Raw genomic sequence first — 57671 nt, forward strand, 5'->3', positions numbered from 1 at the left:
ATTCTTCGATTTCGTTGTTGCTAACGATATAAATGAAAATTGTGAATTAACTCACGTTGTCCGTTATAATCACCAATTAGGTTTGGATGCTGAGTTTTTAAAACAGGATATTACTGAACCTGACTTTTTAGACAATTTATTAGAAAAAATAGATGGACGTAAAATTGACGTTGTTTGTGGTGGACCACCTTGTCAAAGTTTCAGCCTTGCAGGAAAGCGAAAAAAATTCGATAAAAAAGACGACCTTTTTTCTCACTATTTAGAAGTCATTAAGGTTTTACAACCTAAATACTTTGTGATGGAAAATGTAAAAGGCATTTTGACCAAAGAAGGTGGTAAAATAAAAGAATTAATTATCAAAGAAATCAACTCTATTGTTGACATAAAAGAAATTCCATTACTAAATACATTCATCAAAAAAATACGAAAAGAATCAAATTCTTTCCTTTTTGATAGTATTGTAAAAAGGGTTGAACTTGAAAAACTACTTGAAAAAGACAAGGAAATTGGAAAAGCTGATTTCATCAGCTTTGTAGAGAATAGATTTAAAAAACTGACACCAAAAATTGCAGACTACAAAACCAGTAAAACGGACGAAAACATCAATACAATTCGTCACGGTTTCAACCTTTTGACTCGAACAAAAGAATGGGATAAATTAAAACGTGACATTATCAAAGAAAAAGATTTTTGCAATATCGATAGTGATGATTTCACAAATGCTTTTACTGATTTTCTAACAGAAATAGGCTCTGAAAATGTTATTTCAAAAATTGAGAATTCTTTTAAAGCCTTAAAAGTTACAACAGGTTATAAAAAAGATTGTGAGGATATCATAACTGCATTAAAAATCTACACAACGTCCTTTGATGAATCTATTGAGATATTAAAATCTCATTGTAATAAATCGCAGAAAAAGGAATTAGAAACTATTCTTGAAAGCATAAGACTTTATAAAATAGAACAACCATTTGTTGCTAACGCTTCAAATTATGGTGTTCCTCAAAATAGAGAAAGAGTCCTTTTTATTGGTTGTCGCAAAGACCAAAAATATATTTCGGAAATCCCTGCAACGGTTTCAGAAGAAGAAAAAGTAACCATTTTTGAAGCTTTATACGATTTAGATTTTATTGGTAATAACCAAGAAGCACATCGATATGAAGAAATTGATATTTCTGCTCAATACAACGGAACTGCAAAGAAAATGGCTAAACTTCTCAAAAAAAGAAAAATTGACGGAAAGCCTATTTCTAAAGGTGGAAAATCATTTGCAGAATGGTCAAAAAAAGGTAGATTAATTGAACGATTTAAGCCTCAAACAAAACCATTTTACGTCAAGAATACTGAAGGTTTGGAGAATGGAGAAAAATATTTTGACATCCTAAATAATCATAAAACAAGTAATCAAAACGAAACCGTAATTGAAAGACTTGGAGTGATTTTAAAAAATGGTAACTATAGAAAATCACAAGCAGAACTTGAGAAATTAAATCTTTCAACAAACAAGAGAAATTACAATGTTTTAAAACCAGACGAGCAAAGCTCTACAATAATGACTATTGCAGATGATTACATTCATTACAATTCGCCAAGGTCTTTAACAGTTAGAGAAATGGCACGTTTACAGTCCTTTGACGACTCTTTTGTATTTCAAGGAAAACGCTCAACAGGTGGGAATAATAGAAAAACAGAAGTGCCACAATATACTTTAGTTGGAAATGCTGTTCCGCCTTTATTAGCTAGAGCAGTCGCAAGTGAAATTTTAAAATATATCAAGTGAGAAAGCTTACAGACGCAGAACAAGAAAAGATAAAATTACTGACTAAAAACCAAGTTTCTCTTACTTTAATTGAACCAACTGAAAACGGACTAAAGAAATCCATAATGGATGCAACAGGTTCGGTTAGAAGTTTTTTGAAAAGCGAAAACATTCACGATTACGAATTACAAAGACAAGGTACAGAAAATAAAGTAATGATTCCCACAGTTATTCATACTGGTTTTAAGACAATAAAATCACAAGCATCTTTATATCGTCCTTCAACTAAAAAAGGAGACCCTCGAATTTGGTTTTACAGCTTAACTAAAATTGCAGACCCAAACGACATTATTGCAATTACATATTTTGATAATCAATTTCAAGTTTTCAACTTGACAAAATTAGACATCAGAGAATTGATTAATTCTTCAATTCTAAATCCATTTCAAGAATTAATTAATGCAATTAACACGACTGAAAACGAAGTTGCATTTGAACTTTTGGAAATGCTAAGAAAAATAGCAAATGCTGGCCCAATTCCTTCAATGGTTGATGCTGACACCTCTGTAGGCAGAACACTTGAGACAGCACTCGGAATTGACATTAATTCGTCTAAACAACCCGATTATAAAGGAATTGAACTTAAATCATTCAGAAATAGTAGAACAAACCGTAAAAATCTATTTGCACAAGTTCCAGATTGGAAATTAAGTAAGTTTAAAAGTTCAGCAGAAATTCTCGACAATTTTGGTTATGAACGAGAAGAGGATTTTAAATTGTATTGCACAGTTTCTGCAATTACTAGAAACTCGCAAGGTTTGAATCTAAGAATTGATAGCGATATTAAACAACTGATTGAAAACTCTGACAAACCAGAAGTTGGAGATTTTGTAGTTTGGACATTGGACAAACTTCATAATCGACTAAAAACAAAACATAAAGAAACGTTTTGGGTAGAAGCCGAAAGTACTAGAATAAATGACAGAGAGCATTTTCAATATAAAATGGTAGAGCACACAAAAAAGCCAATTACTTCTCAATTTGACCTACTAATTGAACAAGGAATAATTACGCTTGACCATTTAATTAAGCGAAACTCAAAAGGAAAAGTGGTCGAAAAAGGCCCGTTGTTTAAAATCAAACCGAAAGGAATTGAGTTGTTGTTTCCGCCAAGTGAAAGTTACAATTTAATGGCATAGCGGAATTGCCAACGCTGAAAGCCATACACATTTCCAGTCGCGCCATCCAAGCTACACCAAAACTGTAAAAGAGTATGTCTTTGCCAACGCTAGCAAGTTTGCGGAGAAAAAAGCCAGCCAGGTAACAAGGTATAAAAAACATAGGGCATTTGTGCTAAACCGAAAGGTCTGTGATCATTAACAAAGTCCGCTAAATATAAAATTTGGCGTTTATAGATGAAAAGATAAAAGCAAAATATTTATATTTAGCTAAGTAATAAACCGAAACGTAAGTGCTTTTTAACAGCCCTACGATTTCTTATACTTAACGTTGGGCGTAATTAAAACCACACTCTTTAAATGACAGACTACCAAGAATTTTTACTGATATTTTTTAATGAAGCTAAGGCGAAATTTTTTCAAAAAGAAAAACGAAATATCCTTTCTGGCGTTAGTGAAAGAAATTTATGTGGTAGACTATCTATTTACTTAGAAACATTATTAGAAAAATACGAACTTGAAAATTATTATTCTGACCCTGAATATAATCGAAAACAAAATGAAAGAGTAAAGACTATTCTAGACGAAAATATGGAAGTTGTAACTATCAATTGTGATTTGATTGTACATAGTCGCGGAGAGAGAATGGACAGCGATAATCTTATCGCTATTGAAATGAAAAAATCAAATAGACCTGAAGCGGAAAAAATAAGTGACAAATTAAGATTACGTGCTTTAACAAAAGCAAGTTATGACGGAATTTGGTCTTATGATGGAAAAGCTCACCCCGAACACGTTTGCGGTTATCAATTAGGAATTTATATCGAAATAAATAACGATGATATGAATTACCTGATTGAGGGATTTATTTCAGGAGAAAAAGTATTTGATACAATTGAATTTTTCTAAAAAACTAACTTGAAAAGTTAATCTATTAACTTTGGAGAAGCTCCGAAATAGAAATTTCCAGACCATCAGCAATTTTCATTAGAGTAAGTAAGCGAGGATTTGTTCTACCCTTTTCAATCATATACAATTGAGTTCGACCAATCTCACAATCAAAAGCAAAGGATTTTTGATCAATCTCTTTTTCTTCTCTTAATCGCTTGATTTTAGCACCTAACTTTTGAAAATATTTTTCTTCTTTCGTGTTCACTATACCGAATTTCGATAAATTATTTATATATTGTGTTCGGAATAACGAACAGCCCTTTAATGAGCCGATTTAGAAAGCTAAAAATATATCAAAAACACCAACCTCGAGAATGGAAATATATTACTGTTCCTGAAATTCGACTTGAGGGAAAATGGTTGAGAGAACTCGGGTTTGAAATCGGAAAAGAAATTGAAATTAAGCAACAAAAGAATAAACTGACTATTACTCTGACTGACAAAAAGAACGAAAAATAACTACGCCCAACAAGGTATAAAAAACATAGCGCGTTTAGTGGCAACCGAAAGGTCTGTGTCTATTTGCAGAGTCGCCAAATATAAAATTTGGCGTTTACAAGAAAATTAAAAGTAAAACATTATATTTGGCTTAGTACCAACTCGAAACGAAGTGATTTTTAACTGCCCTACGTTTCTTATACTAGACGTTATCGGTAATTACGAACTAGATGGAATATATAACTCTAACATTATCAATTGTAGCCCTTACAATTTCAGGACTGACCTTCTGGTTGACAAAAATTAGAAAAGGAACTCTAAAAATGACAAGACCGTCAATTATCTGTTTTTTAGGTCAAAATGGTAAAGATGAACCTAAGGTCTTCATACGTACATTACTTTACGGAACATCCGACCAAGGGCAGTATGTTCAAAATATGTTTATACGTTTAAAAAGGTCTGAAACAATTCAAAATTTTAATGTTTGGGCATATAATGATGATGAACTTGTTAGAGGAAGCGGTCTTTTCGTAAATAAGGGAGGAGTTTCGTCATATCATCATTTCCTTTTGCCAAAAAACGAAAGTTGGGACTTTTCGGCTGGTCTTTATGAACTGGAAGTTTTTGCAGAAACAGTCAACAAGCGACCTAAAAAGATTTTTGAGCAAAAACTAACTTTGAATAATGAACAATCTCTTGACTTAAAAAAAGGGAAAGCCGTTTATTTTGATTGGGTACCAAACCAACAAGATTATCTTTCACATGTTGATTCTCATAGAACCTAAATAGTTGGACAAAATAAAAGGAGGATTGTCAATGTACAGCCCTCCCTGAAATTTTAAGACTTTGTTATCTGCTCCATCCCTTCCCACAAGATTTTTAAATTATAAAGTGCTGACTTTTCATCTTTATCAAAACACAAATCAGTGTGATACAAGGCAAAATCGTGAATCATTTTTAACGATTTGACAAATTCGCTAATTCCATGAAATTTAATGTAATCAAGAAATTCTGCTTCTGAAGAATTTAAAGATGTTGAGACTTTTGGTTCAACTGAATCGTTGACCGTTTTCAAAAGGTTGTCATTTAGACAAACATTTTGACCATTTGTGTTTCGCATAATGTAATGGATTAAATGAATAAAAAGAGGATAGGTCACTGCGAAACACATCAAAGCAACGCCTTGAACGGTCTGTGGGACTTACACCCATATGCCTATCCAAAGTTTTCTGTTTAAGCCGAATTTTGATTATTGACGTCATGATAATTATAATGTGTTTCGCACTACAAATATACGACTTAAAATGAAAAAGGAATAAAAAAAGCCGATAACAGGGTATAAAGCAAATAGGGCATTTAGTGGTTGACGAAAGTTTCGTACTTTTAAGCAATCACGCCAAAACAAAGTTTTGACGTTTAACAAAATATAAAAGTAAAAACGTTTGTTTTGGCTTAGTGCAAACTCGAAAGGTCATTTCCTTTCCCTGCCCTACTTGCCTTATACAAGTCGTTGTAGCTAATTTGACCAAAAATGATAAAAGCATTAATACGTCGACTATTTTTCATGCCTGACAAAAAAAGAAATGAAATTATAAAAGACTTGAATAGCAGTCCGAACTTCAGAACAAAAGAAGAAACTCTAAAGTACGGAACTGACTCTGACCTAAATTCTGACATTACGTTGGAAAAAGGAAAAGTTGAATCAATTTTTGTTCCTGATTTAGGAAATCAAAAAGGTTTGGTTCTGACAAAGTGGTATTTTAAATCTGGAGATATTGTCAAAAAAGGAGATATTGTTTGCGATATAGAAAATGAAAATATAACAATGGAATTCGAAAGCTTTTTCAGTGGAAAAATATTACTGACTAGTAGACTGAAAGATCAATTAATAAAAGGAACGGAAATATTTAAAATAGAAGGAATATAAAAACGTAATAGCTAATTTGAAAAAAATGTTAGATGAATTAAAAAATAGTGTTAATAATCAAATTCCTGAATCCATATTGAATGATTATATGATGTTAAAAGGATTACAGGCAAAAAAATCCACAAAATATATTGCAACAACTGAATTAGCAATGCACTCAAAAATTGTACAAAGTGACTTATCTATTACATCTATAAATTATAAAAAGGCAACCACTGAAATGGAAAAAAAGTTCTACTCAAGAATTTCATCCACGATTGTTTTTGAATACTTATCTGACGTAAATTATTTGCTCGGAAATAAATTGACAAAAGAATTAATAAAAAATAATTTTACTGAATTAGCAGAAAACGCAAAACAATTAAACAAAGAATTCAGCTTATTTAAAAAAGAAAACCTTTCAACTTTCAAGTTTATTAGAAACGAATTAGGAGCGCATAAATCAAAAAAAACAGAATTTTTAATTACAAGTCTATTTGAAGTTGACGATGAGAAAATTATGGACTTGACAGCTGATTTGATTATTATCAATAATAAGTTGTTTAAACTAATCACAAATATTTATAAAGCCATTTCAGAATTTCATAAAATAAATGGAATTATAAAAAACTAGCTACAACAAAGTGTCCTATGTAAAGCCCTTTCCCAAGTCTTAGGTTAAAAATACAATATTTTATTATTTTAATTATCTCATTCTAATGATTTTAGATTGTTGGATTGTTGGCAACGCCATTAAAGCGTTGTCAATACTTCAACAATAGCCCATTATAACTCCGCATCCTATATGTGGTATGATACAAAATCATCCACCAGCATCACTATGATTATGATTGGCAAACAAGGCAACTTGCTATAAAATGTGATAACGGTTTAAAGCTTCACCCACGTTGTTTAGTTGTCCTTTTTTGTGCCAAAAGTATTGTCGAGTTTTTAGGCTTATATTTTTTATTTTTTTCAACTTACCACTCCTATCTGATAGGGGGTTTCTGTTCTGATAATAGCATGAATACGGCTCAGTAATTTTCTGGCCACCTTTACTAAAATCCTTTTCACATCTTTTCCCTTATGAGATCGGTAATATGCTTGCATCACAGGATCAAACCGTAAAGCAACCCAAGTAGCCTCTACCAGGTAACTTCTCATAATTCTGTTTGCTCTGGGAGTAAGGCCAGAAGTAGTCAAACTATCACCACTCTGGTGAACAGATGGAATCAAACCAACATAACTAGCCAACTGCTTAAAATTCTTAAACCTTCGTAAATCGCCTAACTCACAAATGATCCCACATGCTACAATAGGACCTACTCCTGGAACACTCCTTAGTAAATAATAATCCTTCTTGTAATGTTTACGACAATAAGCGCGTAGTTTAACACTCACGTCTCGTTGTTGCTTGTCTACAAAATCAAAAGATGCTAATCGGGTCTGCAAACAATAATCCATCGTGGTATAATCAAAGGATAAATTCTTTAGCCAATTTCTAAATTTATGAGACCAATGGGGTTGATCTAACTCTTTGGGAATCTCAACTCCTAAATACAATAGTTGCATCTTGATTTGGGTTTTGATCTTACGCAGTTCTTTAACTAGATCATTACGCCTACGAAATAGACATCGTAAGTACTCCCGCTCAATATCTGGAACATGAATCCCTCGTAAACGACCATCTTTTAACTCCCTACATAATAATCGAGCATCGATCTTATCGCTCTTCTGAAATTGTGCCTTGGCTGGCCGGTGAACATCAGCCGGGTTAACCACCATAGAACACCAACCAAAAGATTCAAATAAGCGATGATGACTAAAACCACAACAACCAGATTCATAACAACAATATACCTGATATCCTGTAAAATGTTTGTCTACATATTTCTGTAATGCATAAGCATTGGGAGGAATCGTCAAATCTGAGCCATCAAAAAGGTCGGTAGCTGTATGAATTTTCCAACTTCTCTTGTGTACGTCAATACCAATAAATAACTTTGAGTCTGTAGTATCCTTTGTTTTCATAATAAATTAGTAGTTTGATTCATTATATAAACTTAGGATACTGCTTTTACATGGTTGCTATATTTTATTGCTATTCAATGCTAAACCAAAGATAAGTAATTTTAAATTAAGCAATTTCTAAACCGAATATTTGTACATTTATATACGCAACAAACCATACACCAAACGTTGGCAACAATATGAAAACCGAAAACTTTGAGATTTAAAACAGCATTTTTCATATCATACTTTTTTTGCATTTTTTCTGTATTTGGACAACGGACTTTAAAAGGAAAAACTATCGACCAATTTTTAGAAAATGCCATAGGAATCACAATATTCGACAAGGACACAATCAAAATCGGACAATCTGACCTTGATGGGTATTTCGAAATTAAATTACCCAAAGAAACGGATAAATTAATTTTTGCTGGAGTTGGCTATGAATGGGCAACGATTACAGTTCCAAAGGAATGTGAAAATCTTGAGATAATTTTGTTTTTGGCTTCAACCTACGATTTTATGTCACCTAGAAAAGTTGACAGACTTCGGAAAAAGGAATTTGAAAAATTACCCGAATTGCGCTCTCAAGCCTTCCAAAAAGGAATTTTTGAAACCGAAAAACCTTGTCTCATTCGAAAGTTTGAATCATATAAACCAAAATAACTGAATAAAAATACTGTTGCCAACATTGTATAAAAATAATGCTTAAGTTTAATCCTAAATCCAAAGGCTAGTGCTTTTTTAGTCACTCCGATTTTCCTTCGGAAAATCCTCGGACACAAAACCGCACTATTCTTATACGTAACCGTTATGTGCAAGCTGAAAATCGTGCTAAAGTTCAACTTTCTGACTAATTTTAAAATTTTAGCAAAAAATTGTCCAAAAATGATTGAGTAAAGTGTCTTTAGAATGAACTAAAACTTTTAAAAATGAAAAAATACTTATTATTACTTCACGAAGACATTGAGCAAATGCAAAAACTTTCCCCAAAAGAAATGGAGGAATTAGGAAAATCCCATATGGCTTGGGCTGAAAAATTAGGCGAATCGGGACATCTAATTTCTGGCGAGGGACTTGAAGAAAACAGCGTTCAGATTTCTGGAAAAGACAGTATCGTAAAAGACGGAACTTTCTTGGAATCCAAAGAAATGATTGGAGGTTATTATTTACTACAAGCCAAAGACCTAAAAACTGTTATTGAATTAGCAAAAAGCTGTCCTTGCCATTTATTTGGTGGAACTACCGAAATAAGACCGATTATGGAAATGGAATATGAAGAATGAAACATCTTCGGTTGTTGAATCGAGTTACAGGACTTTTTATGGTAAATTATTTTCAGCCCTTTTCAGCCAATTCGGTGCAAAGTATGTAAGCGAAATCGAAGATGCTATTCAAAATTCATTTTACAAGTCTTTAAAAAGCTGGAAACCAAATCAAGTACCTGACAACAAAGAAAACTGGCTTTTTATTGTTGCACGAAATGATGTTTTGAACCAAATAAAAAAAGGAAGTCGATTACATTCCGAAACTCATTTTAAAGCTATCGAAGAAACGGAAAATCCAAACGAGGATTTAAGACTGAAAACCATTTTGTTTTTATCAAAGTCAAAAAACCTTTCTTCCAAAGTAAAAGTGGTTTTTATTCTAAAAAACATTTTTGGTCTGCACATTAAAGAAATAAGCGAATGCACTTTATTGTCCCAAGATGCCATTTATAAAAGTATAAACAGAGCAAAAAAAGACTTTCAACAAGCCACAAAAGACGTAAGTTTCGATTTGACTTTCGAGCAAGTAACTAAAAATGAAATTGTAATTATAGAAGAAATTTTATATGCAGTTTTCAATATTGGTTTTGACTCATTCAGCGAGAAAAACAAATCAATTATCAATGAAGATTTGTGCTTAGAGGCATTGGCACTTGCGAAAATCTTATCAGATAAATTCGAGCAAATAACAACAAAAAACCTTCTTGCACTATTTTGTTTTCATTTGGCAAGAATTCCATCTAAAGTAAAGGACAACAAAATCATTTCATTCTTTGAACAAGACAAAACGAATTGGAACAATGACTTTATCAAATTAGGTTTTCATTATTTAGAAAGACCTGATAAATTGAACAAATATTATGTCGAAGCCCTGATTGCAAATAGGCATATGACTGACACAAAGAACGATATTCAGCATTGGAACGATATAATTATACTCTACCAATTATTGCTTTCACTTTCAAATTCGCCAATTATGAAATTAAACCTTTGTTATTGTTTGAGCAAAGCACAAAGAATTGAGGAGGCAAAAGAATTATTGGAGGATGTAGAAAATGAATTACCGAACGAACACATCTATCTTTCATTAGTGAAAGCCAATATTTTCACCAATAAGAAAACTTTGGAATCTGAAAAAATCATAGAAAAAGTTCTAAAAAACATTAACCAAAAAATCAGACGAGAATACATATTGGAAAATATGTCAACGGACTTCTGAACAAAAATTCAAAATTATGAGAACATTATTTATAATCTTAATATTAACATTTACATTAATACCCCATAACCCTTTTTCCAAGTTACGGTTGACAATCACTCCTGGACTAATTTCTAAACCTAAATCAATTAATGATGTTGTTCTTAAATCTACCCAAACTGGATTAATTACTACAATAGTCTCATTTCCAGTATCGCCAGAATTTAGATTTCCATTTCGTACTATCAAATTAAATCTTCCTTCTGTATCTCCTGCAAATATTACAGCTTCCAATAGGGTCGGATTAATAAACCTTACCTGACTGATTACTACAACAAGATTTCCTGCGCTTTTAAACTCAGAACTATCTATTTCTGATCCAGTATCTACAGTTACATTAGGACTAAAGTGAAATCCTTTGATCTGCACCCTCCGTATTCCCTTTACGGGCATTCTAGCACCACATACTTCAGAAACAAATGGCGCTAAGCCATTTGTACCTCCATTGGTATTCTCATTGTTTTGTGTTCCTCTTACGAAGCGTTGCGTTCTGATTGTTCTCATACTATCCTATCCAAATTGTGCCGTTTTGTAAAATTGTATTCTTAAAACAGGTGTTCCATTCTCTTGTACACCGATTACCCTAAACTTTTTAAGATTTTCAGACCCGACCAATTCGAATATATCTTGGTTTGCTAATCCAAAACCTGAATTGATACTTGGGGATGATCCATTTTCCTTAAACCTTAATACGGCTGACGAATTCGTAATGGGTAATTCCACTACAGGTATAGGTAGTGTACGCTTCCTTTTTTTTGATGTAGCAACAATTGATACTGTTTCATCTGAATCTGGATCGGTAATAATAGTAACTGCCCCTTGTTCTACCATCATAGTTGCTGATACAGCTTCTTCAGGTACTTCTAGTGAAACTATCCTGCCAAATGGAAGAGGAATATCCTGATATCCATTATTATCTTGATCTATAGGCACAAGTCCAACTTCTTTAGCATTAATCAATACTAATTCTTCAAGATAATTAAGAATTGTTGCAGTATTTTTTCTTTGTGGATATGTCTGTTTCTGTATTCTATCTCTCAACATAGTTTTGTCTTTTATACAAAAGGGTTTATTGGCGGTTTTGTACCTGAAGGATACCCCCAAGCCACATATTGCTTTTTTGAACTATCATTATCCAGATGAACAAAGGTTCTACCCACTCCAATACGTTTGAACCCAACTAATTTTGCAGCCACTACTATCTTATTTCGAATAGCCTTAGTAGGTGCTTTAATATCCGCAGCTTGGCATTTCGGTATTTTATGGGATGAATTAGAAACCCCACCTACTTTAGAATTCCAAAATGATGATCTCGCACCTGAGTTAATCATATCGAAAATGGGTAGTTTGGTGACTTTTGCTAACTTTTGAAGCATTCTAATGAATTCCTTATCCATACATCTGCCAGATCCTTGAATATCGGGGCTGTCAAATTTGGTGAGATCAACTTTAGGTTTTGATTTTAGTCTGGACAAAGTAATAGCTCCTATAATTACTATAGAAGCAGCACCTAAACCTAACCATATATGTGTTCTATCCTTTTCCACCACAATTACATTGTTTCTTCTCTTTCTCCCTTTTATTACGGTCACATTCAAATAGTAGTAGGGGTTTTATTAATTGTCTTTGCAATTCTTTTAGGAATTGGAATTTTGTAAGGCTTAATCAGAGATTAGATGTTTGTTCTTCTGTTTCCCGATATCAGGTTCGTGACTCCTAACATAGCTTATCACTCTAATAATCGTTTCATATTCACATTCTCATAATTACGTCGTACAAAATCCATTGCGGTTTTAAGAACTTCTCCCATTGATTTGCTACGACGAAATTTTAAATCCAAAGTAAAATTATAGAGGTGTTCTCTAAGTTCTTTCAAATTTTCTTCGGTAGAGATACGATCCGCACACATACATTCGACCAAATTTTCATAACGGGATCTCGATGTCAATATTCGTTTAGCCAGAATAGAACGTTCTTCTTTTTTATATTGTTCGATAGAACTTGGCTGTAATTTGTTCATCACAATATCAACCATATCAAAATTCTCTTTAAAGAACTGAGGTTGATATACTTTTAGTTTCCCTTCATAACACTGCTGATCAAAATCAATAGCTCTTATCTTGTATTCTACATGATCAAAATCATGAATCGGTATAATTACATAATTATAAGATCGCATATCTCCTAACAATCGCATTTGACAACGCTCATTAAATTTCACAAACTCTTTTGCTATCTGCGATTTGGCCTGATCACTTAAATCAGGTAAAAAGTCCTTAATAAATACATCACCAGGAATTCCTGCAATATGCTCCTCTATCAACGTATTTTTATATACCAAAAAATTAATTCTATTTGGCGAAAACATATGTTCTAACTCTAGCCCGTAAATACGCGAGGCATCTGCCTTTTTCACATAGATATACGTGTAGTTATCGTTTAAGATATTTCTTACTCTTATTCTAAAGGGCTTTGAGTTCCCAAAAGTACAATAGTCTATCGCATCAATATTAAGAAACTCAATTGCATCTTCATTACCATCAGAATGCAGAATTGTATATACTTTTTTAAGGCTGGATTCTATTTCTGGTCGCTCATGCTCTTCATAATACACTCTTACCCATAATGTATCTTCATCCTTACTATCATAAACAACTATAGAGCCCGAAAACCGAAGTAAATCATCATAAAATACCGGAATCTTAATCTTACGATTACATTCTTTCAAATATGCATCCAGTTTATCATTGATAGGATATGTAGGTTTTTTCTTCGACATTAATTTTTCTTCCATAGCAACACTTTTTGTAAAAAAGCAATTTACAAATTTCAGATGTACAAATCACTCTTTAAAAAAATTGCTGAATACCGTTTAGTAAACAATAATCTCCAATAAAAAATATATGCTTACATTCAACAAATAATCAACAAACAATCAACTTTCTTGTAACAAAATCCTATACTTGTCGTCTTGTTTTATATAACCACCAAAAACAATTACCATTGGAAAATATTCTCACCTTAAACAATCTCACCAAAAAGTTTGGCCCACTAACAGCCGTCAAAGACCTCTCTTTTACTATAAAGAAGGGAAATGTATATGGTATCCTTGGCCCAAACGGGAGTGGTAAATCCACTACTTTGGGCATCGTGCTTAATGTTGTTAATAGTACTTCTGGTGAATTTACCTGGTTTGATGGCAATACATCAACGCATGATGCGCTAAAAAAAGTCGGAGCAATTATAGAACGTCCAAACTTTTACCCATATATGACTGCAGCCCAAAATCTTAAATTGGTATGCCAAATTAAAGGAGTTGACAGTAGTAAAATTGATGACAAACTCGAAGTTGTAGGATTATTAGATCGAAAAGACAGTAAGTTTAGAACGTTCTCTCTGGGAATGAAACAGCGATTAGCTATTGCTTCTGCCTTGCTTAATGATCCTGAAATATTAATCCTTGATGAACCTACTAATGGGTTAGACCCACAAGGGATACATCAAATCCGTGAAATCATCAAAAAAATTGCCTCTCGAGGAACTACTATTCTTTTGGCATCTCACCTACTTGATGAAGTAGAAAAAGTTTGTAGCCATGTGGTGATTATAAGAAAAGGCGTAAAACTGTATTCTGGTCGTGTAGATGAAATGAATGCTAGTTATGGGTTTTTCGAACTTAAAAGTGAGCAAAAATCCGCATTAACAGAGTGGTTATCTAAGCATAATGATTTTAAAAATTTCAAAGAAGAAGATGGTAAGATAATTGCGTTTTTAGCACATGAGTTAGATCCAGAAAGTCTTAACAGGCAACTATTTAAAGAAGGAATAGTTCTCACACACCTTGTGAAACGAAAAGAAAGTCTCGAAGAACAATTCTTACAATTAACCAACAATTTAAACTAAAGCCATGTTACGACTACTTAATATAGAATTTCAAAAACTAAAATATAATAAAGCAGCAAAAGTAATTACGATAACCTACTTTATACTGATAACCTTTATCGCATTAATCGCATCTATAGAATTTAATTTTGCTGGTGTGAAATTTAGAATTGCTGATCAGGGAATCTTCAATTTTCCGTATATATGGCATTTTAACACTTATATCGCAGCATGGTCCAAATTATTTTTGGCTATTGTTATTGTTTCTATGATGGCCAATGAATATAGTCATCGGACTTTAAAACAAAACCTAATCGATGGTCTAAGCAAAAAAGAGTTTATAAGTTCCAAATTCCTAACTGTTGGTGTTTTTGCCTTGATCTCTACTCTATTTTTATTTGTAGTATCTATGATTTTGGGATTAAGCTTTTCTGACTATAATGAACTTTCTATTATATTCTCTGATCTGGAATATGTTCTGGCTTATTTCATAAAACTAATTGGCTTTTTTGCTTTTTGTATGTTCCTGGGAATTTTTGTAAAACGTTCTGCCTTTGCCCTTGGGTTTTTATTCATCTGGTGGGTTGTAGAAAATATTATATTCGCATTACTAAAGTTTAAACTATTTAGAGGAACCGAAATTGCAGATAATATCGTACAATTTTTCCCTTTAGAATCTATGGGAAACTTAATAACTGAACCTTTTACGCGTTTAAATTTTATTCAATCGGCTGCAAATCAATTAGGAGAAACTTTTCAAAGAGATTATACTGTACATTGGTATGAAATCTTAATTGTACTGGTCTGGACAGTCATTTTTATATACCTATCGTATTACTTACTTAAAAAGAGAGATTTATAATATATTTGAACTTCTCAGAGTTCAAATATGCCATACGCTTATTCTTAAATTTCATAATATATATGTCAGAGACAAAAACGGATGTCTTCCTATAACAACTCAGGATATTTCGGTTGTTGGGTTTCCAGAATATTTTACTCCAAATGGAGATGGATTTCATGAAACCTGGAATGTAGAGGGAATATCAACACAGATTATGGGTAATTCTCTAATCTATATATTTGATTCGATACGGAAAACTCATCAAACAGCTCAGAGCGGGAAGTCCAGGTTGGGACGGAATCTATAATGGTAAGCTAATGCCTTCTAGCCAATATTGGTTTCGTGTAGAATTAGAGGATGGTAGAATTCTTACCGGAAGTTTTGCTCTTATCCGTTGACTATCTTCACTATAGAATTAGTAGAGAATATTAAGTTAGCTCTCTATTTATTAGTATATTGACCGATAATACAAATACCCTAAATGAAACAAAAATTACTTTCAATTTTACTTCTCACCTCTGTATTTTTTATCGGTTATTCACAAAACGAACCTACTGATTGTGTTAATTCTATTATTGTTTGTGGAAATACTAATCTAGAATTAAACTCTAACGGTACAGGCATCAATGATTTTGCATTACCCGGAAACAATGCTCCTACCTGTTCTTTTACAGAAAGTCAGAGTTTATGGTTACGAGTTAATATTGTTCAATCAGGAACCCTAGCATTCACTATAACACCAGAATCCGCAAGCACTTCCGAAGATTACGATTTTGCTGTGTACGGACCTAATGTTACATGCTCTACTTTAGGTAGTTCGATTCGTTGCTCTTCTACCAATCCCCCGCAGCTGGAGTCTCTACCGTAACAGGGCTCAATAGCACTGAAACAGATTTAAGCGAAGGTCCTGGAAATCTCGGAAACGGTTTTGTACGAGCCATAGATGCTTTAGCAGGAGAAGAGTATTTTATTCTAATTGATAATTTTTCTCAAAATGGAGGTTTTGACCTTACATTTACCGGTACAGCAGTACTTCCTGATAATCCTGTTAATAACGCCACTAGTACAACTACAAATCTTGATCTTACAGAGTGTGATGCTATAGGGAATTTTAATGACGGAAGAACGAATTTTGATTTAGACAGTAATACAGCTACCATATTAGGGACACAGACCAATACAATAATCTCATATCATAGTACTGAAGAAGATGCTAGTATTAATAACTCACCCTTAACCAGTCCTTATCTAAGTACTCAAAATAACGAAATCATACACATACGTATAGAAAATACAATTACTGGGTGCTTTATCACTGATACTTTTAAACTAATAACTATTCCCGGGCCTCAAATAGCAACTCCTAGCCCATTCACTGTATGTGATGATGCCAATGATGGAAATGACACAAATGGATTTGTTTCTTTTTTACTTAGAGATAAAGACAATGAAATCCTTAACGGATTAGATCCTGCTAATATCATCATTACTTATCATTTATCTCAGGCTGGTGCAAATGCAGGTACCGGTATCATCAACAAAAACACTCCTTTTACTAATACTACAAATCCACAGAAAATTTTTGTTAGGGCGCAATATGTCCCTACTCAACCTTGTACAAATACTCTTAGTTTTGTAAACTTTGATTTACAAGTAGATCCTTTACCTATTGCAAATGCAATCTCATTAATACAATGTGACGAATATTTGGATACTACAGACGGCATTACACTCTTTAACCTTAATGAAGCCAATAATCAAATTACAGGAGGTGCAACAGACAGAACCGTATTATTTTTCGAAGATATTGCTTCTGCCAATGCAGGAACATCATCTATTACAAATACTAATGCCTACAAAAACACAACAATAAACCAACAATTATTTATTCGGGTTACAGATGACACCAATAGGTGTTATAGAATTACAACATTAGATTTGAGAGTAAGTGCTACATCTGCAAATAATGCAATTTTAAGATTATGTGATGATGACGGTACCGAGGATGGGTTTCGGGAATTTGATCTTACACTAGCCAATCCACAAATACTTGGTGGTATAGCTACTCCTAACTTAACAATTGTTTATTATCAAACTATAGCAGAGGCTTTAAGTGAATCTAACCCCATAACAACAATAACTAATACCAATTCATTAACTCAAGGGCAAGATATCGTATTTGCCAGAGTAGAAAATCTCAATCAATGCTTTGGCATCAATCAAGTACAATTATTTCTTGATCCATTACCAAATATTGAATCAGACACTAATTATTTCCTATGTCAAAATGAACCCAATATTGAAATCCATGCTGGTTTACCCCTAAATAGTGCTCCTATTGATTTCTCTATTCTTTGGTCAACTAACGAAACAACTGAAACAATTTTGGCTAATCAACCTGGTGATTATATCGTAGAAATTACAAACCAACTAACAGGATGTTCTAAATCAAGAACGGTAACTGTAATTACTTCAAGTGTAGCAACCATACAATCAATCGATATTAATGACGCTAGAGATAATAATACTGTCACTATTAATGCAGAAGGTTTAGGTAGTTATGAATATGCAATAGAGATACATGGAGTTTTAAGTGTATATCAGGATGATCCAACCTTTACCAATGTACCTCCTGGATTTCACAGAGTGTATGTAAGAGATAAAAATGGATGTGTCCCTATAACAACTCAGGATATTTCAGTTGTCGGGTTTCCAGGATATTTCACTCCAAATGGTGATGGCTTTCACGACACCTGGAATGTAGAAGGGATATCAACACAGATCATGAGTAATTCTCTAATCTATATATTTGATCGATACGGAAAACTCATCAAACAACTAAGAGCGGGAAGCCCCGGTTGGAACGGAACCTATAATGGACAACTAATGCCCTCTAGCGAATATTGGTTTCGTGTAGAATTAGAAGATGGTAGAATTCTTAACGGAAGTTTCGCTCTTATTCGTTAATTCTATAAGTAGATTTGGTATCTTTATTGTGAAAAAGAAAAGATACATGAAGTTCGAATTGGAATCTGAATTCAAACCCACTGGGGATCAACCGGAAGCAATACGACAATTGGTTGAAGGTATTGAATCTAACGAAAAATATCAAACGCTTTTAGGCGTAACAGGGTCAGGAAAAACTTTTACTGCTGCCAATGTAATCCAACAAGTACAGCGGCCAACTCTAATATTGGCACATAACAAAACATTGGCCGCACAGCTTTTTTCTGAGTTTAAACAATTTTTTCCTAAGAATGCCATAGAGTATTTTGTTTCTTACTATGATTACTATCAACCAGAAGCTTATATTCCTACTTCAGGAACCTATATCGAAAAAGATCTATCAATCAATGATGAAATTGAAAAACTACGTCTAAGTGCTACCTCTTCGCTCTTATCAGGAAGAAGAGATGTTTTGGTAGTTGCATCAGTATCTTGCTTGTACGGTATCGGTAACCCCGTAGAATTTAAGAAAAATGTAATTTCAATACAATCAGGACAATTTGTTTCCAGGACAGCTTTACTACATCGCTTGGTACAAAGTTTATATTCGAGAACTGAAGCTGAGTTTAAACATGGAAATTTCAGAATAAAAGGAGATACCGTTGATATTTTTCCAAGCTATGCCGATGATGCATTTAGAGTGCATTTTTTTGGCGATGAAATTGAAGAGATCGAATCTTTTGATGTACAAACCAATACCATTGTTGAGAAATATGATCAATTGAATATTTATCCCGCCAATATGTTTGTAACTTCTCCTGAAGTATTACATAATGCAATTGATCAAATTGCACTTGATTTGGGAAAACAGGTAGCATACTTTAGAGAAATCGGAAAACCACTGGAAGCCAAACGATTAGAAGAGCGCACCAACTTTGATCTGGAAATGATCAAAGAACTTGGTTATTGTTCTGGTATCGAAAACTATTCTCGCTACCTCGATGGTAGAAACCCAGGCACAAGACCATTTTGTCTACTCGATTATTTCCCTGATGACTATCTAATGATTATTGACGAAAGTCATGTAACCATACCTCAGACACACGCTATGTATGGTGGTGATCGTTCTAGAAAAGAGAATCTGGTAGAATACGGTTTCAGGCTTCCTGCAGCAATGGATAACAGGCCTTTAAAGTTTGAAGAACTCGAAGCGATTCAAAATCAGGTTATGTATATCAGTGCTACACCAGCAGATTACGAACTACAAAAAAGTGAAGGAACCTATGTAGAACAAATCATTAGACCAACAGGATTATTAGATCCTGTAATAGAAGTTCGCCCCAGTCTAAATCAAATTGATGACCTCATTGAAGAGATGCAAAAACGAATTGATTTAGATGAACGTATCCTCGTTACTACACTAACCAAAAGAATGGCAGAGGAATTAACAAAATATCTAACCAGAATTAATATACGTTGTAGATACATCCATAGTGATGTAGACACATTAGAACGGGTAGAAATCATGCAAGATTTACGGAAAGGTATTTTTGATGTATTGATAGGAGTAAATTTACTGCGAGAAGGATTAGATCTTCCTGAAGTATCATTAGTCGCCATTCTAGATGCCGATAAGGAAGGCTTTTTAAGAAACAAACGATCCTTGGTACAAACTGTTGGTAGAGCAGCAAGACATATAAACGGAAAAGCAATCATGTATGCCGATAAAATTACAGATAGCATGCAAAAAACTATTGATGACACAGAATACAGACGACAAAAACAGATAGCTTACAACACCAAACATGGTATTACACCAACTGCAATTAAAAAATCTTTGGATAATGCCTTAGCTGGCAAAAAAGTAGAACCTTATACCTTTGAAAATGCCCCTACTCTACAAGCTGCCGAAGAAGAAACAGCCTACTACACCAAAGAACAACTAGAGACACGAATCCGAAATGTTCGTAAAGAAATGGAAAAAGCCGCTAAAGAATTAGATTTTATGACTGCAGCACGATTACGAGATGAGATCAAAATGTTGCAAAATAAGATACAGGACCAAAAAGTGTAATTTTTTGCGATATAACCATAGTGTCGATCTTTAGATTATGATACTAATAAAAAACATAAGGCCATTATGAGTACTATTTCAATTGAAAAGTTTATTGAAGGTATACCAAAAGTAGAACTTCACTTACATATCGAAGGGACATTCGAACCTGAGTTAATGTTTAAAATTGCAAAAAGAAATAATAAAAAAATCAAATACTCCACAGTCGATGAATTAAAAAGTGCATATAATTTTAATAATCTTCAAGAGTTTCTTGATATCTATTATGCTGGTGCCGATGTATTGATCGAAGAACAGGATTTTTATGACCTTACCTGGGCGTATCTTACCAAAGTTCACACACAAAACCTTGTACACACAGAGATTTTTTTTGATCCTCAAACTCATACGGATAGAGGTATTTCATTTGATACCGTTATTAAAGGAATTTATCGAGCATTAGAAGATGGTAAAGAAAAACTGGGGATTACTTATAAACTGATTCTATCATTTTTAAGACATCTAGATGAGACCTCAGCATTCGAAACATTACAACAAGCATTACCATACAAAAAATGGATTAGTGGAGTTGGTTTAGATTCTTCTGAAGTAGGAAATCCACCTTCAAAATTCGAACGCGTTTTTGCCAAAGCAAAAGAAGAAGGTTTTATTACAGTAGCGCATGCAGGAGAAGAAGGACCTGCAGAATATATCTGGGAAGCTATTAATTTATTAAAAATAACCCGTATTGATCATGGTAACCGGTGTTTAGAAGATGATCGATTAGTAAAACTACTAGCAGATTTACAAATACCACTAACATTATGTCCGCTATCAAACCTTGAATTGAAAGTGATTAACGATTTAAAAAATTATCCTTTACTAGAAATGATGGATAAAGGTTTATTAATAACAATTAATTCTGACGATCCAGCGTATTTTGGGGGGTATATGAACGAAAATTATCTAGGTATTGCACAAGCACTTAATCTTTCTAAAAGACAAATTACAGAATTAGTTATAAACAGCTTCAAAGCAAGTTGGTTATCTGACAAAGAAAAAGAAGAGAAGATTATACAGGTTGAACACTATTTTCAGAATAATTAGATTTCCATACCTGTATAGAAAACAAAGATCAAATAATAAATAAAATAATACATGCCACATTTCATATTAGATTGTTCTGAACACATTATTCAATTAAAATCACCCGAAGAAATCATACAAGCCGTATACAACGCGGCTGATGCTACCGGACTTTTTGCAGTAGGTGATATTAAAGTAAGAATTAACCCTTTTAAATACTACACTGTAGGAAATACTAAAGATGATTTTATTCATGTTTTTGGTAACCTGATGGAAGGTAGAGATGATCATCAAAAAGCTAATCTTTCTAAAAAAATAGTAAGCACATTAAAAACAATGTTTCCCGATGTTCCTATTCTTTCTATTAACCTTAGAGAGTTTGAAAAGTCATCTTATTGCAATAAAACAATGGTATAATTAGCTTTAAAGTATTAGTTTCCTGCCTGTTTTTAACCTTTCTCAGCAAATTGTTTATTAAATAACATAGGGTAAAATATGCCCCTTATTTGATAAGTGCTATAAACGAAATAGTTTTGCTCTATAATCTTTAAACCCAGAATATGAAAGGAGTAATACTACAAGGGAGTTCAAAAAGCAATGGAAACACTAACAAAATAGCATTATTTATAAAAGAAAGAACTGGATTTGATATCATAGATCTGAAATCTAAAAACATAGGCCCTTATGATTATGATTTTAAGAATAGGGATGATGATTTTCTACCCACAATAAAAGAGGTCGTTGAGAACTATGATACACTTATTTTTGCTACACCAGTATATTGGTATGCAATGAGTGGAATCATGAAAACTTTTATGGATCGGATAACGGATTGTATAAAAATCGAAAAGACAACCGGAAGAAAGTTAAGAGGAAAAAAGATGGGAATGATAAGCTGTGGTTCTGGACCAGAATTAAAGGAAGGCTTTACAATGCCATTTATAGAAAGTGCAAATTATCTTGACATGCATTATTTAGGAGATATTCATACATGGATAGAAGACGAGAGTATTCCAAAGCAATTGCAGAATGATATCAATATTTTTATTTCTGAAAACATAAAAAAGAAGAATTAAACAAAAGAGGCTGTCTAAAAAGTATATTTCAGACAGCCTCTTTGCAAAAATTACACACAAATACTTGTACAGATTCATTTGGCCTTCAAAATATCCTTAATTATCTTAAGATGATATCTAGAACACACTTCTATACCGCTCACTTCCATACTAATGAGAAATAGTTTTACTTAAAACTGAAAACGATATCCAAAATCAGGAAAGAACCCTATTTGATCTACTTGATCTACCTGATTAGTTAAACGATTGTAGCGACGTGCAAAAATATTCTCATTATTAGTTACATTTTGAAGATCAACATAAAACTGATGAGAACGTTTTTTTGATTTACTATTGATTTTGTAGCCAAATTTGACATCCCATCTGAAATAACCATCATTTTGCTCACTAAAAGCCAACTCCTCTCTTAACACCTGAAAACCTGCTGATTGTGAAGCTTCCAAATTAACGGGAGTATAATACCTTCCTCCTGAAACTGTTAATTTAGTATCAAAAAACAACACATTCTTCTTTGCCTTACCAACAGTAAATTCTTTTCCGGCAAGAAGATTTAACACATACCCATTATTAAAAGGTGTATTTCGTTCTATACCATCACTTCCTTCATATTTACTTTCGAATAACGAAGTGGTTAACAATCCGTAATATCCATCGCTAAAAAACTTCTCTAAAGTCAACTCTATTCCTTGATTAAAACCTGTACCTTCATTAACCAACGACACTCTATCGTTTTCGAATCCAAAATCTGATCCTTCTGTTAAAGAAGAATAACTTGATGAAAAGGGTTCTACAGCAGCTTTACTAACATCCTGATAATATACCTCTACTTTACCTCTCCAACCTTTACTAATTCTTACATCATAACCTAGTACATAATGATTGCTTCTCACAAAATCAAGATCTAGATTGATCTGTTCCAGTGTTCCATTAACATCTTGATTTAAAAACAATAATGGTAAAGGAACTGGTTGATGATGCAATCCATACCCAAAACTAAAGCGATGATTCTGATTAACTTTATAAGAAAGTCCCACTCTGGGTTCAAATACAAATTGTTCATTTAAAGTACTATACTGCCCGTGTAGTCCTGCATTTAGAGTGAGTTTCTTTGTAAGTCTAAACTGTCCTTGAATATAAGGTTGAATAATGGTTAGATTTTCATCTATATCTGTAAACGTAAAAAGATCAGGATCACCATCACCATCAACATCTGGTTGCTTCTCCCGATCACGTTGTAGGGATTCTATTCCGAAATTCTCTACCAAAACTCCTGTTCGTAATGTAATTTTACTGTTTAACTTAGAGTTAAAAAGCGTAGAGAATGTGAGTCGTGATTCTGCATTATCGGCTTCAGTATATTTTATAATACGTTCTTGAGGGGTGTTTTTTTCAATAAAACGATCCGCCTGAAATTCATTAGTAGCAAAAGATCCTGCCACTGTTGTTCTCAAAAAAGAGGATGAGCCAATATTGATCTGATGTTTTAGACCAATCACTCCAAAACCAGAATCTGCCTTCGAATTTTCATCCTCGGCAGCAAATAGATCATCTTCATCAATATCATCTCCAAGAAATTCAATATCAGAAAAACCAATAATCCCGAATAATGAGAAGTTACCTAATTTACTTTTTCCAAAATCAACATTAAACGAAACATCGTAGTAATTTGGTGTAGCTGATGTTCCTCCGGCTCCAATTCCTAAAAGGCTTACTAACGAATACCTTCCAGCTACCAAAAATGAACCTTTATTTTTTCCTAAAGGCCCTTCTGCCATTGCTTCCACTCCCGTAAAAATACCAACCTGACCTGTATATTCATAGTCATCTACATTACCTTTTCTAAACCCAAGATCAAATACTCCTCCGATTGCATTTCCATATTCTGCAGGGAAAGCAGAAGTAATAAAATCTGAATTTTTCAACAGATTAGGGTTTAAAGCGGAAACCGGACCTCCTGTTGTTCCTAGTGTCGAATAATGGTTAGGACTTGGTATTGGCACTCCTTCTACTCGCCATAACAATCCAACAGGGGAATTACCTCGTATTACAATATCATTTCTACTATCATCGGGAGAAGAAACTCCAGCATAATTTGCCGCCAAACGACCAACATCGCTTCTTCCTCCCGAAAACCTTGTCACCTCTTCGACTCCAAACTGTCTGGCCGAAACAGATGTGAGTTTATTTATAGCCTGAGCTTTATTTGTTTCTGATGTAATAATAACTTCATCTAATCGATCAAAAGCTTCTATAAGTGCTACGTTAACCGCTGCGTCCTTACCAGAAGTTACTACAATATTAGGTATTGTAATCGACTCGAATCCGATATAACTTACTCGTATCATTTGACGACCAAGCGGTACATTTTCTAGTGTAAAATACCCATCCATATCAGTTACTACCCCAATAGCTTGTTCTACATTTAATAACTCAATTGTAGCTCCTGGCAGAGGGCTTTCTGATTGTTTGTCAATTACAAGACCTTTGATTATTCCTGTTTGTGCACTTGCCATATATCCAAGTACAATAATAAATACAAAAGTGATTTTTTTCATGATTTGATTACTATTTTGCTCAAATCTGTGACTTCTTTTGTTACTCCTAAAATTAAAAATACCCAATTGGTGTTTTTACTTGTGAAATGTCAAAAAACAAGTTTGAATAGTATCAAATGAAATAATATCCTGTGTTATCAGGTCAAACTTTGTTTAAAACAGTTCAACACCTTATTTGACGATTGAACATATCTATAAATGATTATTGCATATCTGTTATGTATCTTTACCAGTACTATTAAAGAAGAACACATCTATTATTGAATTTAATACATGATATCTAAAGCATACATAAAGAAGTTTACATTTCGTTTTATTGTTATAAACGTGGTTTATTTCCTTATTAAATTGACTATTGATCATAGCGGTGATGTTACAGAATTTGATGCGACTAGTTTATTTTACTATTTCACTGCTTTTTTTCTCTTCATGTTTACCTGGGAGACCAATGACTGGTTAATACGAAGGGAGGTTACATCTAATCAAGGTAAAAGCTTGGATTTAAATAATGGGATGAAGATCATTGCTATAAATATGGTGATTTTTATTCCCATAGCTGCTTCACTGTATTATTTGGCAATTTTTGAATTTAATCACATTTGTGAAATTAATACTGATAAACCCTGGTTACTATTTAGAATAGATTTTTTCAGAGCTACGTTATTAGGTTTTGCCGTTGTCATTTTTAATCTTTTTTATTATTCTCTAAAACAGAAGAAAGAAATGGAAAATACGATGAATAAGCTAAAAAAAGAAGTTATGACCTCTAAGTATAGGTCTCTAAAAAATCAAATTAGTCCACATTTTTTGTTCAATAGCTTAAATACTCTTACATCATTAATGTATCAAGACAGAGATTTAGCTTCTGATTTTGTATCCCGATTAGCAACATGTTACAGATATATTCTGGACAACCGCGAAGAAGACCTGGTGAGTTTAGAGAAGGAATTAAATTTTCTCGATTCCTTTATATTTATGATGAATGTGAGACACGAAGGAGCACTTAGCATTACTACTCATATTTCGGTTAACCCAAAAGAATATGTAATCCCGACATTGTCATTACAGATGCTTGTAGAAAATGCTTTAAAACATAATTATTTTTCTAAAGAAAGGCCTTTGGAAATTAGTATTTCATCTATTGAAACAAGCAGTATTAATATTCAGAATAATTTACGTGTAAGAAAACAAAAAGAAGAATCAACACAATTAGGGCTTAAAAATATTAAAAAGAGGTATTCTTTTTATACAAATCAAGAGGTATTAATAGAAACAGAGCATGAATACTTTAAAGTTACTCTCCCTCTATTAACCAAAGATATAAAAGAAGTTACCATGATAAAAGTTTCATAAAATGACTGCTGTAATTGTTGAAGACGAAAATATAGCCTCTAAACGCTTAGCAAATCTCATCGAAGAGTTAGCACCAGAAATAGAGATTACTGGTCAAATCACTTCTGTCGAGAATGGACGTGATTGGTTTGAAAATAATCCACTTCCCGATCTAATATTCTTAGACATTCAGTTAAATGATGGATATGGATTTGATATTTTAGACACTCTAGAAGATCATCCCCCTATAATATTTACTACGGCATATAATGAATATGCCATAAGAGGTTTTAAGTACAATGGGCTGGATTACCTTTTAAAGCCAATTGACAAAAAAGATTTGAAAAATGCTCTTTTCAAATACAAAAAAAACTTTACGGATTCTAGTAAATCGATAGACGATGAAAAATTCGAACGCATCAAAAACTTGTTTGGAAAAGAATACAAACGCCGTTTCATGGTAAAAGTCGGAAATCAATTTAACACTTTTGATGTTGATGATATTGCATATTTTAAATCTCATGAAGGAATTATTTTCTTGCATTCACATACTGGAAAACATTACCCTATTGAATACACTATAGATCAACTGGAAGAAATTCTAGATCCTATTCATTTTTTTAGAATTAATAGAAAATTTATGATTTCTGTTAAAGCCGTGATCGAGATCCACAGTTATTTTAATAGTCGACTATTACTGAAATTAAAACCTATTAACGATGAAAAGATCATTGTTTCCCGGGAACGGACTTCTAATTTCAAAAAATGGCTAGACCTTTAATTTCCAGATAATGAAAAAAATTATTCAAGTTGTCTTTGCCTTATTATGTACTGTAATAGGAAGCTATCCCCTTTTATATTTTACAGCCCCAAAGTTTGGATTATTATCCTCAAAAGATGGTGAATTACTAGTTAACACAGCTTGGAATATCGCCTTTTATAGCCATATCTTTTTAGGAGGCGTTGCACTACTAATAGGTTGGATTCAGTTTAATAAAAAAATAAGAATTTCTCGATCAGAATTACATAGACGTATTGGAAAAATCTATGTAGTCATGGTATTAATAAGTGGAATTTCGGGAATTTACATTGGCTTCTTTGCCACAGGAGGGATTATCGCATCTCTTGGGTTCATATGCTTAGGAATACTATGGGTATACACTACCTATAAAGCGTATTGGTATGCCAAAAATGCCCAGATACCCCAACATCAAACTATGATGTATTACAGTTATGCGGCCTGTTTTTCTGCAGTAACACTTAGAATATGGCTACCTATACTTATTATGCTTATTGGAGATTTTATCATTGCATATCAAATAGTAGCATGGCTTTGCTGGATTCCGAATCTTATTTTTGCATATTATCTTGTTGGTAAAATTAAATCCAGGTTGGTTATAAATTCTATTTAAATATCACTATAAAAAATGCTCCCGGTATAGCAGGAGCATTTTCACACTAGTAAATATTTAAAATCTTTATACTATTCTTCAGAATCGTTAGACTTTTTTTTAGGTTTTAGACGTTTAGCATCTTTAAGGCTTTTATGTATCATCCATTCTAATTGCCCGTTAACACTTCGAAATTCATCATCAGCCCATTTCTCAATCGACTTAAAAGTTTCTGGGTCTATTCTAAGAACAAATGATTTTTTCTTACTCATAAATTACGAATGTAATGTTCCAGTATTAATTACTGGCGTTGCTTCTTTATCTCCACACAAGACAACCATTAAATTACTCACCATAGATGCTTTCTTATCATCATCAAAATCTATAATATCATCTGCAGATAATTTGGTTAAAGCATCTTCTACCATACCAACAGCTCCTTCTACTATTTTTTTACGAGCTGCTACGATAGCTACCGCTTGTTGTCTTTTCAACATCGAACTTGCTATTTCTGGTGCGTATGCCAGGTATCCAATTCTGGCTTCCAGAACTTCTATTCCAGCAATGGCTAAACGTTCTGTTATTTCATTTTCTAAAGCTTCATTTACTTCATCCATACCAGATAGCAATGTTACTTCCTGTTGCCCATCAGCAAAATTATCATATGGATAAGAGCCTGCAAGTTTTCTTACTGCTGCATCTGTTTGCACTCTTACAAATTCTTCGTACTGATCAACATCAAAGGCTGCTTTATATGTATCTGCTACTTTCCACACCAAAATTACATTAATCAAAATTGGATTACCAATTTTATCATTCACTTTTACCCGTTCACTATAGAAGTTTCTGGCCCGTAAAGAAATTCTTTGCTTGGTATAAAAAGGATTCGCCCAAAAGAAACCATTATTCTTTACTGTGCCTTTATACGCTCCAAATAGCACCAATACTTTTGAGCTATTCGGGTTTACAATAAAAAAACCTTTAATGATAAACAATATTACCATTATAAGAATTATAAATAAGGAGTTCTCACTTAGAAGTAAACCAGTCACCATAACCATTACAACTAATATAAGTAGACCTAACATTAAATAACCACTACTTGCTTTTATATTTTTTTCGTATTTCATAATAATATCATTTTGATATCACAATAATACGAATATTTTTTTAATATTCTGAAAAATGCTTAAATATTAACCATTTAAAGGGGTAAAAATTCCTTAGTTGAGTTATTTCATTTTAGACTTGGGTTAAAAAAACAAAAACGCCCTTCATATCGAAGAGCGTTTTTGAAACATTAACTAACTAAATCTCAAATCAATCAAATCATGAAATCTCAATCAACCGTTTTGGTTGTACTTTTGCTTCTTCTTTTTTAGGGAGTTTTACCAATAACACTCCGTTTTCATATGAAGCTTCAATCTTGTTACCATTTACCGCTTCTGGTAAGCTAAATGAACGTTTAAATGCATTGTAGCCAAATTCTTTTCTAGTATACTTACCTTTCTCATCTTTGGTTTCTTTTTCTGTTGTAGTTTCAGAAGAAATGGTAAGCACATCATTATTCAGTTCAATACTAAAGTCTTCTTTGGCTAGTCCAGGCGCAGCTAATTCTACCACAAAATCTTCATCTGTTTCTTTCACATTAACCGCTGGAGTATTGACACCGATTTTATTAACATTAGATGTTCCCCCAAGCCAATCGGCAGTAAATAAATCATCAAAAAGAAAAGGTAATCTGTCTGTTTTTTTTAGTAAACTCATTATATATATTTTTAAGGTTATTCAAAATTTCAATTACAATGAGTATATATCAATTTGGATTCCATTTCAAATTTTAAGACATTTTGTCATTATTTCATATGCAAACAGTGACATTTTGTCAGAAATCATCTTTACTAAGATGACAAAATATCTTAAATAGCAAAAACCCGAAAGAGTATTCTTTCGGGTTTTTTTAGTTATAAGTTACAGAATCTTAATTACAGATAAGTCAGTTTTCTATTTTAGAATATCGGTTTTGTTATCTAAATGGTTTCAAAATCAACGTATAAACCAACATATAAATCAATTCAATATATTAATTATAAAAACGTGTAAAAATAGAGACTAATTCTTTTGGTGGAATTATCTTATTTGGGTAGTCATTCATTTTCTTGAGAACCGTATCAATTGCCTCTAATCTTAGCCCCATACGCATTCCTATTTCTTTTATCTTATGAATTTCTAATTGAGAAGTCTCCTGATCTATATTCATAAGCAGCACTAACCTATGAAATTGAAGAATTCTTTGTGATTCGGGCTGTAAATTCTTTTTTTCTACTCCTTCTTCTATCAAAATATCTACCTCTTCTTTTGTAATCTTAAGCTGCGATGCAATGACAAGAATAAAGTTATATTCTTGTTCTTTAAATTTTTTATCTGCTTTTGCAAACTGTATCATTTCAGAAAGCAAACTTAATTTCTCTTCTTTACTATACATAAACCAATTACTTTTTGCCGAAAATAGTGATTTTCAACTAAACTCATATAACATTCTTTATATTCAACTTCTAATTTTAATCCCATTTTCAATTCAAAAAATATACCTTTGCAGTATGGGTTTAACAAACAATGATATTTTTAAAAAGTTAAGGGTTGCACATAAATTACGTGATGACGATATTGTAAAAATCTGCGCACTGGTAGATTTCAAAGTAACCAAAAGTGAACTGGGTGCATTTTTTAGAAATGAAAATCATCCAAAATACATGGAATGTGGTGATCAAATACTACGTAACTTTCTAAACGGGTTAATTATTCATCTTAGAGGTCCGATGCCCGAAAAAAAGAAAGACTCTACAAAGGATAAGAACACAAACTAACGTTTTTTACTTCGAAATAAATGCTTAATTTGGTTGGACCAATATTTTTCATCCAACAATCACTCAACTTAAGTATCTATGCTTACCGCAGCCGAAAAACAATTGTTTAGAGAAGAGCTTTTCTGTCATTTAGACGGGATTGCTGTAGCTCCTGTTGCTTATTCTCTTTATAAAAACAATATTACCGATTATCTAATTAGCAATAAAGAAATATCAATTTCACAAATTGCTGCATCTCATAAAACCAATGAAGGATATCTAAATATCGCTCTGCGCATACTAAGCGCTCAAGGCTGGTTGGATTATGAAGCAAATAAAGATGACGTAATTATAAAAACCAATGCGCTTTCTGAATTAGCTTTTGATCATTTTTATTTATATGAAGAAGTCGTTGACCTCTTAGAATATTCCGGTAAATTTCACCCTCGAAAATTTGAACTAGAGCCTTTTCATAAACTTGAACAACTATTCAAAAAATATCAAAACCGCTTTGGCTTAGCCTCTGAAAAAGACAGTACAACTACTCAAATCCAAGATCAAGTCCTTAAACATATAGAAGGCATTTTGGTTGGACCAACTACCGTACATCTTGGTATGGGCGGAATGTTTCATAAATATTTTATGGAAGCATCCTTTAGTGCTGATGAATATCACAAATTTCCAGAAAGCTTTAACACCATCCTCACATTCCTAAGCTACCTGGGTTGGTTTAGCAAATCAAATGGCAACTATACTTTTACTAATAAAGGATTGTTTTTTGCTAAAAGAGCTTCTGCATACGGCGTAACTGTTTCATATATCCCTATGTTTCGACAAATGGATGCTTTATTATTTGGCGATCCTAATGTACTATGGAACCCTCAAGCTGATACCGAAATACACGTAGATCGAGAAATGAATGTATGGGGAAGTGGAGGCGCACATACTACATATTTTAAAAAGATTGATGAAATCATTATTAGCCTGTTTAATAAACCTCTGGATGAGCAACCCAAAGGAATTCTGGATATGGGATGTGGCAATGGTGCTTTTTTAATTCACCTTTTTGAAGTCATTGAATCCAAAACACTACGAGGTAAACACTTAGATGATTACCCATTATTCCTAGTAGGTGCAGACTATAATAAAGCTGCTCTAAAAGTCACCAGAGCTAATTTAATCCAAGCAGATATATGGGCCAAAGTTATTTGGGGAGACATTAGCGATCCTGATTTACTAGAAAAAGATTTAAAGGAAAACTACACAATAGCATTAAAAGATTTATTATCGGTAAGAACATTTCTAGATCACAATAGGATTTGGAGCAAACCAACTTCACAACTGGACATTCCCAGCCAATCTACAGGTGCATTTGCTTATCGGGGAAAACGATTACTTAATAGTGATGTCGAACGAAACTTAAAGGATCATTTTAAAAAGTGGGCTCCTCATATTGAAAAATTCGGGTTAATCGTCATAGAACTGCATACCATATCCCCAGAATTGACTGCTAAAAATCTTGGTAAAACCGCAGCTACCGCATATGACGCTACTCACGGTTTTTCTGATCAGTATATTTTAGAGATTGATTCTTTTTTAAAAGTAATCAAGGAAGTGGGCTTACAAAGTGACGACAAGTACTTTTCTAAATTTCCGAATTCTGACCTCGCAACAGTAAGTATCAATTACATTATTGGCAAATAAAAAAGCCCCGATTGATGATTTCGGGACTTTTTGCATTCACATGTTTACAATCTTATTCTTCTACAATACGTAAAGGCATTTTAAATACTCTAGGCTCAGAACCATATTGTCTTCCTATTTTTTTATAGTTTAAGCGACTCTTAATATATCCTTCTAATTTTTCACTTTCAGAATCAACAGATAGCACAACAATTTCTCCTTTACTATTTAAAGCAAATGTTACATAGGCCGTTAATTCCTTTTTAATTTTAAAAGATGGTTTCTTTAATAAAGCCTTAATTTCCTTATTAAGAGCATTTTCTGTTTTCGTCGGGTTAGTATTAGCACTTGCAACGCTACTTATCGCAAAAGCAACCACTATAAGTAATACATTCAATTTTTTCATGATCTATTCGTTTTATTGATTTATATCTATAAGACCATTGGTTACCTATATCTGTTACATCTAAAAAGATTATTTAACACAGATTAACAAACCACACAAATACAATTAACACAATTCCTCTTAAAAAAGCACCTCTCTACTTCTATGCTAATTTCTTGTATAGTGAATAATTACATCTTCATATTTTGGAAATTGCTGAACTAATTTTTTTCTTTCTCCCAACTCAAAATCATCAAAATCAAAACCTGGAGATACTGTACACCCAACCAAAGAATAGCTATTCTCATTTTTTACACTTGAAGCGAACCAACAACCCGCAGGAACTACCAATTGAGGCAGCTCTCCTTCATCTAAATTTAAACCTACAGAATAGCAGTGATATTTCCCTTCTAAATCGATTACATGTACAAACAAAGAAGACCCCTCATAATAATGCCATATCTCATCCTGATTAATTTTATGAAATGCCGAAAAATTGTCTGAAGTAAGGAGAAAGTAAATAGCAGTACAATACTTACGTTTCCCATTAAATTCTTTACTTAAAATTTGTTTAGGGATAACACCTTCACTTCTATACGTTTCTTTATAAAATCCTCCTTCAGGATGCGGATTCATATCAAGTTTCTTAACTATCTTTTCTAACCTTGCATTCATAGCATTTTATATTTTACACCATTTGAAGTTTTATAAAAAAAAGAAGCGATCATTGATAGATCGCTTCTAATATATACTAAAATCTAATTAGTTATTATGCTAATACTGCCTGTACTTTGTCAGCAGCTTCCTGAAACTGTACTGCACTTTGTACATCTAGCCCACTACTATCAATTAATTCTTTTGCAATATCAGCATTAGTACCTTGTAAACGAACTATAATTGGCACATTAATCGCGTCACCCATATTTTTATAAGCATCTACAACTCCTTGTGCTACTCGATCACAACGAACGATACCTCCAAAAATATTGATTAAAATTGCTTTTACATTTGGATCTTTAAGGATTATTCTAAATGCTGTCTCTACACGTTTTGCATCAGCAGTACCTCCTACATCAAGGAAATTTGCCGGCTCTCCTCCTGCTTGTTTAATCAAATCCATTGTAGCCATTGCAAGACCTGCACCGTTTACCATACATCCTACATTTCCATCAAGATCTACATAATTAAGACCTACTTCTTTTGCTTCAACTTCGATTGGATTTTCCTCTCTGATATCACGCATATCTACATAATTCTTATGACGATATAATGCATTATCATCCAAGGTCACTTTGGCATCTACTGCCATAATTTTATCATCACTTGTCTTAAGAACAGGGTTTATTTCAAATAAAGATGCATCTGACTTAACATAAGCTGTATATAATGCCATTACAAATTTGGTCATTTCTTTAAAAGCAGTTCCGCTTAATCCCAAATTAAAAGCAACACGTCTTGCTTGAAAAGGGAGTAATCCAACAGATGGATCGACTTCTTCTGTAAAAATTAGATGAGGAGTTTCTTCTGCTACAGTTTCGATATCCATACCTCCTTCTGTAGAATACATAATCATATTACGTCCAGAAGTACGATTTAGCAATACCGACATATAAAATTCATTCGGTTCACTATCTCCAGGATAATATACATCTTCTGCTACCAATACCTGGTGAACTTTCTTACCTTCTGCCGAAGTTTGAGGAGTAATCAAGTTCATTCCTATGATCTGTTCTGCTATCTCTTCTACTTCCTTAAGGTTTTTAGCAAGCTTCACTCCACCGCCTTTTCCTCGTCCACCAGCGTGAACTTGCGCCTTAATTACATGCCATCCTGTTCCGGTTTCTGCAGTAAGTTGTTTTGCCGCAGCTACAGCTTCATTTGCATTTTGTGCTACAATACCGCGCTGTATACGCACGCCAAAGCTATTTAATATCTCTTTACCCTGATACTCGTGTAAGTTCATACTATTATTTTTTTGCCTTTTTTAGGAGTTCCAAAAATAGGAAAAGTGAAGTTATTGTGCCAATCTTTTTATAGTAAAAAAAACTAGTCTTTTTTAATTCTATAAACAATCAAAAAATTACGTTAACAAAGGTAAAGATTGCCGCTTAACTCATTACAATTTAAAATCCTCAAAATCTAAAGGGTCAAAATTTTTAAAATGCCCATTCATTTTGATCACTTTTTTAGCATTATTCATTTCTCTCACCACAGGAATTGTTTTTTTAAGATGGCCAATCAAATACTTTAATCTTTCTACCTCATTACGAAGTTTTAACAAATGATATTCTTGATGCAGAGCCAATCCTATTTTATGTGCTACCTGATAACTAACAAAGGGGATGTCAAATACAGGTGGGTTATTTATTGTTAGTTCTACATATAAAATAGCAATATTTTTAAGCAACTCTTCTTGCAACTCTTCTTCACTACTATCATCATCCTTAAGAAACTCTACCTCTCCTCCGGCGTATAGTTTGCCAGGAAATTGCTGATAAAAGTTTTTGATTTTAAAAATCCGTGTTCCTTGACATACAACATCACTCTCTCCGCCTGGGTATTTCTGAACTATTTTTTGAAGTTTTACTTCGGTACCATATTCTAACTTTTCGTCAATATAAGTAGGTATACCAAATAAAATTCCTTCTTCTTCACATTCAGTAATCAATTGTTGGTACCTTTTTTCAAAAATATGCAAAGGCAATCGCTCTTCGGGATACACAACGGTTTGTAATGGAAAAAGAGGTAGCATGATTTTTTTATTAAATGTACTAATTAACACTGTTTATATCCCTTAAACACAAGTTAAAAATCTTAATTTTTCTTATGCATTAGATTTTTTCTTTTCAAGACACCAATATCTCTAATATTATTGATAATTTCGTAGGCTTAAATTTGTGACACAATGGAAAATGAAAATTTATTAGCAATTGCAAATGAGTATGGGAGCCCGGTTTATGTTTATGACTCCTCAAAAATCATCTCACAGTATGATCGTCTTTCTGATGCTTTTAAGAAAGTCAAACGGTTAAAACTTAATTATGCAGTCAAGGCACTGTCTAATCTTGCTATTTTAAAGTTAATGAATTCATTAGGAGCCGGACTAGATACTGTTTCTGCTCAAGAAGTAGCATTAGGACTAAAGGCTGGTGTCAAACCAAGTAATATTGTTTTTACTCCTAACGGGGTCTCTCTTGAAGAAATAGAGGAAGTTTCTGCCTTGGGTGTACAAATAAATATTGATAACCTTTCTATTCTGGAGCAATTTGGTACAAAGCACCCTAATGTCCCTGTATGTATCCGTATGAATCCGCATGTAATGGCAGGAGGAAACAGCAAAATATCGGTAGGACATATTGATAGTAAATTTGGGATATCAATTCATCAAATCCCACATATTCTTAGGATTGTAGAAAATACTGGAATGCGTATTAATGGAGTACATATGCATACAGGTAGTGACATTCTGGATATTGAAGTGTTTCTACGTGCTTGTGAAATACTTTTTGAAACTGCAATGAATTTCAAAAACCTAGATTTTATTGATTTTGGTAGCGGATTTAAAGTACCTTATAAATTAGGTGATATTGAAACTGACATTGAGGAGTTTGGCAATAAAATGACTAAACGCTTTAATACTTTTTGCAAAGAATACGGCAAAGAACTAACTCTAGGTTTTGAACCTGGTAAATTCCTGGTAAGTGAAGCTGGATATTTTTTGGCTAAAGTAAATGTAATCAAACAGACTACATCTACTGTTTTTGCCGGAATTGATAGTGGTTTTAATCACTTCATTCGACCTATGTTCTACAATTCACATCATGAAATTATTAACATTTCTAACCCGAAAGGAAAAGAACGTTTTTATTCGGTAGTTGGATATATTTGTGAAACAGATACTTTTGCAACAAACAGAAGGATTCCTGAAATTAATGAAGGAGATACTATTGCTTTCAAAAATGCAGGCGCCTACTGTTTTTCTATGTCTAGCAATTACAATTCTCGTTATCGCCCGGCAGAGGTATTGTGGCATGAAGGAAAAGCACATTTGATTCGCAAGCGTGAAACATTTGAAGATCTTACAAAGAATCAGGTAGATATAGATATCTTTTCTAAAGTTGTTGAAACAACATAATATACCACTTAAATTAAAAATAAAAAAAGCGTCAGATTTTCATCTGACGCTTTTTAGTATAGTAAACTTTTCTTTTTCTTTTGCCTCATCTACCATTCTTTTCACATCAGCAAGAAGTACTTTGGCGTGCCCGGATATCCAACAACAACAATATTTTTAATTATAATTTTTTCCATAACAATATCAACTAGTCCTCTTGGAGGCGAACCATTACCATTACTTAATGTTACCCCTCTATATTCTCTCTAATTAAAGGCAAATACAACTATTTAATATTTATTATCTTTAGTACACTATCAAAATCATTTTAATCATGGAAAAGTTACAATGGAATTCGTTTACCAAAAAAATTTACATCCATAAATCTATTGAAGAATTATATGATTTATGGGCCACCCCAAAAGGCATCACTTCTTGGTTTTTAAAACATGCTGAATACAATACTACGAATGGACAAATCAGAGAGCCATTAGAGCGCATTCAAAAAGGTGATACATATACTTGGGAATGGCATAATTGGGATGAAAAAGAAAAAGGAGAAGTACTAGAAGCTAATGGGGATAACTATATAGAAATTAGTTTTAGCAATTCAAAAGTTTCTGTAAAACTCGAAAAGAAAAATAATGTAACTATGGTGATTTTATCCCAATTTGATATCCCTGTAGACGATAAGAGCAAATTACAAATACACTATGGGTGCAGTAATGGTTGGACATTTTGGCTTGCTAATCTAAAAGCTTTTGTAGAGCACGGTATTTTACTAAATGAAACTGAAATAAGTCTACAGGAGAGTGAGCTTTCTGGGTATGAATTTGTAAATATGTGATTATAATTTTTTGATATTCCTAATCAAATACTCTAATCCGTTAAGTTTTAATTCATATACTGTTTGTAGTTGCTGTCCTAGTAATCCTTTTGGAAAGCCTTTGTTGTGATACCAAACAACATAATACTCTGGAAGATCAATAAGATACCTGTCTTTATATTTGCCAAACGGCATTTTAGTATGTGCTAATTTGATTAAAAAATCCTTTTGGAGTTGGATTTCCATGAGGTTAGTTATAAAACAATTATTCAGTAAAATCTCGGTAATACCACATTAGTGTCTCTACCTTTTTTTCCCATTTTTTCTGAGCTCCTCTATTTCTTGAATGATCTGTTTCTTCATCATATCTTTCTTGCATATTAATTCTCATTCTCTCTACCAGCTTATACATTTTATTAAGGTCTCTTCTTATATTTTTACCTGAACTATATTCTTTCAGTCTTTTTCTCATTATTCGCGCATGTAATTCTGAAATATCAAAATGTAATTGCTCATGAGAAAGAAGTTCTTCTGACATATGCCCTCTTTTAACCCAAGACAAAGATGGGTAACAAAAACTATCTACTTGATAATTTAATTCAATTTCTCCTTTATCTTTACCATAAGACCATTGATAAGTTATTCCTGTATTCACACTAGCACCATAACTACTGTTCAGATTAGGCTTACCTCTAAAATCTGACCAGTCTAATTCGCTTCTTTCTGCGTACGAGAATTTCCCTACATAACCATTATTATTGGCAAAAAATAAAATTAAAATAATAGTAAAGCACTTACTCATAATTGCAAACAATTATGCCCAAATAAAAGTTATATTTTCATCTATTTAAGAGACGCCGGGGGAACACAATATGGGGCAAATATTGTTTGCGCTCAGCAAAATAGCATTAATTTTTAGTTCTAAATATACACGTATTTTTAAAAAATACATAATTTCTAGAATCTAATTTTGATTTATTTTCCTTTGTTTTCTTTAATACTCCAATCTAATCAATTATAATGCCAAGAAATCTTCATTTCATAGAACAATAATAAAAAAAAGAGATAACCAATACAGTATCAAATATATATAAAAAATCCTTTTTTTTTACACCAAAAATATATTTTTAATTTCGTATTAAAAATATTCCCCAAATAATACTTGTACACTTTATTTTTCTCTAAAACTGATGTTTAAGAACTAGTTTTAAGATTCTAAAACTAACAAAAATTATTCAACTAGAGTTAATTTTAACTCATCATCAAACTTAATCAAATATGCTGCATTATTATGATACCCTCCCAAGAGTTTCTTAGAATAGTTAAATTTATTCTCAACATACTCTGTTGTTCCTTCATAAGAAGCCGAGTGATATAGATCATCAGCGGTTCCTAATCGCATCAAAATATCATATGCTATATCAAAACCTCGTATAGCCCAATTATTAGGATCAATACCATATTCTTTTTTATACCTTTTAATAAATGGTGCTATTTCTTTGCCTTCTTCTATTTCTTTATTCTCAAATTCTTTATCTACTGAAGGATAATGCATATGTAGTTTTGACAAATGCATATTTTTAACACTATCGTTATTAAAAGCATTATTCTTATCGGTCGTAAACAATGTTATTTCATGACTTTCTGCTTTGGCATTAAGTAAAGGAATAACATTACTTATCATTGCTACATCATTTGATTCCAGAAAAACCCAATTAGGCTTATTCTTATCTAAAACTTTATTCAATCTAATTTCATAAAGATAATTTCCTTCTTCAATTTTAGCTATTTTAGCTTTAGGAAATTTAGCGATTAATTTCTCTTTAATTTGTTCGTATTTTGTTCCCTGCTGCACTATAATCACAATATTCTTATCAATAGAATCTCTTTCTACATATGATATTATTTTATCCTGAAGCATTACATTAGTCGGACGGGTTTGAAAGAAATTATCATATAAACTCGATTCTTTTCTTGATGCGGGCGAAAAAACTGGTGTATTATACTTTTTAAGTTCTGAAGCCACTATTTCTAAATTAGCTTGATATAATGGTCCAATTACTACATCTGTTTCGTTAAAGTCATTTTCTGCCATTAGTTTTTTAATATACTCTTCATTATTACTTTTCTGAGTATCAAAAACATTAAGTTCTGTAGTAATTCCTCTTGTCCTAGCAGAATCTACAGCAATCAACACTCCGCTATAAAGATCTAATGCTATTCTAAGACTTTGTTTGCTTTTAAGGAATCCTTCTGTATCTTTTCTTGCGTCAAAATTTAAAGTATCCAAACCAAAAGGTAGCATTATGGCCACTTTTTTAGGAGAGAAATTATAAAGATTTTTACTCAGGTCTAGATATTTCTCTTTGGTCATATCTAGATCTGAAACGGCTGTTAATGTATCTTTAGGAATTGTAATAACCATACCTGCTTTAAGCCCATCTCTTAAATAAGGATTCATTTTAAACAAAGAATCAGCAGAGATACCTGTACGCTGCAATATTCTAAAAACAGTTTCTTTAGGTTTTACTTCATATAACTCAAATCCAGGTTGAATTGAATCTTTTAGTGACACAAAAATAGCTGTTGGCACAGTAATTTGCATTCCAATAGGAAAACTCTGATTCATATTAGGGTTGAGTTGTTCTAGCTCTGCTATCGTGATCCCGTGTCTTCTTGCAATATTATATTTAGTATCTTTTGGTTTTATTGTATACCTAGTTGTAGCAGATAATCTGGAATCGGTTGGATTTGTAACCGTCCCAATGGATGTAGACTCATCTTCATATACTGGTATTCTTATTTTATCTTTCTTCCTGATTTGCTCAGAATACAACCTCTTATTATTCTTTTTTATATCCTCAACCGTAACTTCATACTTCTTTGCTATACCATATAGCGTTTCTTTTCTTCTAACTTTATGGGTTATAAACCGAATGATTTTTCTCTCTTTAGGAATAATTTTTAAACTATCAAGTACTGTATCTTTTCCGTTTTCAGATATCGCATCAATAGACGTAGGGGCCTTTTTTACAATTTTACCAACATTTAGAATTTGCCCAATATTAATACCTTTATCGGCTTCTGGATTAAGTATATATATAGTTTCTATACTTATATTGTATTTTTTAGACAAACTGTATACAGTATCATCTTTTTCTACAATATGAGTATTATATTCCTGATCATCGACAATTGGAATAGCCAGGATTTCCCCTTCACTAATTCCTTTTTTTGCTGTTGGATTTATTCTATATATAGCTTCTGGAGTTGTATTATAACGTTTAGCTATTCTATACACATTTTCTCCTTTTGCAACGGTATGACTTTTATATTGTTGTGCAAAAGTTGAACCTGATACTATCAACAACAGAAATATCAATAAGAACTTTTTCATGTATTTATCCGATTTGTTTTTTAATTCCCTAACTATCTAATTTAATATATTTCTATTCCCATTCTATTGTCGCCGGTGGCTTAGAACTAATATCATATACTACTCTATTAACGCCTTTTACCCTGTTTATTATTGCATTAGAAGTTTTTTGTAAAAATTCATAAGGTAGATTTACCCAATCTGCCGTCATGCCATCTGTACTTTCTACTGCTCTTAGTGCAACACAATTTTCATAAGTACGTTCATCTCCCATTACTCCCACACTTTGCACAGGCAATAAAATAGCTCCTGCCTGCCAAACCTTGTCATAAAGACCATCTTCTTTTAATCCATTAATAAATATGGCATCTACTTCTTGCAAGATAGCAACTTTCTCTGGTGTAATATCTCCCAATATTCGAATTGCCAATCCGGGTCCTGGAAAAGGATGTCTTCCTAACAATTCTGGATCAAGCCCCATCGATGCTCCTACTCTACGAACCTCATCTTTAAATAGCATACGTAATGGTTCTACCACTTTCAATTTCATAAAATCTGGTAATCCACCAACATTATGGTGAGATTTGATGGTAGCAGAAGGGCCATTAACGGATATAGACTCTATCACATCAGGATAAATCGTTCCTTGCCCCAACCATTTCGCATCTTCTATTTTATGAGATTCATCATCAAATACTTCTATAAAAATCCTTCCTATAGTTTTCCTTTTTCCTTCAGGATCACTTTCTCCAGCCAAAGCATCCAAAAAACGTGCCGAAGCATCAACCCCTTTAACATTAAGTCCCATTCCTTCATACTGCTTTAATACCGCAGAGAACTCATTTTTACGTAATAATCCATTATTAACAAAAATGCAATGTAAGTTTTCTCCAATAGCTTTATGCAATAATACTGCAGCTACTGTAGAATCTACACCGCCACTTAACCCTAATACTACTTTATCGTTACCTACTTTCTCCTTAAGCTCTGCTACAGTAGAGTCTACAAAAGAATCAGGTGTCCAATCCGGTTGAACATCTGCTATTTTAATCAGGAAGTTTTCTAACAATTTTTTACCATCGGTAGAATGATATACTTCTGGATGAAATTGAATAGCGTAAGTTTTTTCATTTTCAATTCTATATGCTGCATTTTCTACATCTCCTGTACTTGCTAATCTAACAGCTCCTGTAGGAAGTTTTTTTATAGTATCACTATGACTCATCCATACCTGAGAACCTTTTGTAATATTTTCAAAAAACTGTTCTCCTTCTTGTACAAATGATAAATTAGCTCTCCCATACTCTCGAGTATTTGATGGAGCAACTTCTCCCCCGCTAAAATGAGCCAGATACTGAGCTCCATAACATACAGCTAAAAGTGGTTTTTTTCCTCTAATTTCTGATAGATCAGGATGAGGAGCATCTTCTCCTCTAACAGAGAATGGGGAACCCGAAAGGATTACTGCCGCAAAGTCTGATATATTCTCAGGTAAGTTATTATAAGGGTGTATTTCACAATATATATTTAACTCTCTAACTCTTCGTGCAATTAGCTGAGTATATTGCGATCCGAAATCTAAAATAAGTACGTTGTTTTGCATAGGCAAAAATAAAATTAAATTAATAACCCTGAAATCTTAATTGGGATATTTTTTACTTATTTACTTTAAGAGCATTTCCTATCATAATTCGTTTTCAATACTCTTATTTTTTAACACTTTTATAAACAAAAACTAGCACAAATGAGCATCAAGTTTATTCTCTAAATAAATTGTCAATATCCTGAATATTTCAAAAAAACAGTATAAAAAACACCTTATCAAATTCAAAAAAAACCTCTACAAGATATTATTTAAAATTTAAAGCAATCACACACACATTCCGAAACACCCATAAATACTGACACTTACCGAGTGTCTCCCTTTTGTCCACCTCGATTTCTTCTTTATCTATTGCCTTTAGAATAAGTTTGTTTTGTTAACCTATGTAGTAATCAATGTTTTGTGAAGTTCTACCTGACAATAAAAATAGTTAATCAGGCAATTCTTGCACAATCTTAAAAACAAAAAATTCAGACAAACATTCTAATCATGAAAATTTTAAAAACTTATTTACTAAAAAAAACAATCCTTTTGTTTCTTACAGGGATAATTATATCATGTAGCAATGATGACAAAGAGCCAACCGATCCTATTATCGAACCTACTACTTTTGCAGAAGTAATTTCAATAGGAGGTGAATTTGAAGACTTTCCTAAATCAAGAAAAACAGATATAATAAAAGAATCGGCTCCTGTAAATGAAGACCGTGAAGGTCAGAATGGCAATATTACAGCAACCGAACGTTTTGTTTGCACAACTAAGACCTTAAGCGTTCTAGATGGCAATGGGCAATTTCCACTTTTTAACTCCAGTGCCGATGTTATCTATCCGGGGAGTTTATTACAAGGTAAGACTTTATCCAATGTTACTCCTTCTCCTATTGTTGTAAAACGTGCTGGTGGAACAATTTCATATAATTTGAACAATGGAAATCTTCAATCTACCTTTTCTGTAGATCAGGTTAAGAAAAGTACGATCCAAGAAGGAATGAATACTATTATCTCTAATGCCGGAGAAGTAGTCCCTGCAAACTTTCAGTTAGATATCATACAGGTAGAATCTCAAAGTCAAATGGCCTTAGAAATGGGTCTTACAGTAGAAGGATATGGAGCTAGAGCAGAAGCTAATATGTCATTCAGCAGTGAAAAACAATATAATCGTACTCTGGTAAAAATGAGTCAATCCTATTACACCATGAGTTTTGATCTCCCTACCAGCCCTGCCGAAATATTTGATGGTAGTGTTACTCCTGATCAATTACGTACTTATGTACAAGAAGACAATCCCGCTACTTTTATTTCTTCTGTAACCTATGGTCGTATTTTTTACATGCTGGTAGAATCTACATCTAGCCGTCAGGAAATGGAAGCTAGCTTAAATCTTGCTTACGACGGTTTTGGAGTGAATGCTGGAGGGAATCTTAATGTAAATGCGTTTAGTGCATTAAAAAATCTAAAAATCAAAGTCATCGCTTATGGAGGTGATGCTGCTGGTACTTTTGAGCTTACCGGAGAAACATCAATTGGAGCCATAGCTAACAAACTGGCAGAAAGCACAGATATAAGAGCTGGTTTACCCCTATCCTATGTAGTTAGAAGTGCAGAACGCCCTGATCAGATTGTGGGCACCAAACTAGCTACAGAATATGATGTTGTAGAATGTAAACTAAAAGGTACGCTACCTACAGCAAACTATGCTCCTTTAGTAGATATTTTTGAAGATGGTATTGGTGCCGCTGTACATATTTCGGGAAGCAATATTGTACTTTATAATAAAGCAGGTAATAAATATGTGTACTATAATGTAAGTAACGCTAACATACTCGGCACATTCGACTTAAATGACCCTAATGGTCCTATGGGAATTACAGCATTACCAAATGTAGGAGCAGGAATTAGAGCCGCTGATGATGTTATTTATCTTTTTGATCAAACTGGAATAAAGATGCAACATTATAATTATGAATCAAAAAAATTTAGCGCTAATACACTACCCAATGGACCTATTGGCATCTATAGAAACACTATAGCATCGGTAACCGATATATTTGGTTTTATAACTCAATTCCCATTTACTGGAGATGGCTATGATGCTGCTGCAAGATTTGTGGAAGATTTTGATATTCTCCCAGGTCTAAAATATCCAAGGCAAATATATTTCTCTACTAATGGTAGCCAGTTTGCAGAATTTATTAGATTTTCAAAACAATGGGGGAAAATACGATCTACAAATGAATGGGATACCCCAGCAGGAAAATTATTTGACAAGGTTGGAGCTGCCACCAGAATTGACTTTGGATCAGGAAAAACTAAACAAATGCTATTTGTAAATTTTGATGGTGACCAAATCATGACTTGGAACTTAACAGATGGAGCAAGAGGTGTACTTAAAGGCCCTTGGGTAATTAATTAAGCTTCTATCGTATAATTTAAAAAAAGGTATTCAGTTTTTGGATACCTTTTTTGATTGTGGTCCTTAAATTAACTAATTTTATATGACCAACTAACATGTACGTAAAATGACAAGAATTATTTTTTCATCTATTATAAACGACCTTAAAACTGCAGCAGAGGTTCCTACCCACCCTTTTCGATATTTCACTTTAGCAACATCGGATATACATGGTTCTCCGAGAATGAGAACTGTAGTACTTCGGGATATTGATGAAAAATTAAATTTAATGGTATATACAGACAGTAGATCAAAAAAGGTAACACAGATCAGCGAATACAATTCGGTAAGCCTTCTCTTTCTGGACACTGAAAGGTTACTTCAGATTTCTATACTAGCTAAAGCTGAAATCATTACCAACGACAAAACTTTACAATCTATATGGAAAGGGATTTCTCCAAAATCGAGAAAAGATTATACTTCACAACAATCTCCAGGTAAAAAAATCAATGATCCTACTTCTATTGATTACCTGAAAGGAAAGCATTTTTTTTCAGCAATAAAATTAATTCCTAGTCATATTGAATATTTGCGTTTAAAAGAACCAGATCATCTTCGGGTCGAATTTAAAAGAGAATCTAGTGAATGGAACAGCAGCTATTTGGCACCTTGATATGTTTATCTTATTACCAAAACCCATAATCACCTTAAGATCAAACATTAATCAAGTTCTTTTTACCTAAGAACTTCAACCACTCATCGATACTAAACAGTATTTCATCGATCATTTCAGTAATAAATGATGTAATCAATTTAAATTTACATCAGAAACCTTCTAACCCCCGAAACGATGAATAATTTTACTTTGAAACTTGCCATAATAATCATTCTTTTTTCTAACACAAAGTGTTTTGCCAGCGATACCGAGCAAAGTATAAAAATCTCTAAACAACATATATCCAGTATTATTTTAAAAGCCCCTGATACCATGATTGGTCAAAACATATTATATAACACTTCTCTAAATAAAAGAGACGAGGTTCTTACAATGTCTATTTTAGAATTCATCAAAGAACATACTGATCCATATAAAAAGAAAAATGAAGCACAAGGTAGTTGGATCAAAAGTACTACATGGATTAAGGACCCATATTGGATAAAAAAAGAATTGGTATAGGTAATACATAAAAGACCTGTAGCTAACCTCCCCTATCAGATAAAAAGCCTACATAAATGCATAACAAGTAATAATTAAAACCTTTACAACCTAAGTTCGACATAACAAAACTCATGTCAGTCAGAGTGATTTTTGATAGAAAATTGTACTTCGATAGCTCAGCAGAGCTATCGAAGACAAGTGAATTTTTCGTCAAAAGCCTTATCATCCTGAGCTTCGTCAAAGGGGCGATGCAATTTCTCTGCGCGTCATCTCGAGCCATTCGACTTAACTCAAGACAGGCTAAAGTCGAGAGGTAACTACAAAAACAACTTAATTTGACGGCTTTTTAAAATCAAATTCTTACATCAAATTCACGTTTATAGCAAAGTTTTCAATACCTAAAACCTGATCTAATTAACCCGAAAATTACATCAACATCCAAAATATTTCCTCTATAATATTTCAACTACATTTCAAAAAAATCTATGTTATTATTCTGTAAAATCTAACTAATTACGGCTAAATTTCAGTACAACAAAAAAAAACAACCAACGCTTCAAATCCCTATGTTTTACTGGTACTAAAAGACATGTCCACCTTTTGTCCCCCTACCTTTTTTTCATTCTATCCCTATCATCAATACGTTTGAAGAGCAAAATTAATTTCCAACATTTAACAAAACACAAAAATGAAAAACAATTCACTACCCGCATTAAAAACATGCCTACTCATTGCACTCACATTTTCGATAAACTTCGCAAATGCACAAAGTGAAAGTTTCCCTAGAGGATTAACAACAGGAACCGAAAGAGACAGGTATATTATAAACAATGACCACTCAAGGGATGATGCTACTATACAACTAAATGCTCGTGATGTTAATTGGTTTATCTGGAACAGCTATTCATCCAAAAAATTAGTTTTCAGTCGAAATCTAAAAGGTAAAAATACACTTTGGAACCAAATGGTCTTAACCAAAAACGGAAAACTAGGGATAGGTACCACTACTCCATCAGAAAAAGTACATATTAAAGGCAATTTTCGGGTTGATGATGGTGAATTTCAAAGCTGGGGTAGTTTAAAATTACATCCTGATGTTGACAATACTGGAGATGATATTATTCTTTTTTTAAATTCTAATGGAAAAGAAAATATGAGGGTTCATAATAATGGGTTTTTAGGTATTGGCACTAATAACCCAAAATCTATGCTACAGATAAATGGAGATCTAACAATAGAGGGAAAAGGAAAAATAACTCATTATGGTGGTTTAACTTTTATATCAGATCAAGACAATACTGGTGAAAAACAATTTCATTTTTTAGGAAAAAGTAATAAACAATACATCACATTTGATGCATGGAATAACAAAAACAAAATTAATGGAGTAACTTCTTTTAACGAAGCAACCTCTTTTAAAAATAACATCACTCTAGATGGTAATCTTATTTTTGGTAATACAACTACTACTCAAGAATTTAATGTAAGAAAAGGGTTAAACATTAATCTGGGAAACACTACAGGATCACGTTTTGCAATTAACTCACCAGCTGGCAATATCCTATATACTACTGTTAAAGGAAAAGTAGGGATAGGAACAAGCACACCTTCAGAAAAATTAGAAGTTTCTGGTAAAATTAAAGCAAATAGCTTTGTAGCTAATGCTAGTAGTTTTCCTGATTATGTTTTTGAAAAAGACTACAACTTAATGCCTCTTAAAGAGGTTGAAAAATATGTAGTTACTAACAAGCACTTACCAGGTATGCCCACAGAGAAAGATGTAGTCCAAAAAGGATTAGATCTTAAAAAAGTAAGTGTAGTCTCTGTAGAAAAAATAGAAGAACTCTATCTATATATCCTGCAACAACAATCTGTTATAGATTCTCTAAAAAAACGAATGGATGAATTAGAAACGGCTGCTAATAAAAAATAATTCATAACGACGATATTTTTAAACAGATGAAAAAACTCATTTTTTTAGGCCTGTGTACATTATTTTTTATGAGCTCTATACTACTCATACATGCACAGCAATCTATACCATCTCAACAAAACATAGCACATATTGACCTAGCTTCTTTAGTATTACCAAACTTCAAAGGAACTCAATCCTTAAAAGGATTAATTACTATTTCTGTAAATAAATCAGATGCTTTGTTAACGAGAACCAGCACTGGTCTTTCTTTTGTAAAAACAGCGTATCCTCATAAAAATCAATTGTGGTGGATTATACAGGATGAAATTCATAATGGTTTTTCTTTATCAAGTGTTACCGATGGCAGTCAATGGCTTGCCATACAAAACAGTAATGGCACACCAGAACTGCAACTAATCACAAACGATGTTACTTCTATACACCCTACATATAATTTGGAGTACCTGGATAAAAAATATTTCTTCGAATTTGAGTCCTCTATTATACAATCAGGGCAGGCTCTATTTAAAAGTATACGGAGTAAAGACGCATTACCAAACGATCCAGATATATACTGGCACCTTAAAAACAAACAACAGAGTCCAGAACAATGGAAAATAGAAGGAACAACCTTAACCAACACTTCAAATACTGAAGATTTTATTTTTAACTATAACATTCTTAAATCGTTTGACAATAATTATATCCCGATACCTTTTTATGATTCTGCTTATCATAAGAAGGATCCTCTTTTTAATAATAAAACTGCTACTCGTTTATCTCTACTCTCCAATCCCCCTATTGCAAAGTACGATAATAGTGCAGTGGTAGGTTCTGGAGATATAATTATTCTGAATAAGGAAGAGCCTATAAAAACTTTTAAAATCGTATTTGAAGAAGGGTCTATCGCTGAAATTGGACTATTGGATTACAGTAATAGCAAATTCACACAAAATGTTTTACAATCCCCAGGCGCCAGGCGCCCCATTGCAGGAATTGAACTAAATGAAGACGGCACTATCTATCTTTTTAACAAAGGAACTACAAAAGAAACCTCTTTTTTAAAAAATGAACCTATTTATTTATGGTATCACTGGGGGAAAATGCATGCAGAACAAAATAATCAAGTAGTAACTCTAACTGGTGTACCCACACCAGTTTTGTTAAATGGAGATGATGGCAATTATGGTCGATTATTATCTATGGTTCGCAAAGGAGCTGTGCAATTATCATACAAACCCAAAAATATTATTATAAGTAGCGAAAAGTTTGGTAATCAACCAGCTCCTGAAAATTACATTACAGATCCGCAATTTTCTTTTTCTCCAGAAGCAAATACACCGGTAAACTTATTTGATTGGCGAGAAAAAACATACATAATGCGTTACAAAGTAGATGGAGAAGTAAGAACAGAGCGCGCGCTAAGCCCGTTTTATGGTATAGGCGAGAAATTTGCAGGGATTTCTGCCAAACATTTAGCAGATGGTACCTATGTTGGCGGTGAAGATTATAGCCCTCTGGATGGGTGGGAGCTTATAAAAATGGATTTTGGATATGATGAAAAAAATCAGCCAAAACCAGATATATACCTATTAAACGAACCATACATGATCTTGTATAATCGCTTTTCTGGGAAATTAAGAGTGTTCATTTACATAAAAAACGACACTACATCAAATATCTTAGAAATAAGCATAGTTGACACAAAAACCAATACAATTAGCGGGGTTTATGGCAAACCACGACTATGGTCAAGTTATCTACAAGGATATGCTTTGGATAATCCAAACCTAAACACGGGTAGCTATGCTAAATCAATACCTCTAAACTCTAACACATCTAGTGAATTTTTCTATGCAGATTTCATATTTAATTATGACCCTTGTACATGTTTCTTTGAGTCTAATCTAGAAATTAAGGTAAAAAAGATGACAAGAGGAACTTTGAAAATTGTAGGTCGTACTCTTGGAGGAAGTATCCCCGCCGGCGCACCCGAATATACAGGTTTTATGAAAAATTCGGATAATTTTCTCAATAGTACACTGGACACTCCTTATGGGAAACAAGCTCAAACATTAGGAGATATTAGTTTTAAGAATTTTGATGATTGGGGAGCTAAAGAATGGAGTAATGAAACTAAGTTTGTGCTTCCCGGAAAAAAGGTACAGGATTGGGAGCGTGAAGCTTTACTCTTAGAATATCAAGGAACATCAGTTATGTCTAGTGGGGATTTTTTATCGGGCGCAGGTAAGGTTATTAAAACCATAGGAAAAACAGCAAACGGATTACCATTTATTGGTAAGTTGGGGTTAGGTGATGCGGCAGATGCAGTTGGAGAAGGTATGGATGCTGCCGGAACAACAATGAAAGGCAGTGGTAGATCTATGAAAGCTGCAGCATTAAAAATGAGATTGGACAATCTAAAAGATCAAGAGGATAAAACTATTCCGTTAAAATTTCCTGATCCACAACCTAGTGTTGTATTCTCAGAACTATCTGCTACAGGTACCTTAGAAATAGTCAACCCCATTTTTGAAGGCCTTATCATCACAACTCCCGGATCAAAAAATGCAGAACAAGCACCTGTAGAATCTAGTAATGGTAGCAAAGGAGCTTTTCCGTTATACAATGAGTCAATAGGTATTTTTAATATGATGTACACACCATCTATGGCTGTTTCGGTAGTAAAAAATGAATATTCGGATGTTGGAGCTTACCTTCGCATTAAAGAAAGACCATATATAGTCACTAATATTAATAAAACTCGTGGTTTTGAAGGTGGTTTTTTTATGGCTAGTATCGTTGTTACTACCTATGACACAAAAGGTGTTGCTACATCTTCAAATCGTTCTAAAACCAAAACAATAAGAAAAAAACTACCCATGAGTCTGGATATTTCTTCATTAATCGATCATAATACATTAAACAAAAATATCAAAAGTCTTTCATCTGCTACTAACGCCAGTATTGCAAAAAATATCAAAGAAAAATGGTTGACTATAAACTATGAGATCGAGTATTATGGATACTCTGGATTAGCAGAATCAGGTAAGCAAAACGGAGAAATGATAAGGCAATCCTATACCACAAATCTAGACGTTTCTTATACTACAACAACAGATACCGATTTACCAAAAAAAGCAAAAGAAGAAGGAGAATCTAAATTCAAGGAGTATAATGGAGCTGATAATCCAACATGGGGAGATGCTTACTTTATCGGTAAAGATACTCCAGGTTTTGAAACAAAAATGTTGAAATTTTGCACTAACACGGTTCCTCATGTTAGTGTTAGAAATATGATAGCTTCAAAAGAACAAACTACTGATCGTGATAAAAACACCACCACATCAGGGTCTCTGGCAGAAGAACAAATAGTAACCGAGGTAAAAAAATTCGGGTTATCTGTATATCCAAACCCTAGTAAAAAAGAGTTTAATATACAATATTCTGCTTTGCAAAAAGGGAAAGTTAAAATAACCATAACTGATCTTAACGGTAGGTTGATTATTTCGCATACCGATTTTGCAAATAGTACTGGAAAGAAGAAAGAAGCTCGTATCAACCTTCAAAACCTTAGTGGGGTTTACGTTTTAAAAATTCAATTTGAAAATGGAGAAACACACACTACTAAATTAATAAAAGAAAATTAACACTTTTGTCCCAACCCTTTTATATACTTCTCTACCAGTATTTTGGTAGAGAAGTATTTTAATAAAACATGAATTATTATTTTATTGCTTCTGCTTTAAGGTTTTTTTAAACTGTAAATCAAAGCATTACCTTTAACCACAAAATCACTCTTAATGAAACCCCACTATTCCACTTATATACTTCTAACGGCTCTATTTTTTATTAATATACTATCTGCTCAAAACAAAAAGGTCGTAGATAGTTTAGTTTTACTAGTTTCCAACAAAAAAACCGCCGACACCACGCAAGTATTAGCCTATAATGACCTCGGTATTCAATATGCAACTTCAAATCCAAAACAAGCAAAAGCTTATATCAACAAAGCCCTTACAATAGCTAAACGAATTCAAAAACCAAGAGGTATTGCTGGTGCATATAACTGCATGGGAATTGTATACTATTACCAAAGAGAATTGGATTCTGCACTTGTTTACTTTAAAAAAGCATTGACTATTAATAAGGAGATATCCCACCAATGGGGTCAGGCATCTGCTTTGCACCAGATTGGAGCCATCCATAATTATCAAGGAAATTATCATGAAGCAATACAAAGTTTTCAAGAATCTGGCGAGATTTTTAAATCTAAAAATGATTCTCTTTCTTACGCTAAATCTATAGAAAATATAGGTGTTGTATATAACAAAATGAGGCATCGACCAAAAGCTATTGAGTATTTTCTAAAAGCAATACAACTTCATGAAAAGATTAATAACCCCGCAGGAGTAGGCCGTGGATATCACCATATTAGTTACATACTGATAAATCAGCATAAGTATGAAGAAGCATTAGAATATTTAAAGGAAGGATTGTCTAAAATAGAAAATGATGGAAACAAACTATCTGTAGCCTCAATTTTGCAAAATATGGGCAAATGCTATAAAGGTCTAAAACAATATGATAAAGCATTAGACTATCTACAAAAAGCACTGGACCACAAAAAATCGGTAGGACCTAAACAAGCTATAGCATCTAACCAGAATATTATAGGGAATACATATTATGAAAAAGGAGAATATTACACTGCTATGCAATACTATGAAAAAGCATTATCGAATTACCCGACCACAAGAAACAACAAATTAAAGTTATCTACTTATAGTGCTATCTCAAATACCTATTTAAAATTAAAAAAAATAGATCTGGCAAAACATTACGTCTCAAAAGCGATTGCTATTAATAAAACAATCAAAGATTTGAAAAGAGAAAAAGAAATCAATCATATCTTATCTAGTATTGCAGAGCAGGAAGGAAAAAGCACACAAGCATTACAGTTTTATAAAAATTATGAGCGATTAAAAGATTCTTTATACGTTTTAGAAAATGAGAAACGTGTAGATGAACTAAAAATCATTTTTGAAACTGAGAAAAAAGAGCGTCAAATCACAATGAAAAATACTGAAATTGAATTGCTCGAACAAAAAGCCAAAATGGATAACTTGCAACAACTACTTTTGATCATTGGACTTGGGGTATTCATGATTATTTTTGGTTTAAGTTTTTATGTTTTCAGGCTAAAAATAAAACGTTCAATTTTGGAAAAAGAAAAACTCAATTCTGAATTGAATTATAAAAAGAATGAATTAACTACTTACGCATTGCATATTGCAAAAAAGAATAAAGTCCTGGAGAATTTAAGAAATGAAGTAAAACTCATCAAACATTCTGAATCTAAAAATGCTCAATATAACTATCAAAAACTTATACAAACCATTAATTTTGACCTGCGAGATGATGAGAACTGGGAGAATTTCAGAAAATATTTTGAACAAGTTCACAAAGGGTTTTATTGCCGAATCAAAAAGAAATACTCACACGTAACTACAAATGAATTACGGTTTTTAGCCCTTCTTAAAATGAATTTATCTTCAAAAGAGATCGGTAATATTCTCAATATCTCACAAGAAGGAGTAAAAAAGGCGCGTTATAGGCTTCGAAAAAAACTAGACCTATCACCCGACTGCTCTTTACAAGATTTGATTTTAAACTTATAGATCGAATCTACACTTATTGTTTCAAAACCAGGAACTCCCCTTTTAAGGGATCCAAATGTTTTATCAATGTCGGAATTAAATCAGAGCCATACTCCAGGTAGAATTCTGCAAAATTTTTATTACGTTCTTGCAAGCTTTGGTTAGGAAAAAGTTCATTTTGCAGTGTCGTTAAACGTTTTACATGATCTCCTAGTTTACGTCTTTGTGCTTTTAATAATCGTTTTTCTAAGACATCCAGTCCTTTAAGTTGTTTTACTTCTTGTGCTTTTATAGCATTATAAAAAGTTACGTCTGTTTGCTCTGCTAATGTATACATTGCCTTAAACTGCTTTTTCAAATGCTCACGTTGTGGATCAAAATCAATATCTATGTTCGATATACGACGCACCTTATGGTTAATTAATTCATGTTGTTTCAAAAACAATTCTGTATCTGAAACATTAAGTTTTTCTATTTTCTCAGCTTGTTTTTTGGTTTGAATCAGTACCGAATTACGAAGTAACAACATCGGGAAAGTAATATCTACAGCTTCAAAATAGTCTTTTAACTCTAACCAATATGCTAATTCTCCACCACCACCTATATAACAAAGGTTAGGCAAAATCACTTCCTGATACAAAGGACGCATCATCACATTGGGACTAAACCTCTCCGGCATCTCATAGAGATGTTTTATTAGCTCACTCTTGCTCCAGTTAATATCTGTTTCGTTTACAAAATACCCATCTTCCTTTTCAATAATTCGTTCTCGCAATCCATCTGCCAGATAAAACAAATTGATTTCTCTGGGGTTTACCTGTACTTTATACCCTTGTATTTCTAGTTTTTCTGCTTTCGGCACTACTTTAGTATAGGCAACCTGATCTACTAATTCTTTTTCAACAAACGGTATAAAAAGCTTCTTTAATTCACGGTCGTCCCCATCAATAATCACCAGACCATATTCTCCAAATAATTCATTAGCCAGATATCGGGTTGCTTCTGCAAGATTATTATGTTTTAGATACGCTTCCTTAAATAAGGACTTAAGGTATTCTGCATTTCGTCCTGATCCAATTTCAGAAGAAAAAATTTCAAAAACTTTATCTAATCCTTCGGTATCAAAAACTCCTACCGCTCCCCCATCGTTACGATTCCATTGGACCTTCTTTCCAAAAAGATTAAAGTAATTAATCTCTTCAAAATCATGATCTTCGGTTGCCATCCAATATATAGGCACAAAATCATATTCTGGGTGCCTCTCTTTCAAAATTTTAGTAAGATTAATGGTAGAGATGATTTTATACAAAAAGTATAATGGTCCTGTAAAAAGATTCAGTTGATGTCCCGTAACAACAGTAAACGTAGTAGGCTTATCTAATGATTCTATATTTTGACTAGTGGGATCAGAAGAAACAATACTTTTATATTGTTTACGCAAAGTTTGTACCAATACTTTTCTATGTTCATTAGAAAAAGAGTGTTGTTTTTCTTCAATTTGGTCTTTGAAGTTTTCTAATTCTGGAAAACGATTATAAAAAGGTTGCAATTCAGACTTTTGATCTAAATAATCACAAATAAGAGAAGAAAAGTAATTCGTATCACTAAACGGAATACAGTCACTAAGCATAAGCAAATTTTTTGGTCGATAAATATACGGTAGATTGTAATCTCATCTGTTTTTTTATATTTTTTTTAATAGTTTGAAAGAATTCATCTATAAGTCTTTATATAAATATTAAAATTTATCAATATTCTCTATTTCAAATCCTAAATTTTAGTTAATACCAATTAAATCCTAAATTTAACTCGGTATTTTACCCTTTTAAAAGAATTCACCAATCAATGAAAAAACTAATCATCACACTCTTTGTCGTAACTGTAACGACATGCTTAACCTATTCTCAAAACAAATTACAATCTCCTGCCGAATTTCTGGGTTATGAAATAGGTAATCAATTTACACGTCATGCCGATGTCGTAAATTATTTTAATCATGTTGCTGGTCATTCTAATATGGTAAGCTACCATACTTATGGAAAAACAAATGAACGCAGACCGTTGACTTACGCTATTGTTTCTTCCGAAGAAAATCTAAATAACATAGAAAACATAAGATTAAACAATTTAAAAAATATTGGTATTGCAGAAGGCACTGCTAATCCAGAAGTTGCAATTGTTTGGTTAAGTTATAATGTACATGGTAATGAGGCTTCTGGTACAGAAGCTGCTATGCAAACTATTTATGAGTTAATTACTAAGAAAACTGCATGGTTAAAAAATACTGTGGTTATTATAGATCCTTGTATCAACCCTGACGGTCGTGATCGATATGTAAATTGGTATAACCAAACAAAAGCTACACCTTATAATACAAATCAAACTGCAACAGAACATAATGAACCCTGGCCTGGCGGAAGACCAAATCATTATTTATTTGACCTTAACCGTGATTGGGCATGGGCAACCCAAGTAGAATCAAGACAACGTATCAAAGCATACAACACATGGATGCCACATATTCATGTGGATTTTCATGAACAAGGTATCAATGAACCTTACTATTTTGCACCTGCTGCAGAACCCTTTCATGAGATTATTACGCCATGGCAAAGAGATTTCCAAACTCAAATAGGTAAAAACCATGCTCGATATTTTGATGCAGAAGGGTGGTTATTCTTTACCAGGGAACGTTTTGATCTATTATATCCTAGCTATGGAGATACCTACCCTACTTTTATGGGAGCAATCGGAATGACCTATGAGCAAGCGGGACATGGACGTGCCGGTTTAGGTATCCAAACCGACGAAGGATATGTATTAACTTTAAAAGATCGTGCGTTACACCACACCACAACAGGGTTATCAACAGTTGAAATCTCATCTAATCAAGCTGCAAAACTAAATACTGAGTTTAAAAAATTCTTTAATACCTCTGGACTTAAATATAAAAGCTATGTACTAAATGGAGAAGCCGATAAGATCGATGCATTAGTCAAATTGCTAGAAACTCATGATATCAGATATGGGTTTACCAATACTGCAAAAATTTCAGGATTCAATTTTAAAGAAAATAAACAAGGGAGTATTAATGCCAACGGGGCACTCGTGGTAAGTACAAATCAGCCAAAAGGTAAAATGGTAAAAGTACTTTTTGAACCAAACGCCAAACTTAGTGATCCTCTTACCTATGATATTACTGCTTGGAGTGTACCTCATGCATATGGTTTAGATGCCATTGCTTCTACCTCTCTAATACCTGCCAATGGAAATAAAAAACCTAATACAATAAACAATACAGGTAATCCATCTGGACCAGGGTATATTGCAAAGTGGAATAGTATGGATGATGCTGCTTTTATGGCAGACTTATTACGACATAATATTAGAGTACGTTTTAGTGAAAAAGATTTTAGTAACGGTACAGAGAATTTCAAAAAAGGAAGTCTTATCATCACCAAAAGTGATAATCGTAAAACCACGAATTATGACAAAACGGTTATCAATATTGCCAATGCTCATCACAGAAAACTATATACTGCTCCTACAAGTTTCTCTAGTAAAGGGGTAGATTTTGGTTCTCCAGATGTAAAACTCATCAACAACCAACGCATTGCAGTATTAAAAGGTCGATACACCTCTTCTTTAAGTTATGGAGAGATTTGGTATTTCTTCGAACAACAACTTAAATTCCCTATTACCTCAATTGATACAGATTATTTTAAGAATATCGACCTTACTAAATATGATGTATTAATTATGCCAAATGGGTATTACAAC

At 33.0% G+C, this 57671-nt stretch carries 55 protein-coding genes (2 of these 55 running past the window's edge); 34 read left to right on the forward strand and 21 right to left on the reverse strand.

Features of this window, described 5'->3' with window-relative positions; genetic code table 11:
* The 3 genes from ATE84_RS20970 to ATE84_RS20980 form a co-directional block, all read left to right on the forward strand.
* On the forward strand, positions 1-1780 hold the 3' portion of the coding sequence (locus tag ATE84_RS20970) for a DNA cytosine methyltransferase (RefSeq protein ID WP_101449825.1). The gene continues 428 nt to the left of window position 1, outside the view; 1780 of the gene's 2208 nt are visible here — the last part of the coding sequence; the start codon falls outside the window, past its left edge; its stop codon occupies positions 1778-1780.
* Positions 1777-2958 (forward strand): MvaI/BcnI restriction endonuclease family protein, encoded by a 1182-nt coding sequence (locus tag ATE84_RS20975; RefSeq protein ID WP_101449826.1) that lies wholly within the window; start codon positions 1777-1779, stop codon positions 2956-2958. The genes ATE84_RS20970 and ATE84_RS20975 overlap by 4 nt, the downstream gene beginning before the upstream one ends.
* A gap of 339 nt (positions 2959-3297) precedes the next feature.
* Positions 3298-3846, forward strand: a complete 549-nt coding sequence (locus ATE84_RS20980) for a hypothetical protein (protein ID WP_101449827.1) — start codon at positions 3298-3300, stop codon at positions 3844-3846.
* A gap of 25 nt (positions 3847-3871) precedes the next feature.
* Here ATE84_RS20980 and ATE84_RS20985 read toward each other — a convergent pair whose 3' ends face one another.
* Positions 3872-4093, reverse strand: a complete 222-nt coding sequence (locus ATE84_RS20985) for a helix-turn-helix domain-containing protein (protein WP_101449828.1) — start codon at positions 4091-4093, stop codon at positions 3872-3874.
* Positions 4094-4152: 59 nt separating this feature from the next.
* Here ATE84_RS20985 and ATE84_RS20990 point away from each other — a divergent pair, with 59 nt between their 5' ends.
* Together ATE84_RS20990 and ATE84_RS20995 are read left to right on the forward strand one after the other, a co-directional pair.
* Positions 4153-4347, forward strand: coding sequence for a SymE family type I addiction module toxin (locus ATE84_RS20990; RefSeq protein WP_101449829.1), 195 nt, complete (start codon positions 4153-4155; stop codon positions 4345-4347).
* Between the two features lie 209 nt (positions 4348-4556).
* Positions 4557-5111, forward strand: coding sequence for a hypothetical protein (locus tag ATE84_RS20995; protein WP_199176901.1), 555 nt, complete (start codon positions 4557-4559; stop codon positions 5109-5111).
* 53 nt (positions 5112-5164) lie between these two features.
* Here the strand turns inward: ATE84_RS20995 and ATE84_RS21000 are convergent, their stop codons facing one another.
* Positions 5165-5446, reverse strand: a complete 282-nt coding sequence (locus ATE84_RS21000; protein ID WP_101449830.1) for a hypothetical protein — start codon at positions 5444-5446, stop codon at positions 5165-5167.
* 411 nt (positions 5447-5857) lie between these two features.
* Between ATE84_RS21000 and ATE84_RS21005 the strand changes: the two genes are divergently transcribed.
* Together ATE84_RS21005 and ATE84_RS21010 are read left to right on the forward strand one after the other, a co-directional pair.
* Positions 5858-6253 carry a biotin/lipoyl-containing protein gene (locus ATE84_RS21005; RefSeq protein ID WP_101449831.1) on the forward strand — a complete coding sequence of 132 codons (396 nt, stop codon included), beginning with the start codon at positions 5858-5860 and terminating at the stop codon, positions 6251-6253.
* A 25-nt stretch (positions 6254-6278) separates the two neighbouring features.
* Positions 6279-6866 (forward strand): hypothetical protein, encoded by a 588-nt coding sequence (locus ATE84_RS21010; protein WP_101449832.1) that lies wholly within the window; start codon positions 6279-6281, stop codon positions 6864-6866.
* A gap of 341 nt (positions 6867-7207) precedes the next feature.
* Here the strand turns inward: ATE84_RS21010 and ATE84_RS21015 are convergent, their stop codons facing one another.
* Positions 7208-8263 (reverse strand): IS110 family transposase, encoded by a 1056-nt coding sequence (locus ATE84_RS21015; RefSeq protein WP_101447544.1) that lies wholly within the window; start codon positions 8261-8263, stop codon positions 7208-7210.
* A gap of 195 nt (positions 8264-8458) precedes the next feature.
* Here ATE84_RS21015 and ATE84_RS21020 point away from each other — a divergent pair, with 195 nt between their 5' ends.
* The 3 genes from ATE84_RS21020 (at position 8459) to ATE84_RS21030 (ending at position 10729) form a co-directional block, all read left to right on the forward strand.
* A complete protein-coding gene (locus ATE84_RS21020) occupies positions 8459-8908 on the forward strand; it encodes a carboxypeptidase-like regulatory domain-containing protein (RefSeq protein WP_101449833.1) in 450 nt (149 codons plus the stop codon).
* Between the two features lie 266 nt (positions 8909-9174).
* Entirely contained in the window at positions 9175-9528 is a 354-nt protein-coding gene (locus ATE84_RS21025; protein ID WP_101449834.1) for a YciI family protein, read from the forward strand.
* Complete coding sequence (locus tag ATE84_RS21030; protein WP_101449835.1) at positions 9518-10729, forward strand: DUF6596 domain-containing protein; 1212 nt, start codon at positions 9518-9520, stop codon at positions 10727-10729. Before ATE84_RS21025 ends, ATE84_RS21030 begins: the two co-directional genes overlap by 11 nt.
* Here ATE84_RS21030 and ATE84_RS21035 read toward each other — a convergent pair.
* The 4 genes from ATE84_RS21035 to ATE84_RS21050 all read right to left on the reverse strand — a co-directional run bounded on the left by ATE84_RS21035 (position 10715) and on the right by ATE84_RS21050 (position 13562).
* On the reverse strand, positions 10715-11272 hold the full coding sequence (locus tag ATE84_RS21035; RefSeq protein WP_101449836.1) for a hypothetical protein: 558 nt from the start codon (positions 11270-11272) through the stop codon (positions 10715-10717). The two genes, ATE84_RS21030 and ATE84_RS21035, sit on opposite strands and share 15 nt — an antisense overlap.
* Before the next feature lie 6 nt (positions 11273-11278).
* Entirely contained in the window at positions 11279-11812 is a 534-nt protein-coding gene (locus ATE84_RS21040) for a hypothetical protein (RefSeq protein ID WP_101449837.1), read from the reverse strand.
* A gap of 11 nt (positions 11813-11823) precedes the next feature.
* A complete protein-coding gene (locus tag ATE84_RS21045; protein WP_233195865.1) occupies positions 11824-12318 on the reverse strand; it encodes a D-Ala-D-Ala carboxypeptidase family metallohydrolase in 495 nt (164 codons plus the stop codon).
* Positions 12319-12497: 179 nt separating this feature from the next.
* Complete coding sequence (locus tag ATE84_RS21050; protein ID WP_101449838.1) at positions 12498-13562, reverse strand: hypothetical protein; 1065 nt, start codon at positions 13560-13562, stop codon at positions 12498-12500.
* Positions 13563-13771: 209 nt separating this feature from the next.
* On the opposite strand from ATE84_RS21050, the gene ATE84_RS21055 reads away from it, so the two are divergent.
* The 10 genes from ATE84_RS21055 (at position 13772) to ATE84_RS21095 (ending at position 22655) form a co-directional block, all read left to right on the forward strand.
* Entirely contained in the window at positions 13772-14671 is a 900-nt protein-coding gene (locus ATE84_RS21055) for an ABC transporter ATP-binding protein (protein ID WP_101449839.1), read from the forward strand.
* Between the two features lie 4 nt (positions 14672-14675).
* A complete protein-coding gene (locus ATE84_RS21060) occupies positions 14676-15512 on the forward strand; it encodes an ABC transporter permease (protein ID WP_101449840.1) in 837 nt (278 codons plus the stop codon).
* A complete protein-coding gene (locus tag ATE84_RS26825) occupies positions 15445-15801 on the forward strand; it encodes a T9SS type B sorting domain-containing protein (RefSeq protein WP_143273682.1) in 357 nt (118 codons plus the stop codon). Before ATE84_RS21060 ends, ATE84_RS26825 begins: the two co-directional genes overlap by 68 nt.
* Positions 15734-15892, forward strand: a complete 159-nt coding sequence (locus tag ATE84_RS21065) for a T9SS type B sorting domain-containing protein (RefSeq protein WP_158237313.1) — start codon at positions 15734-15736, stop codon at positions 15890-15892. Before ATE84_RS26825 ends, ATE84_RS21065 begins: the two co-directional genes overlap by 68 nt.
* An 83-nt stretch (positions 15893-15975) precedes the next feature.
* Positions 15976-16362, forward strand: a complete 387-nt coding sequence (locus ATE84_RS21070; protein WP_101449842.1) for a hypothetical protein — start codon at positions 15976-15978, stop codon at positions 16360-16362.
* Entirely contained in the window at positions 16320-18461 is a 2142-nt protein-coding gene (locus ATE84_RS21075) for a T9SS type B sorting domain-containing protein (RefSeq protein ID WP_101449843.1), read from the forward strand. The genes ATE84_RS21070 and ATE84_RS21075 overlap by 43 nt, the downstream gene beginning before the upstream one ends.
* A 46-nt stretch (positions 18462-18507) precedes the next feature.
* A complete protein-coding gene (gene uvrB / locus ATE84_RS21080; protein WP_101449844.1) occupies positions 18508-20514 on the forward strand; it encodes an excinuclease ABC subunit UvrB in 2007 nt (668 codons plus the stop codon).
* A gap of 66 nt (positions 20515-20580) precedes the next feature.
* A complete protein-coding gene (locus ATE84_RS21085) occupies positions 20581-21600 on the forward strand; it encodes an adenosine deaminase (RefSeq protein ID WP_101449845.1) in 1020 nt (339 codons plus the stop codon).
* Between the two features lie 51 nt (positions 21601-21651).
* Positions 21652-21996: a 5-carboxymethyl-2-hydroxymuconate Delta-isomerase gene (locus ATE84_RS21090; RefSeq protein WP_101449846.1), complete on the forward strand. Its 345-nt coding sequence runs from the start codon at positions 21652-21654 to the stop codon at positions 21994-21996.
* A 143-nt stretch (positions 21997-22139) separates the two neighbouring features.
* The gene (locus ATE84_RS21095; RefSeq protein ID WP_101449847.1) at positions 22140-22655 is read left to right on the forward strand and encodes a flavodoxin family protein; all 516 of its coding nucleotides are present in this window, start codon (positions 22140-22142) and stop codon (positions 22653-22655) included.
* Between the two features lie 170 nt (positions 22656-22825).
* Here the strand turns inward: ATE84_RS21095 and ATE84_RS21100 are convergent, their stop codons facing one another.
* Entirely contained in the window at positions 22826-25210 is a 2385-nt protein-coding gene (locus tag ATE84_RS21100) for a TonB-dependent receptor (protein WP_101449848.1), read from the reverse strand.
* A 273-nt stretch (positions 25211-25483) separates the two neighbouring features.
* On the opposite strand from ATE84_RS21100, the gene ATE84_RS21105 reads away from it, so the two are divergent.
* The 3 genes from ATE84_RS21105 to ATE84_RS21115 are packed head-to-tail and all read left to right on the forward strand — an operon-like array spanning position 25484 to position 27954.
* A complete protein-coding gene (locus tag ATE84_RS21105; protein WP_101449849.1) occupies positions 25484-26563 on the forward strand; it encodes a sensor histidine kinase in 1080 nt (359 codons plus the stop codon).
* Position 26564: 1 nt separating this feature from the next.
* On the forward strand, positions 26565-27323 hold the full coding sequence (locus ATE84_RS21110) for a LytTR family DNA-binding domain-containing protein (protein WP_101449850.1): 759 nt from the start codon (positions 26565-26567) through the stop codon (positions 27321-27323).
* A gap of 10 nt (positions 27324-27333) precedes the next feature.
* On the forward strand, positions 27334-27954 hold the full coding sequence (locus tag ATE84_RS21115) for a DUF2306 domain-containing protein (RefSeq protein WP_101449851.1): 621 nt from the start codon (positions 27334-27336) through the stop codon (positions 27952-27954).
* Positions 27955-28025: 71 nt separating this feature from the next.
* Here ATE84_RS21115 and ATE84_RS21120 read toward each other — a convergent pair whose 3' ends face one another.
* The 4 genes from ATE84_RS21120 to ATE84_RS21135 all read right to left on the reverse strand — a co-directional run bounded on the left by ATE84_RS21120 (position 28026) and on the right by ATE84_RS21135 (position 30418).
* Positions 28026-28205 carry a hypothetical protein gene (locus ATE84_RS21120; RefSeq protein WP_024771257.1) on the reverse strand — a complete coding sequence of 60 codons (180 nt, stop codon included), beginning with the start codon at positions 28203-28205 and terminating at the stop codon, positions 28026-28028.
* A 3-nt stretch (positions 28206-28208) separates the two neighbouring features.
* Positions 28209-29063 (reverse strand): SPFH domain-containing protein, encoded by an 855-nt coding sequence (locus tag ATE84_RS21125; protein WP_101449852.1) that lies wholly within the window; start codon positions 29061-29063, stop codon positions 28209-28211.
* A gap of 199 nt (positions 29064-29262) precedes the next feature.
* Entirely contained in the window at positions 29263-29700 is a 438-nt protein-coding gene (locus ATE84_RS21130) for an Hsp20/alpha crystallin family protein (protein ID WP_101449853.1), read from the reverse strand.
* A gap of 316 nt (positions 29701-30016) precedes the next feature.
* Positions 30017-30418, reverse strand: coding sequence for a hypothetical protein (locus tag ATE84_RS21135; RefSeq protein ID WP_101449854.1), 402 nt, complete (start codon positions 30416-30418; stop codon positions 30017-30019).
* 115 nt (positions 30419-30533) lie between these two features.
* Between ATE84_RS21135 and ATE84_RS21140 the strand changes: the two genes are divergently transcribed.
* Entirely contained in the window at positions 30534-30800 is a 267-nt protein-coding gene (locus ATE84_RS21140; RefSeq protein WP_101449855.1) for a DUF1456 family protein, read from the forward strand.
* A 78-nt stretch (positions 30801-30878) separates the two neighbouring features.
* A complete protein-coding gene (locus ATE84_RS21145) occupies positions 30879-32483 on the forward strand; it encodes a class I SAM-dependent methyltransferase (RefSeq protein ID WP_101449856.1) in 1605 nt (534 codons plus the stop codon).
* Between the two features lie 52 nt (positions 32484-32535).
* On the opposite strand, the gene ATE84_RS21150 is transcribed toward ATE84_RS21145, so the two are convergent.
* The 4 genes from ATE84_RS21150 to ATE84_RS21165 form a co-directional block, all read right to left on the reverse strand.
* The gene (locus ATE84_RS21150) at positions 32536-32868 is read right to left on the reverse strand and encodes a hypothetical protein (protein WP_101449857.1); all 333 of its coding nucleotides are present in this window, start codon (positions 32866-32868) and stop codon (positions 32536-32538) included.
* Positions 32869-33015: 147 nt separating this feature from the next.
* On the reverse strand, positions 33016-33522 hold the full coding sequence (locus tag ATE84_RS21155; protein ID WP_101449858.1) for a cupin domain-containing protein: 507 nt from the start codon (positions 33520-33522) through the stop codon (positions 33016-33018).
* 94 nt (positions 33523-33616) lie between these two features.
* The gene (gene sucC, locus ATE84_RS21160; RefSeq protein WP_024771265.1) at positions 33617-34810 is read right to left on the reverse strand and encodes an ADP-forming succinate--CoA ligase subunit beta; all 1194 of its coding nucleotides are present in this window, start codon (positions 34808-34810) and stop codon (positions 33617-33619) included.
* 153 nt (positions 34811-34963) lie between these two features.
* Entirely contained in the window at positions 34964-35599 is a 636-nt protein-coding gene (locus ATE84_RS21165; protein ID WP_101449859.1) for an LON peptidase substrate-binding domain-containing protein, read from the reverse strand.
* Between the two features lie 153 nt (positions 35600-35752).
* Here ATE84_RS21165 and lysA point away from each other — a divergent pair, with 153 nt between their 5' ends.
* Both lysA and ATE84_RS21175 read left to right on the forward strand, forming a co-directional pair.
* Positions 35753-36982: a diaminopimelate decarboxylase gene (lysA, locus tag ATE84_RS21170; protein ID WP_101449860.1), complete on the forward strand. Its 1230-nt coding sequence runs from the start codon at positions 35753-35755 to the stop codon at positions 36980-36982.
* Between the two features lie 313 nt (positions 36983-37295).
* Positions 37296-37808, forward strand: a complete 513-nt coding sequence (locus ATE84_RS21175; RefSeq protein ID WP_101449861.1) for an SRPBCC domain-containing protein — start codon at positions 37296-37298, stop codon at positions 37806-37808.
* Here the strand turns inward: ATE84_RS21175 and ATE84_RS21180 are convergent, their stop codons facing one another.
* The 4 genes from ATE84_RS21180 to guaA all read right to left on the reverse strand — a co-directional run bounded on the left by ATE84_RS21180 (position 37809) and on the right by guaA (position 42766).
* Positions 37809-38033 (reverse strand): DUF3820 family protein, encoded by a 225-nt coding sequence (locus tag ATE84_RS21180; RefSeq protein WP_101449862.1) that lies wholly within the window; start codon positions 38031-38033, stop codon positions 37809-37811. It lies immediately after the preceding gene.
* A 19-nt stretch (positions 38034-38052) separates the two neighbouring features.
* The gene (locus ATE84_RS21185) at positions 38053-38589 is read right to left on the reverse strand and encodes a DUF922 domain-containing protein (RefSeq protein ID WP_101449863.1); all 537 of its coding nucleotides are present in this window, start codon (positions 38587-38589) and stop codon (positions 38053-38055) included.
* Positions 38590-39018: 429 nt separating this feature from the next.
* On the reverse strand, positions 39019-41184 hold the full coding sequence (locus ATE84_RS21190; RefSeq protein ID WP_101449864.1) for a LysM peptidoglycan-binding domain-containing protein: 2166 nt from the start codon (positions 41182-41184) through the stop codon (positions 39019-39021).
* Positions 41185-41236: 52 nt separating this feature from the next.
* Positions 41237-42766: a glutamine-hydrolyzing GMP synthase gene (guaA, locus tag ATE84_RS21195; RefSeq protein ID WP_101449865.1), complete on the reverse strand. Its 1530-nt coding sequence runs from the start codon at positions 42764-42766 to the stop codon at positions 41237-41239.
* 489 nt (positions 42767-43255) lie between these two features.
* Here guaA and ATE84_RS21200 point away from each other — a divergent pair, with 489 nt between their 5' ends.
* From ATE84_RS21200 to ATE84_RS21225, 6 genes are all read left to right on the forward strand, one after another.
* A complete protein-coding gene (locus ATE84_RS21200; protein WP_101449866.1) occupies positions 43256-45178 on the forward strand; it encodes a thiol-activated cytolysin family protein in 1923 nt (640 codons plus the stop codon).
* Between the two features lie 106 nt (positions 45179-45284).
* Positions 45285-45830, forward strand: coding sequence for a pyridoxamine 5'-phosphate oxidase family protein (locus ATE84_RS21205; protein ID WP_101449867.1), 546 nt, complete (start codon positions 45285-45287; stop codon positions 45828-45830).
* A 177-nt stretch (positions 45831-46007) separates the two neighbouring features.
* Positions 46008-46334 (forward strand): hypothetical protein, encoded by a 327-nt coding sequence (locus ATE84_RS21210; RefSeq protein ID WP_101449868.1) that lies wholly within the window; start codon positions 46008-46010, stop codon positions 46332-46334.
* A 670-nt stretch (positions 46335-47004) separates the two neighbouring features.
* A complete protein-coding gene (locus ATE84_RS21215) occupies positions 47005-48249 on the forward strand; it encodes a hypothetical protein (RefSeq protein WP_101449869.1) in 1245 nt (414 codons plus the stop codon).
* 26 nt (positions 48250-48275) lie between these two features.
* Positions 48276-51881, forward strand: a complete 3606-nt coding sequence (locus ATE84_RS21220; RefSeq protein ID WP_101449870.1) for a T9SS type A sorting domain-containing protein — start codon at positions 48276-48278, stop codon at positions 51879-51881.
* A 153-nt stretch (positions 51882-52034) separates the two neighbouring features.
* Positions 52035-53912, forward strand: coding sequence for a tetratricopeptide repeat protein (locus ATE84_RS21225; protein ID WP_101449871.1), 1878 nt, complete (start codon positions 52035-52037; stop codon positions 53910-53912).
* A gap of 13 nt (positions 53913-53925) precedes the next feature.
* On the opposite strand, the gene bshC is transcribed toward ATE84_RS21225, so the two are convergent.
* A complete protein-coding gene (bshC, locus tag ATE84_RS21230; protein ID WP_101449872.1) occupies positions 53926-55521 on the reverse strand; it encodes a bacillithiol biosynthesis cysteine-adding enzyme BshC in 1596 nt (531 codons plus the stop codon).
* A gap of 215 nt (positions 55522-55736) precedes the next feature.
* On the opposite strand from bshC, the gene ATE84_RS21235 reads away from it, so the two are divergent.
* Positions 55737-57671: the 5' portion of a M14 family metallopeptidase gene (locus tag ATE84_RS21235; protein ID WP_101449873.1), read on the forward strand. 552 nt of this gene lie beyond the right edge of the window; the window shows 1935 of its 2487 coding nt (coding positions 1-1935); its start codon is at positions 55737-55739; the stop codon falls past the right edge of the window.

This window comes from Aquimarina sp. MAR_2010_214 (genome assembly GCF_002846555.1).
Taxonomy (GTDB): domain Bacteria; phylum Bacteroidota; class Bacteroidia; order Flavobacteriales; family Flavobacteriaceae; genus Aquimarina.

Coding starts and splice junctions, on each gene's coding strand:
- ATE84_RS20980 (WP_101449827.1), top strand. CDS start 3,298: ATGACAGACTACCAAGAATTTTTACTGATATTTTTTAATGAAGCTAAG.
- ATE84_RS20990 (WP_101449829.1), top strand. CDS start 4,153: ATGAGCCGATTTAGAAAGCTAAAAATATATCAAAAACACCAACCTCGA.
- ATE84_RS20995 (WP_199176901.1), top strand. CDS start 4,557: ATGGAATATATAACTCTAACATTATCAATTGTAGCCCTTACAATTTCA.
- ATE84_RS21000 (WP_101449830.1), bottom strand. CDS start 5,446: ATGCGAAACACAAATGGTCAAAATGTTTGTCTAAATGACAACCTTTTG.
- ATE84_RS21005 (WP_101449831.1), top strand. CDS start 5,858: ATGATAAAAGCATTAATACGTCGACTATTTTTCATGCCTGACAAAAAA.
- ATE84_RS21010 (WP_101449832.1), top strand. CDS start 6,279: ATGTTAGATGAATTAAAAAATAGTGTTAATAATCAAATTCCTGAATCC.
- ATE84_RS21015 (WP_101447544.1), bottom strand. CDS start 8,263: ATGAAAACAAAGGATACTACAGACTCAAAGTTATTTATTGGTATTGAC.
- ATE84_RS21025 (WP_101449834.1), top strand. CDS start 9,175: ATGAAAAAATACTTATTATTACTTCACGAAGACATTGAGCAAATGCAA.
- ATE84_RS21030 (WP_101449835.1), top strand. CDS start 9,518: ATGAAGAATGAAACATCTTCGGTTGTTGAATCGAGTTACAGGACTTTT.
- ATE84_RS21035 (WP_101449836.1), bottom strand. CDS start 11,272: ATGAGAACAATCAGAACGCAACGCTTCGTAAGAGGAACACAAAACAAT.
- ATE84_RS21040 (WP_101449837.1), bottom strand. CDS start 11,812: ATGTTGAGAGATAGAATACAGAAACAGACATATCCACAAAGAAAAAAT.
- ATE84_RS21050 (WP_101449838.1), bottom strand. CDS start 13,562: ATGGAAGAAAAATTAATGTCGAAGAAAAAACCTACATATCCTATCAAT.
- ATE84_RS21060 (WP_101449840.1), top strand. CDS start 14,676: ATGTTACGACTACTTAATATAGAATTTCAAAAACTAAAATATAATAAA.
- ATE84_RS21070 (WP_101449842.1), top strand. CDS start 15,976: ATGAAACAAAAATTACTTTCAATTTTACTTCTCACCTCTGTATTTTTT.
- uvrB (WP_101449844.1), top strand. CDS start 18,508: ATGAAGTTCGAATTGGAATCTGAATTCAAACCCACTGGGGATCAACCG.
- ATE84_RS21085 (WP_101449845.1), top strand. CDS start 20,581: ATGAGTACTATTTCAATTGAAAAGTTTATTGAAGGTATACCAAAAGTA.
- ATE84_RS21090 (WP_101449846.1), top strand. CDS start 21,652: ATGCCACATTTCATATTAGATTGTTCTGAACACATTATTCAATTAAAA.
- ATE84_RS21095 (WP_101449847.1), top strand. CDS start 22,140: ATGAAAGGAGTAATACTACAAGGGAGTTCAAAAAGCAATGGAAACACT.
- ATE84_RS21100 (WP_101449848.1), bottom strand. CDS start 25,210: ATGAAAAAAATCACTTTTGTATTTATTATTGTACTTGGATATATGGCA.
- ATE84_RS21105 (WP_101449849.1), top strand. CDS start 25,484: ATGATATCTAAAGCATACATAAAGAAGTTTACATTTCGTTTTATTGTT.
- ATE84_RS21110 (WP_101449850.1), top strand. CDS start 26,565: ATGACTGCTGTAATTGTTGAAGACGAAAATATAGCCTCTAAACGCTTA.
- ATE84_RS21115 (WP_101449851.1), top strand. CDS start 27,334: ATGAAAAAAATTATTCAAGTTGTCTTTGCCTTATTATGTACTGTAATA.
- ATE84_RS21120 (WP_024771257.1), bottom strand. CDS start 28,205: ATGAGTAAGAAAAAATCATTTGTTCTTAGAATAGACCCAGAAACTTTT.
- ATE84_RS21125 (WP_101449852.1), bottom strand. CDS start 29,063: ATGAAATACGAAAAAAATATAAAAGCAAGTAGTGGTTATTTAATGTTA.
- ATE84_RS21130 (WP_101449853.1), bottom strand. CDS start 29,700: ATGAGTTTACTAAAAAAAACAGACAGATTACCTTTTCTTTTTGATGAT.
- ATE84_RS21135 (WP_101449854.1), bottom strand. CDS start 30,418: ATGTATAGTAAAGAAGAGAAATTAAGTTTGCTTTCTGAAATGATACAG.
- ATE84_RS21140 (WP_101449855.1), top strand. CDS start 30,534: ATGGGTTTAACAAACAATGATATTTTTAAAAAGTTAAGGGTTGCACAT.
- ATE84_RS21145 (WP_101449856.1), top strand. CDS start 30,879: ATGCTTACCGCAGCCGAAAAACAATTGTTTAGAGAAGAGCTTTTCTGT.
- ATE84_RS21150 (WP_101449857.1), bottom strand. CDS start 32,868: ATGAAAAAATTGAATGTATTACTTATAGTGGTTGCTTTTGCGATAAGT.
- ATE84_RS21155 (WP_101449858.1), bottom strand. CDS start 33,522: ATGAATGCAAGGTTAGAAAAGATAGTTAAGAAACTTGATATGAATCCG.
- sucC (WP_024771265.1), bottom strand. CDS start 34,810: ATGAACTTACACGAGTATCAGGGTAAAGAGATATTAAATAGCTTTGGC.
- ATE84_RS21165 (WP_101449859.1), bottom strand. CDS start 35,599: ATGCTACCTCTTTTTCCATTACAAACCGTTGTGTATCCCGAAGAGCGA.
- lysA (WP_101449860.1), top strand. CDS start 35,753: ATGGAAAATGAAAATTTATTAGCAATTGCAAATGAGTATGGGAGCCCG.
- ATE84_RS21175 (WP_101449861.1), top strand. CDS start 37,296: ATGGAAAAGTTACAATGGAATTCGTTTACCAAAAAAATTTACATCCAT.
- ATE84_RS21180 (WP_101449862.1), bottom strand. CDS start 38,033: ATGGAAATCCAACTCCAAAAGGATTTTTTAATCAAATTAGCACATACT.
- ATE84_RS21185 (WP_101449863.1), bottom strand. CDS start 38,589: ATGAGTAAGTGCTTTACTATTATTTTAATTTTATTTTTTGCCAATAAT.
- ATE84_RS21190 (WP_101449864.1), bottom strand. CDS start 41,184: ATGAAAAAGTTCTTATTGATATTTCTGTTGTTGATAGTATCAGGTTCA.
- guaA (WP_101449865.1), bottom strand. CDS start 42,766: ATGCAAAACAACGTACTTATTTTAGATTTCGGATCGCAATATACTCAG.
- ATE84_RS21200 (WP_101449866.1), top strand. CDS start 43,256: ATGAAAATTTTAAAAACTTATTTACTAAAAAAAACAATCCTTTTGTTT.
- ATE84_RS21205 (WP_101449867.1), top strand. CDS start 45,285: ATGACAAGAATTATTTTTTCATCTATTATAAACGACCTTAAAACTGCA.
- ATE84_RS21210 (WP_101449868.1), top strand. CDS start 46,008: ATGAATAATTTTACTTTGAAACTTGCCATAATAATCATTCTTTTTTCT.
- ATE84_RS21215 (WP_101449869.1), top strand. CDS start 47,005: ATGAAAAACAATTCACTACCCGCATTAAAAACATGCCTACTCATTGCA.
- ATE84_RS21220 (WP_101449870.1), top strand. CDS start 48,276: ATGAAAAAACTCATTTTTTTAGGCCTGTGTACATTATTTTTTATGAGC.
- ATE84_RS21225 (WP_101449871.1), top strand. CDS start 52,035: ATGAAACCCCACTATTCCACTTATATACTTCTAACGGCTCTATTTTTT.
- bshC (WP_101449872.1), bottom strand. CDS start 55,521: ATGCTTAGTGACTGTATTCCGTTTAGTGATACGAATTACTTTTCTTCT.